This window comes from Legionella clemsonensis, assembly GCF_002240035.1.
GTDB lineage: Bacteria > Pseudomonadota > Gammaproteobacteria > Legionellales > Legionellaceae > Tatlockia > Tatlockia clemsonensis.
The window spans coordinates 2,605,928-2,663,598 of sequence record NZ_CP016397.1; the positions used below are offsets into that span (position 1 = coordinate 2,605,928).

Consider the following 57,671-nt stretch of genomic DNA (forward strand, 5'->3'; position numbering starts at 1 on the left):
AAAATTTACAGGATCCCCTATCGCCAGCGCGAAAATTATATAAAGGAGCTTAAACCGCAATACCTGGCCTTTATTTGGAAGCAAACACTGCGAGCAGAAAAAAGGGCTAAGGGTAAGCCAGTGAAGCAAATTCTATTAATTCATGCAAATATTCTTAACAGCTATTTGTTGGGCGATATTTTGCAAATGTATAAAGATCATGGCTATAAATTTATAAGCTTAGCAGAGGCTCTTGAAAATCCTGCCCCTGCCATTGCGTTTCCTGGTGCAACCCAGAAAGAACAACAAACAGAGGAAGATGCTTTTTCAACATGGGAAGATGATAACTGGTCTACCTAATGCAGATCAGTGTTGTTTACCCGAAGATAGGAATGAATTTAAGTCATTGTAAGGGTAGTTTCATCTTTTAACACTGAAGCCAAGTCCCTTGTTATCTGATTATTTTTATCAAGCCAACCCAGTTGCTTCATGACAAATTGACTGCGTTTACCAGAACCTTCTTTTGATAAACCTTGAGCATGCTTAAACAACTCATGCAAACTGGCTTCAGGTTTAACATAACTTTTGGCAAAAACAGAATACAAACCACACCAGGCCCTTTTATCAGCGGACAGTTGCTTGTTGTATTGTGAAAAAAAAGTATGTTTTATTTGAGAAACCTTCTCTTGTACTTCAATCTTTCGTCGATCTTCGACAAAAACGGCCTTTTCCGGCCCTAACTTATTATGCAGGAACTGAATTATATCCGAATTTCGGCCTTGGTTAGAGGCATGAAGAATAGTATCAATCAATCTCTCCGTTAATTGTTCCCTTGGGCGCGACTCATAATATCGTTGTACCAACTCTAGATTATTGGTTGAAATTGCGCCAACCAGCAGTTTAGTAAAATTTTCATTGTTAACATTAGCAAGGTTTATTTTATTCAAGAGTTGAGGCAAATAATTCGCTGCTTGTTCTCTTGCATGCTCTAATGCCTCATTTAACAAGACTTGATCATCAATGGCGTTTAAAATATCTTTTTCCAATTCTTTTACGAAAGCAAAAGAATCGGAAGGCTTCTCACCCGGTGAACTATAAATAATTTCTAGAATTGAACACGCTACTGTATTGGCCAAACAATGTAAAGAATAGTTCTCTCTATTACTGTAAGAGCGAGGAGGGCCTTTTCTTAACTCGTCTAGACTTGGAACTAACGGAATGAAAGGGAATGTCTTGGTGTCTGCAACTACATCCCAGAACATGTATCGGACAACAGGTACAGTGGATGATAATTCAAAACAAATATGTTCGCTATCATCGGTACTTTGTAGGGCAGTAATAGGTAAGGAGAAAGTATAGGCTATGGCATATTCTTTAATGATTTTTTTAAACATCTCTTGCACATAGTCTTTTTCTTTAAATTTTGCTCTTATTGCCATAAAATCAGGAGCTTCCCCACAGATTCGCTTATCCCCTTTATGGTTATAAATTACCAACGCTTCATTCTGGCAAAGAGTGTGAAAATCCTTGGTTAAAAGCGCCTTTATCGTATAAGAAGAAGGCGCATTAGGTGAGTTAATTTTCAAATCAACCAATTCAAATTGCTGCGTTTTCAAGCCCAATGCGGTCATTTCATCGAGAATATCTTTTTCCAGTTTAATTCTATAATTCCAATCTTCTTCACTGGAATATTTATGAGGGATAAAAAAACAAAAATCTTTGCCTTTAACTTTATAGACATGTTTTTCAGAGCCACCACCAATGCGCTGCCAATCTGAAAATTGATAAGTCTTACCTTTAATTACTAAAGTAGAGTCTCTATCGTAAAAAAAATGTCTCAACCATTCTCGCATGATAAAATTTTTGTTTTAGGTGAAAAGCAACAATATTATCACATAATACACGATTTGATCAATTAATTTACACTAATAAAAAGGGAAATCTGTCTCCATTAAACTTATTTCCCTTTTAAGAACAACATTGCTTAAATTAAAAAAAGCAGCCAATACCATCAAAACCAATGATCTCACACTGTTTAAATGATGAATGATTCAATTGATAGGTAGCTGCTCCATAGTTAACCCTGATTGCTCCTGATTTAGTCTGATTTATTACAGGCTGTGAATAAGTGGTTTTAAGCGAACACTTCGCGTTAATTCGATGCCATTCTACTTTGCCTATTTTTAAAATCGCTTCTTTAGGTTGGTAAGTATTTTTACTACAGGCAGTTAATTTAAGTTCTTTTATTTTTGGCGTTGACAGAATGACATCATAATTAGCCAATGCGGCCTTAATTGCATTGTCTGCATCCAAAATTCCATGCCCGCACGGTTTTCTTCCTTTGCAAGAGTTATTTTCATCATTGCTTTGGCCAAAATCGTGTGTAGTAGCATAAAGAATTTGCTCGACTTTTTCAGGTTGGATAGCTCCATCACTTATGGCAAAAATAAGTCCTGCGACACCCGCCACATGGGGAGAAGCCATGCTAGTACCCTGATAAAAATCAAAACCTGAATGTTGATAACCTCCACCTGGATTAACGGTTGATAAGATACCTCCCTTTCTACCATAGCGTAAATCACCGCCAGGAGCAGCAAGTGTAACGCTGGGTCCATAATTGGAATAATAAGATCGAATTCCTGCAGGACCTGTCGCTGCAACTTTAATGGTACTGTTGCACACTGCAGGAGCATTATAATGTTCCCACTGATTATCATTGCCTGCAGCGACCACTATGACGGCCCCTTTTTGGCGTGCATAAAAAATTGCTTCCTGCAAAGCTTCATCGCAATGATCAATTTCTTTACCTGGGTGTGCATCTACACCAAAACTCATGTTGAGTACTTTTGCGGGATACACATTCTTTGGTACACCAGGTACTTCACCACCAACAGCCCAATAAATGGCATTAATCACCTGACTTTCATAAAACATCCCAGAAGCATCAGGAATTTTTAGAGGTAATATTTTTAAATCTTCTCCCATACCAATCATGATGTCGCCATACCCCGCAATGGTGCCAGCGACATGAGTACCATGGTAAGATTTTGTTTCATCGCTTAAGTTTCGATTATTCCCTGCAAAGTTCCAACCCCACACCTTCCCATCTTGCTCTTTGACGAGATTATTTGCCAGACTTGAATTGATAGCTATCCCTGTATCAAGTACCGCAACCACCATTGGCTTTGAAGCGCGTCCTGTAGTATAGGCCCAAGCTCCATCACGACGCCCCGATGCAGATTCTAACATTACACCGGCAGGCGGAGAAAACTCATCCCACTGAGAATCATGAGACAACAAATTGTTAGCCAAAGAGGAAGGGGAAGTTTGATGCTTTAAAACGGGTAAAGGTTTAAAGTGCCCCACCCTATCTTCTACCGCATAAGCAATTTTTGGATTTTGCCTTAACTTGCCCAGAATTTTTTTTAGCAAATTATTCTTTTCGTTATTTAAACGCTTGGTGTCATACACGAGAGAATAAGCTTCTCCCGCCATTGGCGTTAAAGCGCGAACAGGGAGATGAACCGTATTAGCCAGCTCTGTTTTTAAGGCAGTCAATGCCGGGGGTTCTTCTTTATATTTGATAATAAGGTGTATATTGTCACTGGCTATTGCTGTGGCTACACACATAAGCAGTGTGAGGCCTGCACATCCTTGTTGATAAACCATGCATCTCTCCTTGGCAATGAATTTCAAGAATAGTATGCAGAAGAAAATGATCGACGAAAAGTAAAATGTTTCAATGGAATTAAATGGATAGATGAAGTGATAGTTCTGAAAAAAATTATCGTACCTTGAGTGCTCTAGCGCATGAGGGGCAAACATTAGTATCAAACAATAGGTTGGATCGTTTCGACCCAACGCAACCAAGCATAGACTTCAGGTTGGGTCAAAATGACCCAACCTACTTTTTAGTAACGATAATGATCTGATTTATAAGGACCATCAATAGAAACGCCAAGATACGCTGCTTGCTCCTGAGTAAGCTTAGTAAGTTTGGCTCCTATCCTTGCTAAATGCAATCTGGCAACTTTTTCATCCAGGTGTTTGGGTAGAACATAGACTTGATTATCATAGTTCTGACTGTGCTGAAACAGTTCAATTTGCGCCAATACCTGGTTAGTAAACGAGGTTGACATTACGAAACTCGGATGTCCGGTTGCACAACCCAAGTTGACAAGGCGTCCTTCTGCAAGAACAATTAAACGCTTACCATTGGGAAATATAACGTGATCCACTTGAGGTTTAATATTTTCCCAAGTGTATTGTCGCAAACTTTGAATATCGATTTCAGAATCGAAATGGCCAATATTACATAAAATGGCTTGATGCTTCATGCGCAACATATGATCATGCGTAACCACATGATAATTTCCAGTCGCAGTAACAACAATATCCACCTGCTCAGCCACGTCATCAAGAGTAACAACTCGGTAGCCTTCCATAGCGGCTTGCAAGGCACAAATAGGATCTATTTCACTAATCCATACGGTTGCCCCCTGCCCTCGCAATGCCTGGGCACAGCCCTTACCCACATCACCATAACCTAAAATTAATGCAATCTTACCCGCTATCATTACATCAGTAGCACGTTTCAATCCATCCAACAACGATTCACGACAACCATAGAGGTTATCAAACTTAGATTTGGTTACCGAATCATTAACATTAATAGCTGGTATCTTTAATTGACCTTTCTTAGCCATCTCATAAAGTCTAGCAACACCTGTGGTTGTTTCTTCTGAAACTCCTTTAATGTCGGCAAACATTTCAGGATATTTTTGATGGATGAGTAAGGTTAAATCGCCGCCATCATCCAGAAGCAAATTGGGAGTCCAGCCATTAGGGCCATGCAAAGTTTGTTCTACACACCACCAGTACTCTTCTTCGGTTTCTCCCTTCCAGGCAAACACCGGCACTGAGGCGGCAGCCATTGCAGCTGCTGCATGATCTTGCGTTGAGAAAATATTACAGGAGGACCATCTCACCTCAGCTCCCAGGGCCTGCAGGGTTTCTATTAATACCGCAGTCTGGATAGTCATGTGTAAACATCCGGCAATGCGCGCTCCTTTCAACGGTTTTTGCTGAGCAAACTCTTCGCGAAGAGCCATTAATCCAGGCATTTCAGTCTCAGCAATCGCAATTTCCTTGCGACCCCAGGCAGCCAACGATAAATCAGCAACTTTATAGTCGTTTGTTTCGGTTGTGTGCTTAATCGCCATATTCGCATGTTCCATAATTTATTCCTTCAAACGCCAAGTTAGAGGGCTTTACTCAAAACAGCGACCTTGTCTAAACGCTCCCAGGGAAACTCTTCCCGGCCATAATGACCATAGCTGGCTGTTTGACGGTAAATAGGACGCAAAAGATCATGATGATCAATAATCCCTTGTGGTGTTAAATCAAAATGAGTATTAATTAAATCAATAATTTCTGCATCAGAGAGACGAGCAGTGTTATAGGTATTGATACTGATCGATGTAGGTTCAGCCACACCGATCGCATAGGAAACCTGCACTTCACACCGATCAGCTATGCCTGCAGCGACAATATTTTTGGCCACATGGCGAGCAGCATAGGCTGCTGAACGATCCACTTTAGAAGGATCCTTACCGGAAAAGCATCCTCCACCATGACGTGCCATACCACCATAGGTATCTACAATAATTTTTCTACCCGTTAAACCACAATCTCCAAGAGGCCCTCCAATGACAAAACGACCTGTGGGATTAATGAAGTAACGCGTATGCGGGAAAAGCCATTCAGCCGGTAAAACCGGTTTAATAATTTCTTCACGCACTGCTTCAACCAGATCTTTGTGACTAATTTCGGGAGAGTGTTGTGTTGAGAAAACTATCGTATCAATACCCACTGGTTTACCTTCTTCATACTTTAAGGTCAACTGACATTTGGCATCAGGACGAAGCCAGGGGAGCTTGTTTTCTTTTCTTAAAAAAGCCTGTTTTGCCATAAGCCGGTGTGAATAGGCAATGGGAGCTGGCATATAAACATCTGTTTCCTTGCTGGCATAGCCAAACATTAAGCCTTGATCACCTGCTCCAAGAATTTTGGTGTCGCTATTATCAACACCACGGGCAATATCAGGGGATTGTTTACCAATTGCACTTAGAACAGCGCAAGATGCCCAATCAAATCCCATTTCTGAACTGTTGTAGCCAATATCTTTAATGACTTGCCGGACAATGTCTTCAACGTCCACCCATGCGCTGGTGGTAATTTCGCCACCGACTAGAACCATACCAGTCTTTACAAAAGCTTCACAAGCAACACGCGCTCTTCTATCCTTGGTTAAGATGGCATCTAAAATGGCATCAGAAATCTGATCCGCAATTTTATCAGGATGTCCCTCTGAAACAGATTCGGAGGTAAAAACATGAAAATCACTCACTCTGTGTCCTCTTTAATTGGTTTGACTTCATCATTGAAATAAATTGATCAAAAATGCCCAGTATGTCATGAGGACCTGGGCTTGCTTCCGGATGCCCCTGGAAACCTAAAGCAGGTCTCTCTTTATGCTGAATTCCTTGCAAGCTCTGATCAAATAACGAACGATGCGTCACCTGCAAACAATCCGGTAATGACGATTCATCAATAGTAAATCCATGGTTTTGACTGGTAATAAAAACGCGATGGGGTTCATGTGTTTCGATGACCGGATGATTCGCTCCATGATGTCCAAACTTCATTTTAACTGATTTGGCACCACAAGCCAGTGCTAAAATTTGAAATCCAAGACAAATCCCTAAAATGGGAAATCTTTCGTGCAGAAATTCACGAGTTGCGGCAATCGCATAATCACAAGCTAAAGGATCTCCTGGGCCATTTGATAAAAAAATACCATCAGGATTCAATGTCATTGCTTCTGATACTGTTGTTTTAGCAGGCACGATGGTTATATGACAACCCTTTTCATGCAATATCCGAAGAATATTGTGCTTTACACCAAAATCGTAAGCAACAACATGAAATTGATTAGGTTTGGACTCATCACCCCAGCTTCCTCGCCCTTCATGCCAGCGCTCAATCGTTTGTCTTGATACTTCACAGGCTAAATCCATTCCTTCCAGACCAGAAAATGATTTCGCCTTTTGAATGGCTAATTCAGGTTGATGAACATTAGTGCTAATGCAAGCAGCAATCGCTCCATGCTCACGTAGTCGGAGTGTTAATTGACGCGTATCTATACCAGCAATTGCCACTACCCCCTGTTTCTTTAGCCACTCAGGTAAGGAATACTCTGAGCGATAGTTACTTGAATAAAATGAGCATTCACGGACAACCAAACCTGCGGCCCATACCCGAGAAGATTCCATATCCTGAGAGTTACAGCCGGTATTGCCCACGTGAGCTGTGGTCAAAGTAATGATTTGTCTGGTATAGGAAGGATCCGTAAGCATCTCCTGATAACCAGTCATTGCTGTGTTAAAAACTAGTTCACCTACGCAATCACCACTAGCGCCGATGGAAAAGCCTTCAAAGACAGTGCCGTCAGAGAGAGCTAAAATTGCTGATTTATTGAACATAAAGAACTCTTTAGTAGCACGACCCTACAGACATTGCATGGCGTACTAAAAACCGCACAAAATACTAAATTGTACAGCAGGTTTATTAAAATTTCATGTCTTCAAAAAATTTTTTTACACCGTCAAACCAGGAACTTGAGCGTGGTGAATGTGTTTTTTTGCTGCTATCCAAAGAATCCTGCAGTTTTAAAAGCAATTCTTTCTGTTCTTTCGATAAGTTAACAGGCGTCTCTACAACCACTCTACACAGCAAATCACCCGTCGCATGACCACGTACTGATTTCATTCCTTTGCCGCGCAAACGAAAGGTTTTACCCGTTTGCGTTTCACCCGGTATTTTTAAGGTGACTCGTCCCTCCAGAGTGGGAACTTCAATAGCTCCCCCCAAAGCTGCAGTAATAAAACTAATAGGAACTTCACAATAAAGATCACTGTCATGGCGCTCAAAAATAGCATGGGCTTTGATGTTAACCTGAACATATAAATCACCAGCTGGACCACCATTCATACCAGCTTCACCTTCTCCACTAAGACGGACACGATCCCCATTATCCACACCGGCAGGAATTTTGACGGTTAATTTTTTGCTTTCTCTTACTCGTCCTTGCCCATGACAACTGCTACAGGGATCAGTAATTACCTTGCCTTCACCATGACAGCTTGGACAGGTTTGTTGAATCGAAAAAAAGCCTTGCTGAATTCGAACCTGACCTACCCCATTGCAGGTTTCACAATTTTTAGGGGTAGAGCCTTTTTTTGCTCCGGAGCCATTACAGCTCTGACAAGTAACATGTCTGGGGACTGTAATTTCAACTTGTTTGCCGAGTGCTGCCTCTTCCAGGGTCATCTGCACGTTGACCTGTAAGTCCGCACCTCGTTGCGCCCTGGATTGACCACGTGCACGACCTCCAGAGAAAATGTTTTCAAATATATCTTCAAAAACATCACCGAAACCACCAAAGCCCCCGCCAAAACCACCCTGTCCTCCCATAGAAGGATCAATCCCAGCATGACCAAAACGATCATAAGCGGCGCGTTTTTGCGGGTCAGAGAGTACGGCATAAGCACTTTGAATGTCTTTAAATTTCTCTTCTGCTTCCTTGTCATTAGAGTTACGATCGGGATGGTACTTCATTGCCAGCTTACGATAAGCTTTTTTTATCTCGGCCTCACTTGCACTGCGGCTCACACCGAGAAGTTCATATAAATCCTGCTTTTCCATAACTCTAACACCAAATTAAAGATTAAACGTATTCTACCATTATAGAAGCACAAAAAAGAAACAGAGCGTAACCCACTCGCATTTCTCCTTATAAACGCATCTGGACAGGATTAAAGCTGTATCGAGCTTGCGATCCAGCTTTAATTGCCTTAACGTCGTCTTTTACTTCTTATCGTCTTGAACTTCCTCAAACTCAGCATCAACCACTCCTTCATCAGCTTGTTTAGCCTCTTCAGAAGGTTTCGCTTCATCAGACGGTTGCTGGGATTGAGTTTCAGCAGTTTTCTTAGCATAAACTCGCTCTGCCATTTTACCAGAAACGTTGGTCAGAACTTTTAATTTCTCTTCAATTTGAACCTTGTCATTTCCTTTTATTGCTTCTTTTAATTCAGCAATGGCAGATTCTATACTGGTTTTTTCATCAGCGGATAATTCTCCTTCCAAATCCTTCATGGATTTTTCACTACTGTGAATAAGCGCATCGGCCTGATTGCGAATCTCTGCCATTTCTTTGAATTTCTTGTCTTCATCTGCATGGGACTTGGCATCTTTAATCATTGCCTCAACTTCTTCCTCACTTAATCCACTGGAAGCTTTAATAACAATGGATTGTGCCTTTCCAGTCGCTTTGTCTTTTGCAGAAACATTTAATATCCCATTGGCATCAATATCAAAAATAACCTCGATTTGTGGAACACCACGAGGTGCAGGTGGAATATCAGTCAAATCAAAGCGGCCCAAGGATTTATTCGCAGAAGCCTGCTCACGCTCACCTTGCAGTACGTGCACTGTAACCGCTGTTTGATTATCATCTGCCGTAGAAAAGACCTGATTTGCTTTTGTTGGAATGGTAGTATTTTTTTCAATGAGTTTAGTCATTACACCACCCAACGTTTCAATACCTAAAGATAATGGTGTTACATCAAGCAACAAAATATCTTTTACATCACCCGATAAAACAGCTGCCTGAATAGCCGCACCAACTGCAACCGCTTCATCAGGGTTTACATCCTTACGGGGTTCTTTGCCAAAGAATTCTTGTACTTTCTTTTGCACCATAGGCATACGAGTTTGACCACCCACAAGGATAACTTCATTAATCTGAGAAACCTTCAAGCCTGCATCTTTTAATGCAATCTTGCAAGGCTCAATGGAGCGTTCAACCAAATGCTCTACCAGTGACTCTAATTTGGCACGGGTTAACTTGATATTTAAGTGTTTGGGCCCTGAAGCATCTGCAGTAATATAAGGCAAATTTACATCCGTTTGCTGTGCAGAAGACAATTCTATTTTTGCCTTTTCAGCAGCATCTTTCAGACGTTGTAAAGCCAGGGGATCTGAATGTAAATCAATGCCAGAATCTTTTTTGAATTCGGCAGCCAGATATTCAATTAATGCCAGATCAAAGTCCTCACCACCTAAGAAAGTATCCCCATTGGTAGCAAGTACTTCGAATTGATGTTCACCATCAACTTCGGCAATTTCAATAATTGAAATATCAAAGGTACCACCGCCTAAGTCATAGACCGCGATAACAGAATCACCGCGTTTTTTGTCCATACCATACGCAAGTGCTGCAGCCGTTGGTTCATTAATGATACGTTTGACTTCAAGACCTGCAATGCGACCAGCATCTTTAGTAGCTTGACGTTGTGAATCATTGAAATAAGCAGGAACAGTAATTACCGCTTCTTTCACTTCCTCACCGAGATAGTCCTCAGCCGTTTTCTTCATCTTGCGTAATACTTCGGCTGAAATTTGAGGTGGTGCTTTATCCTGACCTTTAACCTGTACCCACGCATCCCCATTGTCTGCTTTAATAATTTTGTAGGGGACCATTTTTATATCTTTTTGTACGATAGGATCATCAAACCGACGCCCAATTAAGCGTTTTACTGCAAAAACAGTATTATCAGGATTAGTCACTGCCTGACGCTTGGCAGCTGCACCTACCAAAATTTCATTGTCGTCAGTATACGCTACGATTGAAGGGGTAGTGCGGTGCCCCTCACTATTTTCAATAACGCGCGGTTGATTGCCTTCCATTATCGCTACGCAGGAGTTTGTAGTACCTAAGTCGATTCCGATAATCTTTGCCATTTATTCGTGCTCCGATAAGTTTTATAGTTGCAATGCTTTTCAATATGGGGTGAAATTTATAAATTTCAAGCCATCTTTTTCTCTTAAGAAAACTAAGCTTTTTCATCCACGGGTTTTGCTTTAGTAACAACAACTCTGGCAGGACGAATGACCCTGTCGTGAAGTTTGTAGCCTTTTTGGAAGACTGCCAAAACCGTATTAGGTGCAGCATCTTTAGCTTCTTGCATTGACATAGCTTCATGTTCTTGGGGATTAAAAGGTTCACCTAAAGGGTCTAGCTGCTTAACACCATTTTTTTCCAAAATATCGAGAAAAAGCTTCATGGTTAATTCCAAACCTTCATGCATGCTACTGTTTTGCTCTTTTTCAGAAAGTTGTAACGCTTGTTCAATACTGTCTGCAACCGGTAAAAAGGACGTTAACAGTTTTTCTACGCCATAACGGTGGGCATTATTAATATCGCGCTCTGCGCGGCGGCGCACATTTTCTAGCTCAGCCATAGCTCGAGCCGCTTTTTCCCAGTTTTCATGCGCTTTTTGTTCCGCAGCAGTCAATTGCTCCTCAAGCGCGTCATAACTTGGGTGTTCAAGTGCAGGCTCTTCAAGCCTTTCCTCCTCATCCTCCGAAAACGCTTCCTCTTCTGATGAATGCTCTTCCTCTAAGTCATGTTCTTCTTTTATTTTATGCCAATTTTTTTTATTTTCTTTGCTCATAAGACACTCCCACATAAATTGATGGCAATAACTGGGGGCTTTTAGCAAAAATTCAAGTGCGAAGCACAGTCCCTTGCCCGAAATTAATGATATCGCTACCAAACCATAGCCTATTTGCGTATTAACTGCAGTCTTATAAGTCTAGCCTATCTAGGTTAATTCTATTTTCTCCACTTTATACGAGAACAGGATTAAGTATGACTTGCTTGAACTGTTCATTGATCGCATACTCGGTATTATTGATAATCAAGAGGTTCGTTTTATGCGTCAGTGGTCGCCAGTATCTTGGCAAAATTATTCTTATGAGCAAGCAGCCAATTATCCAGACAAGAATCAATTAACTAAAGTAGTTGAGCAATTAAGTCAACTTCCTCCCTTAGTCACCAGCGGGGAAATAAAACATTTAAAGCAAGCTATTGCTAAAGCAGGGAGAGGAGAGGCTTTTATTCTACAAGGAGGGGATTGTGCGGAGTCATTTAATGACTGCCGCTCGGATGTTATTACCAATAAACTGAAAATTCTGCTCCAAATGAGTTTGATTTTACTCCATGGAATGCGAAAGCCTATTATCAGAATTGGACGTATAGCTGGTCAATATGCCAAACCTCGCTCCTCTGATTATGAAACAATTAATGGTGTTACTTTACCTAGCTATCGTGGGGATTTGGTGAATTCCCAGCAATTTGACGCTGATTCGCGCACTCCTAATCCAAAATTAATGCTGCAGGGCTATAGCTGTGCTGCAATGACCCTTAATTTCATTCGAGCACTACTGGATGGCGGTTTTGCTGATTTAAATCATCCTCAGCGCTGGGACTTACGTTTCGTAGAACATTCACCGCAAGCGGATGAGTACCATGCGATTGTACATTCACTTTCTGACGCTTTGGCGTTTATTGAGGCCATTGACGGATTACGTGATAGTACCTTAAATAAGGTGGATTTTTACACCTCACATGAAGCGCTGCATCTTCATTACGAGCAAGCTTTAACAAGACAATTGCACGATGGTTTGTGGTATAACTTGTCCACTCATTTACCTTGGATAGGTATGCGTACCGCCAAGATTGAAAGTGCTCATCTGGAATTCATGCGCGGCATTCAAAACCCGATAGGTATCAAAATAGGTCCCAGTGCCACCAAAGAATGGTTAGTTGAGGTCATAAAACTTCTTAACCCGCAACACGAAGAAGGACGATTGCTTCTTATAACTCGTTTGGGCACCAAGGACATTAAGAAGCTGCTACCACCGCTCATTGAAGCAGTAAAAGCAACCAACTGCCCTGTCACCTGGTCTTGTGATCCCATGCATGGTAATACAGAAACCACACCAGATGGCATTAAAACAAGACATTTTGACAATATTCTCTCTGAGCTGCAGCAAGCCGTTACTATCCATCGTGAAATGGGGGGCTATCTAGGCGGCGTTCATTTTGAGTTAACGGGAGATAATGTCACTGAGTGTATCGGCGGAGCACGCGGTTTAAATGAAGAAGACCTTAAAAGAGCTTATCGCAGCCTGGTAGATCCTCGTTTAAATTATGAACAATCGTTGGAGATGGCTATTCAATTGAGTAGACAGTTTAAGAGGTGTAGGAATGGCCTGTCTGAATGAAGATAATTTTTAATTATCTTCTTTTCTGTTTTTATTCAACCATAGCAATTAGTTGCTGCAATAGGTCCGACCCTATGGATTTATCATACTTAAGCGCCCTGAATTTGTAAAATTCATAATTTTGGTTTAAGAATTTAATTATATAATAAACATACACCAACCTTCGAGAAAGCGGCTATGGCCTATATTTTACCCAGTCAGCAAATCCAGTTTCATTTTGAAGACATGCAAAGGATAAAAGCGGCTTCTCCTTTGAACCTTAAAGTCCAAAAGTCAAGATTGGATTTCATTTTATATTGTGTAAATAACAATCAAACGCTTACGGGCCCCAATGTAGCCTTCATAAATTATCTTGGAGAAAAAAAGAGTGGGGCTCTTTCCAGAAAAGAATCAAAAATTGAGTTTAATCCAGCTGAAATGAATCGTAAAAAGCTAGCAGTTCTCTTTGCTCATTTATCTGCCTTTTCTTATGACTTGAATAGTCTAACCATAGAACCGGTTCCTGTGGGTGATCTGATAGACAAAATAATAAACATTAACAAATTGAGCGATAGTGATGTAGCCACCTATATAGAAAAACTTCTGAGTGAAAAAATCCCCGATTATAACAAGCTTTCACTCGATGATTTTCTCCGTAAAATTCATGAAAATTATGAGAAAAATGGGGTAAATTTTCATTGTTATTTACGGGAGAATTTTTTTAATGATCTTAAAAATAAACTTGGGGTTATCCATGTAAGAGATGCCGATGCAGCTCTCAGCTATTTTATGCCTTCAGTTTTTTGTCAGCAACATATTAACAGTTGTGAAATTACCACTCGAATCACTATCTTAAAGAAGACAGTAAGTAATTTCAAAAAAATACAGGAGATAGCCCTTGCAGAATCTTCACCATCGGTTATTGAAGCACAAAAAAGAATTGAACAACTCGAAAAAGAGTTTCAGGAAGCATTGGATGATCCCTCAGTTGATGCAATACGTTTTAAAAATTTATCAAAGAACTATCTCAAGCAAATCGAAGTAATCCAGGTTGCGATGGAAAATGGACTTAAACGATTTTGTTCCTCTGAAGATCCAGAGGGTACTCCCCAATTATTCCTTAAAAAATATTTAAATCATACTGTAGCCACAGTTTATCATTTACTTAAATCCACTATCATACCTAAAGGGTTAAGCTTTAAGTTAGATAAAATTAAAAATTATTTACAAGAAAAACTCTCTGAATTCCAAAATAGAATTATTCATAAAAATTTAAGGCGAGAATTTCATGAAGAAGAAGTTATGAAAAATTTGCATAAATCACATCTAGAAGAGGACGATAAGGAAAAAAGGACGGAGTATATTAAACATCTTTTTTTGAATGGTAAATCATTGCTCGCTTCAGAAAATGTGATTTGTGGGCATAGCCTTCTCATAGACATTGATGAAAATGGTAACTTAAAGAAAATTGAACATAAAAACGGCGAACCTCAAGAAACATTGCTATCTCCCAATGCCCTGGCAATCATTGGAATCGAAAGCTCTGACTTAAATAAAGGCTCGGATTTAAAATCAACATTAGTGAGTATAGAGGCTACTCTAAGAAGGTTGCATGAGGAACGCTATAATATTGTAAAAATCAAAAGAGCAATTTCCGTTGATTCCGATGAGTCCATTGATTCCAATGATCCCGAAATTTTTAAAGAAATAAGCAGCATGTTAGAAAAAAAAGACAGTGAAATTGAACAATTATTAACAATTGAGCGAAATCTGAAAACGAGGTATGGCTTAATAGATGCCTTAGACAATCAAACAATGAAATTTAGACGCAGTATGCAGGAGAAGAAAGATAGGGATGAGCCTGATTTAGGTAGTGCGATAAAGGTAAAATAATGGATTCTTATCTAAGAAAACTCTGATTTTAAAAAAGCCGGAATGCGCTGCTCCAGCCAATAAACAGGTACACCGGGTATGTTACCCGTGATAAAGCCTACATGCCCTCCCGTATCACTCAGCTCAAGGATAATATGTTGGGATAATTCATTTTCTGAAGGTATTACTTCCGGCGTCATAAAAGGATCATCCAGGGCATGGATAATCAATGTTGGCGTGGCAATACCCTGCAAATAATTTCGGGAACTGGCTTCGCGATAGTAGGTATGGACATTAGGAAAACCATGTAAGGGGGCGGTTACGTATTCATCAAACGTCCAAAAACACTGCCATCGCTCAATATTCTTTAATGGCTCAGGTAAATTATTTTCCAGGCTCGTTATTTTCTGGGTAAAAACAGCTTTTAATCGACGTAACAAATAACTTTGATATATACGAGAAAATCCTTGACAGATTTTATTTGCCACAAGACGTAACTGGAAAGGAACTGAAACGGCTACTGCCACTTCAAGTATTTTTTGCGGGCCGTTTTCACCTAACCATTTCAGCAAAACATTGCCTCCCAACGACACTCCCACCGCTGCCTTTTTAGTATGTGGCTCACGCTTTGCCAGTAATTGCAGGAAAAAATTCAAATCGCCGGTATCACCAGAGTGATAGGCTCGCGGTAGACGGTTAGGCTCTTTACTCGCCCCTCTAAAATGCATCAATACTGCACGCCAGCCTCCACGATTAAGGGCGTACATTAAACCTGCAACATAGGCAGACTCGATACTCCCTCCCAGACCATGCAATAACACCACCACGGGTGCATCCGCCGGTAATCCATTGACCGCCCAAGCTAAATCAATAAAATCCCCGTCTGGCAGTTCAATACGTTCATTCCTGTCAACAGGTGCCTGAATTCGACGGGTTAAGGTGGGAAACAGTGTTTGAGCATGAGGATTTGCCAGCCACCATGCTGGTTTAAAGTTACTGTCAATAATCATCTCATCCTCCATGATAAGCAGGACTAAATTCATGTACTGCTTCAAGCATAGCAGAAACATGCTCAGGTGGCACATCAGGAGTAATGCCATGGCCCAAATTAAAAACATGCCCCTCTCCGGAACCATAGGATTCCAGGACTTGCTTCACCTGGGTGCGTATGCATTGAGGGTTGGAAAGCAACACGGAAGGATCCAGATTTCCTTGCAAGGCAACTTGATGTCCTACTTGTGCACGCGCTAAACCAAGATCAGTTGTCCAATCCAGGCCAAGCGCATCACAACCACTTTCAGTCATTTGCTTTAACCATTGGCCACCCCCTTTCGTAAAAAGAATAATGGGAATCTGAGGATGCTTTTGTTTTAAAGCCTTAACAATCCTCTGCATGTAATTCAGGGAAAATTCTTCATAATTACGTGGCGTTAAAATACCACCCCAGGTATCAAATAACATCAGCGCATTTACGCCTGAATGCACTTGCTCTTCAAGATAGATTGTGACAGCCTGTGTTAATTTAGCTAATAACAAATGTAAAGTCGCAGGCTCTGTATAGAGTAAACGTAAGATTTGTTTAAAATCACGACTACTTCCTCCTTCGACCATATAACAGGCTAAAGTCCAGGGACTACCCGCGAAACCAATTAAAGGTAGATGTTGAGGCATTTCCTGACGGATTAAACGAACTGCTTGAAATACGTAATCCAACTCCTCCAAAAGATTGGAACCATTCAGCGTATTAATTGCTGCAAAACTGCGTACCGGTTTATGAAATGCTGGCCCTTCACCTTCAGTAAAATACAACTCTAGTCCCATTGCATCTGGAATAGTTAAAATATCAGAAAATAAAATGGCAGCATCCAGAGGAAAACGTGCCAAGGGTTGTAGCGTCACTTCGCACGCCAAATCAGGATTTTTACATAAACTTAAAAAATCGCCAGCTTGCTCTCTAACACGACGATACTCTGGTAAATAACGTCCTGCCTGGCGCATTATCCAGACGGGGGTGCGAGATACAGGTTTACGCTGCAGTGCGCGGATAAATAATGATTCCTGAATGTTGGTAGGCATAAATAAATTTTCAATAGTGAGCGTATCTTAAATTTTAACATCCTCGCCCATAAAAGACAGGGCCATTAGCTGTTTACTCTAGGTCCATCTAAGACAAGACTAAGGCAGAATCAACAGGGAGCCTTTTTGCCTTTAACGCCAGCTTATGCTCAATAAACTCCAATCGATTCACTAATGATCCTTCAGGATTATAGTGTGGATGATGCTGAATCTGTTCTTTAAGTTTTGCCAGCACCACGGGAACTTCTTCGCCTTTTTTCAGAGAGTGTATTGCTTCGTTAACTGGCCCATAATGGTGGCGTCGCCAATGCCCTGTAATAAACAAACCAAAGGAAGGAGACTGCCAGTCTTGTTTATTATAATCAATCAACAAAGATAAAGCATTTTCTTGTAATTTGTTCTCCTCAGACCACAAATGCCGATAGTGCAACTGTTGAGCTACGGCTCGTGCACCAGCTTCTGCCAGAAAGCACTGTTGCCGTGGAGAAAAATTAAACCAAATAGGCAAACGCAGATATTGCAACAATTTTTTATTAGCTTGTTCTAAATAATTAGAAGGTTGCATGGTCAAGAAATTCTGTATCTCGAGATCTTTTAATCCGGCGAATTGGCTTAATGCAATAAAAATAGCCAAAAAATTGCTTGCTTGATTGCCAGTTCTCAGAGATTCTGCAACTCGTATTCTTTCCTTTGAATAAGGGCAAAAGATTTGATTTTTTGTTAATGGCAGGCCATCACTTGTCAGTTGCTTATGTATCATTGCACTAATCTCAGTTTGCTGCATAAACATGACGTTAAAAAACCTCCATAACCTCACAATGGTTTGTTCGGCATCTCCTTCTTCTGCAGTAAGCACCTCAAATTCTTGAAAATAAGCCGCTATATTTTTATATAAAAATTGAGAAAGCTTTAGCAAATTGCGAACGTAAGCCAGCGGGCTATTTATAAATAAAGCCATCTGGTAAAGTTCCTTCAGAACGACCATAATTCTTTGGCTGGTTAAATCTTTCATTTTTAGAAAGAAAGCTTTATAACGTTGCTCTGAGACAGACAAATTTTCAGCATGTTTGAGGGCCACATAAATACCAGTGCGATCTTCTTTTAGCTCGTCCAGAATACGGCGATACTCCTCATTCTGCTGCTGCAGAAGTTGCATCTGGGTTTTGGAAAATAAACGTACGCCACACTTCTCAGGATGAAAATAATTAACAAACACCGGATCTTGAGGGATCTCATGTAAGACTGGATCAATAAGTAAAGAAATTTTTTCCGCAATTACAGTTTGATAGTCAGAAATATCGATATCGGAGAGTAAAGGCATAGTCTTATCCTTGTTGCTTAGCCCTTGCAGCAGATTATGAGGAGATCTTTATTTCCATCAATAGCATTAATCAACCTCAATCCATTAGAGGATAACTTTCGCTGAGAAATGATTCAAGCAACCCGGTAAAAAATTACCAGACTTCCTCAGGGTGACGTCTTGTTGTTTAGTCATTTAAAATATGATTGTGCCCTGACTTCCTATAAAGAAAGATTGCCCTAATTAAAGAATATTGTTACGCTGCTGCGATTTATTAATGTAAGCGAAGTACTCCAGGATGCTTGAAAGTATGAGGAGGAGATAATCATGGATCTTCTTCAGATAAAAGGTTTGTGCGTGTTAACTCGTATTGGGGTTCACGCTTGGGAACAACAAATATTACAACGTTTATATATAGATATCTCCATACCAGGCAACTTCACTGCCTGCAATGATGATATTACCAACACGATTGATTACGACAAACTTTGTCAAACTGTTACCGCTTATATTGAATCGCACTCTTTCTGTCTTATAGAAACGGTTGCAGACAAGGTTGCGAATTTAATTAAACAGGAATTTGCTATCCCGCAATTAACTGTTAGTGTAAGTAAACCTCATGCCATCAAGAATGCCAGCGACATTCGAGTTACTGTAACCCGCTAATTGTAAAGCGCTGTGATAATTTAACTTCATCATCTTCAATAGTTTTGGAGAGGACTTTAGAAAAGGGAAGCCTGTTATTTTGTTCTGTTTGCAGGGTGTAAGCCGATTGCACTTCCGGCTTTCTGCCGAAAAGCCTATTAAAGCATCCATACGATTCGGAGCATTCCACATTATTCATCACCACTTTTTCCTGCGTTGATTGTTCCAGACTTTGAATTTTAAAACGGTAAGCATTCATTAAAATAAGGCTGGTTTGTAAAATCATTAAGACTACACCGACTGCAGGATTTATCGTAAAACCCAATGCCACCAACAAGCCACCTGTTAATAGCATGGAGGCCATGTTATATACCAGACTAAACCCAAGATTTTGGCGAATATTGGCAACAGTCTGTCTTGCAACAGTAAAAACATTGACAATCGGTTTTAAAGAATTCCCATGTATAACTGCGCTTGCTTGTTGTTGGGTAATTTCATCTGCTACTTGAGATTTGATAGCAATGCCAAAACTACGAGCCACAGCCGCTGAATCATTGGCAGCATCGCCAACCATGGCTACATGGTAACCTTCTGCCTCAAGTTTCTTGATAAAGGCAATTTTAGAATTATCCTGAGAATTCTCGGAAATTCCCACACATCCATAAGCGACATTTTCAAAAGGAATGTTAAGTAAAGCTGTGATGCGCCTAGCTGTGTTTTTATCTGCACCCGTACAAATAAATATTTTCTTACCCATTTGGGTGAGTGCAGCAATAGTTTCTTTGGCGTGTTCGCGTAGAGGATCAGACAGCAGCATGCAACCTAATATTTGTTTATTACGTGCAAGATAAATCACTGATTGACCACCATTACCAGGTAAATACTCTTGCTGTGTGGAGACATCAATCCCATTTTCTTCCATTATGGTCTGATTACCAATAATTACTTCTTCCATGGCGTCTTCAGTATTAACCTGGCGAATAATTTTTGCTTTGATACCAGAATGATTTGAGTTATCCAGCTCATTCGCGGTATATTGTTCAATTTCCTCATTATTCACATAGCTCACTATCGCTTTGGCGATGGGATGTCGAGAGTTTTTCTCCAGCGCGGCAAAATAACTAAACACTTCTTTTTTACTGCTTAAACGGGGATCATAGCGATAGTCAGTGACCTCAGGTATGCCTTTAGTGAGGGTGCCATGAATATCAAAAACTATGGCATTAACACTATCTGCGGCCTCAAGTTCTCTTGCACTCTTGAATTGTACACCATGTTCTGCAGCCTTATTAATACCAATTTTTACTGCAAGGGGAGTAATCAAGCCCAGAGTACAAGGACAAGCAGAAACCAGAACAGAAATAGCACTTTGCAACGCCGATGTGAGGGGGAAAAAGAAACTGATGATTACTCCGCAGAACATCGCCAGGAAAATAACAGCAGGCACAAAGTATTGCAGTACGCGCGCCGTTGTTTCTTGAATAGGTGCTTTTTCAAATTGTGCCCGTTCGTTATTCCTATCCAACCGGTGCAAATAAGTATAAGTGGCCACTGCCGTTACTTTTAATTTTGCTGCCGAGTTTAAACGTGTGCCTGCAAATAGTGGTTCACCCTCACACACTTTTCTGGCATTCTTCGTCTCTTCATCCTCAATAAAACAATCGTTCTCACAAAATCCATCAACTGGAACCGTTTCACCTTCTTCCAAATCGATAATTATGGGAGTTGCTTTAATTTTCATGGGAGAGGCATTCTCTGCCAAACGCATGCCGGCCAATACTTTTTCTCCAGCCTTAACCACTCGTGGCAGAGGTGCCCCGGTAATGATCGTGTCGTAAACAAAACCCGAAGTTAGACACTCACCATCAACAGGAATAATATCTCCTGCCGCCAGTTCTAATTCTTCTCCTGCGCGGATAGCAATTAATTCACTCGCATTTTCTTCGGCAACCAGTTTTACTTTATCAGGCAGCCTGTCTGTAAAATTTTTTTCCGCACCAATGGATTGGGTAATGGTTTCTTCGATAGCCAAACCCAAATAACGAAAGCCAAATATAAGCAAACCTGCCTCAAACATCATCGGGAGCCAGGGTAGCGCAAAGGAAAGAAGAGAAACCGTAACCACCGTTAAAGTACTTACCGTGAACAGAGTGTCCATGGTTAAATTTTTCGCCCTGAACAAATTGTTTGCGGCTTGATAATAAAAAGGAGCTCCCAGAGTAAGTGTTAAGGCTGTACTGAAGGTCCCAATACCAATCATTGCAATTAGAGGCAGACCACCTGTAAAAACGGTTGAGAGAATTAACAGGATTATTCCGCTGCCAGTTCCAAGTCCGCCTAAAAACCAATTTGAAGTGAGCAACTGCTTATACCAGGACATTTTAGGTAAAGCCTGAGGTAAAGCGGTTTTAGAGGGTATTGGAATACAGGGAAAGCCTGCTTCCGTTATCTCTTTTTTTAGAAGATCGGTTATTTCTTCCCTTTTTTTATTACTGCGTTTTATTTGTAGTTTGAGTGTTCTTTTTAATCGATTGAACTGATGTGCTTCAACAATTATTCCTGAGTTACGCTTAAATTCTTCCTGCTGCAACGGATGTAAAATAGAAGCTATGCAACTTTCACAGGTGGCCGAAGGCACATCAAATTCATAAATATCAAACATAGTAATACTCTTCAATCAAAGCTCTTGTCATTACCAGGGCTGCTGCAGCTACCCTCACGTCACATTTGAAAATGACAATAAAAGATTAGAGGCTATTGACAAATTCCTATTAAAAATCCGGCACGTCGGCGTCATAGCCAAGTCCACAAATCCTGGAAACACTAAAGCACAGTAGGCGGCAATTAAGCATCCAACTTGCGCACAATCCCCTTAATATGTTCACTATGAGCAACAGCAAGCTGAATTTTTTCAGCTTCCATTTTGGACTTATAAGGACCAAGAATTACTCTAAACCAACCGCCTTGCTGTGGTGAAGCCGCAACAATGTGAACATCAAATCCCCTTAAAGTCAGGGAAGCCTTTAAACGTTCGGCCTCCTGCTTATTCTTAAAGGAAGCCATCTGCACCAAATATGATTCTTTTAACTTGTTCGTTATAGTTGTAGCGGTCAAAGGCTTTGCTTCCGTTACTGGCGCCTTCACCTGCGAAGTCATAGCAGGAGCTTTTGCCACCGTTACCGGAGCAGCTATCTGTGAAGATTGTGGTGGCATTGCAGGCTTGGCTGGTGTTGCCAATGCAGGTCGTGGCAAGACAGTTGGTGGACTATGATCCTTCGCTAATAAAGTATAAAACTCAAATTTTGGCTTTGGCAGCGTTTCTTGTTTGGCAACAGCTTTTGGTTGCGGTTCTGGCTCATCTTGTGCCAAAACATTTTTATGCACCCAATTATTCAGACTGCTAAAATCAAATATATTCGCTGTCAGATAACCGCATAGAAAAGAAGCCACAATCCATAAAAATTGTTTAGGAGCACTACTTTTCTGCCTACCTTGTCTTCGTTTGCCGTAGTCCTTTGCCATCACATGCTCTCGGGAGTTGATACACCAAGTAAACCTAAACCATTGCGCAAGACCTGCTGCACTGCTGCCAGTAAGCACAGACGAGCACTTCTTAATGTATCTTGTTCACATAATAATTGTATTGCGTTGTAGTAACTATGTAATCCATTCGCCAGTTCACGTAAATAGTAAGCCAACTGATGCGGTTCGCAAGCCTTGGCAGAAGCTTCGATCACTTCAGGATAGCGACTAATTAATGTCATAAGCACTGTTTCTTGTGGCTCAATTAATAACTCAATATGATTAAGTCCAACCATTGTATCCCAACTTAGACCACGCTCTTTTAATTGTCTTAAAACAGAACTTATTCGAGCATGAGCATATTGAATATAATAAACTGGATTATCACTGGATTCTGATTTGGCCAAGTCCAAATCAAAGTCCATATGCTGTTCTGGCTTTCGCGTTACATAAAAGAAACGAGCTGCATCGTTACCTACTTCTTCTCGTAATTCACGCAAAGTGACAAAAGAACCGCTACGAGTTGACATTTGTACCCGTTCGCCACCACGATAAAGAATAGCAAATTGCACCAATAATACATCGACGGCATTCTCATCGTGACCTAAGGCTTTAACAGCTGCCTTTACTCGAGTTACATAACCGTGATGATCAGCACCAAAAATATCTATAACCCGTGCAAATCCTCGATCGTATTTATTCCAATGATAGGCAACATCCGAAGCAAAATAGGTGGTATGGCCATTTGCACGCACGAGGACTCTGTCTTTCTCATCCCCAAAATCAGTTGCACGAAACCATAAAGCGCCTTCTTTTTCATAAGTATGTCCGCCTGCTTTCAAGGCTTGAATACCTTTTTCAATATCCCCTCTATCCAGCAAGGACTGCTCGGAGAACCAACAATCAAATTCAACACCAAATTCAGCCAAATCTTCCTTAATATCTGTCAGTACTGAATCAAGAGCATGCTGGTGAAATAATTTAAAATCCTGCTCCCCAAGGAGTGCTTTTGCTCGAGAAATTATAGCGTCAATATAAATTTCTTTGTCACCACCCTGTGGTTCATCCGGTGGCAAACCTTCAATGACAGTTTCCCAGGTATATACAAAATCATGCCCATGCTCATCCAGTAATGCCTGAGCAATATCCATTACGTAATCACCTCGATAACCGTTGGCTGGAAAAACAATGTCTTGTCCTGCCAAAATCAGATAACGCAACCATACGCTGACAGCGAGAATATTCATTTGTCTGCCGGCATCATTGACATAGTATTCACGACTGACATCAAAGCCGGCAGCAGCAAGCAGATTAGCCAGTGTGGCACCAAAAGCTGCACCACGTCCATGACCTACATGCAAAGGACCAGTAGGATTTGCGGAAACAAATTCCACAATTACTTTTTGCCCTTGCCCTAAATTACTGCAACCAAACTGATCGCCTTGTTTCAATACTTCAGCGACTACTTGCGAAAGGGCTTCACTATGCATAAAGAAATTAATAAATCCGGGGCCTGCAATTTCAATTTTTTCGACAGCGGAATGAGCAGGTATCGCATCGACAATTAATTCAGCCAATTTTCGTGGGGCTTGGCGACAGGGTTTTGCTAATGCCATCGCCAGATTACTTGCAAAATCACCATGAGTGCTATCTTTGGCTCGCTCAACCTTTAACTCGACCTCCAAATCTTGTGGAATTACAGCAGATTGTTTTAAAGTATTCAGTGCTTGTGCGAGTAAATGTTCAACTGTTTGTTTCATAATGCCTGAAGGTCAATCGTCAAAAAACAGCTATTATGCGCTTTTTCACATCAGATGCAAAGTATAGCAGGGAAACATCTCTAATAGCACCAATTACCCCTCTAAATTTGGCGCACCCCAGTTAGAGCTATATTCCACGGCTCATGCGCAGAATCCAAACATAGATCCTGATAGTAAGAGCCTATGGATGTTCTGCAAGTAGGCAAAAGAGGAAATCTTTTATGTTCAAAATATTGACAAAGAGGCGGGTACCAGCACCCTTTGATTTTACGCGAAAAGACAAAGCAGATAACTGGCTACAGAGACGCAGGGAGTGCTTTTTGTCATTCAGAAAATTTTTTTATTCGATAGGACTTTTTTTAAATGTTCTGACAACTTCTTCCGTTATATTATCAAAAATCTCTCCATGAGTCCCACAACCTTTTCCATTCACATAAGTCAGCATCCATAGATAAAGTTCTTCAACATCATCGCCTGATTTACGCTCTATTTCCGCATCCTTTGAATAAATTTTAGCTGTATAATGGTGGTTCATGGCTTATCCAAAAATCTAATTGGACTCACAGTAAAGATAGTATTTAATAAACGCTGTAGCAAATTAGAATTCGCTTTTTTATTCAAAAAAAAAAGTATTTTTTAAGCGCCATCCTCTTTATAAAAAATAACAATTATAAATAATGAATCAATTGATGCACCCAATAAATTTATGCCTCTAAAATTTAATTTTCTTCAGGGTAAATGAGTGAGTTTTTATGCTCACTATCCTATATTGCTTCGCTTAATTTAAATGAAAATGCGCTAAAGCAACATAATTGGCAGGGCCTTTGCCGAGTTTACTTTCCAATAAATCGACTCGAGTCACTTTAATTTCAGGAACAGGAGGTAATTCAAGCTTTTTAAGCCACTCCCTATCCCCATGAATGTTTTGCAAACGCCCCAGCGTTAAATGACCACGAAATGCTCGCTCCTCTACAGGATAATGCGTGGCCAAAATAGCCCGGCGTAAACTGTTAACCACGTCTTGCAATATTTTTTCAGATATGACGGCCAAAGAAATCACGTGTGGCTTTGCAGCACTGGGGAATAATTCCAATTTTCCAAACCGCAGAGAAAAGGCTGGCGTATTACTTAGAGCCTGATTTGCCTGCTCTATCAGCTCCGGTATATGTTTAACACGAATGCTTCCCAAAAAACCTAAGGTAATATGAAGGTTATGGATTGGAGTCCACCGTACTGCTTTTTCAGGAATAGCAGATCGCAGCACGGTTAAAATGTCGTTAAACATCTGCTGAAGCTCTTCTGAAAAACTAATTGCAAAAAATACACGTGCATTCATACTTACGATCGGATAAAGGATTAGGTTGCACAGAAGATTGAATTCGGCAGATATTACTGCATGTGCCCCCTCCCCTGTAAATTCCAATTCAAATTGTCAATTACAACTTATGCTTTTCAAGAACTTCTTGCCAGGCTTGCTCCTCACTTTCATTTTTAAAGATATCTTTGCTGGACTCTTTTTTGGTTTTATTTTTTACTCGATGTTTTGAGCCAGCCAGATTACTCGGTTTCTTTTTGGGTTTATTCGCCTCTTCTACAGCATAGGGCTGTGGATTTTGATAAGTTTTCATACATAAATCCATTTTAATGAGCTTATAGTTAAGTATAGATGCTCACTTATACTGTTTCATAAGCTTTTTTGATGTAGCCATCTTGCGACAGCATAATAGCTATCGGGCGTGTTGCATCAAAATGAGCAAAAATAATCATCATCATTACTGTAATAGGAACCGATAAAAACATCCCTAAAATCCCCCATATAGCCCCCCATAATGCCAGCGCAATTAAAATAACCAGGGGACTTAAATTTAATGATTTTCCTAAAAAGCGGGGCTCTACTAAATTACCGATAATAAATTGAATGGCCACAATTCCTGAAGTGATAATAATAAAAGGCACCCAAGTCTGAAACTGTATTAAAGCCAATAGCATTGGAAAGGCCGTTGCAATAATAGCGCCTATATTAGGTATAAAGTTGAGGAAGAATATCAATAAGGCCCAAAACTCTGCGAAATCCAATCCCACTGATTTCATGATGATCCAACTTGTCATTGCAGTAATGAGGCTGAGCAGCGTTTTTAATCCCATGTAAGTTTGGGTATCTTTAACAATATGCGTAATGATATTATTTACTAATTGGCGATGACCATCACGAGAAATAAGCGCATTAAGCTTTTGTCGAAAGAAATGCTGCTCCACAAATAAAAAAATGACATACAATGCAATAAGAACAGCAGAACCCGTAATTACTGTAAAGACACCATAAATATTGACTAAAAGACGCTGTACACTCAAACCTTGAATAAAATTGTCTACATTCGCCAATGTTCTAATATGAAAACGCTGATCCATATTATTAACAATGCTGGTTAAGTTTTCCTGGTATCGCGATGAGGCAGCAATAACATCATTCACATTATTGGTAATGATATCAATTAAAATTTTTACCAATAATGCAACCACCAATAAAGCCAGAATCATACTCAGCCAATTAGGCAAATGTCCCCCTATGAATGGGGTCCGCTGAACAGCATTATTAATAGTATTGAGCAAATGCCAGATAAAAATAGCAATAACCAGAGGAATTAATAAACTACGCCCAGCAATAAGCAGATAGCCTATGAGGGAAACAAGAATCAGGCCTGCTGTAAATGCGATGATGGGATGTCCTTTTTTATCCTCAACGTTTTTTACCATAATAAAGTCACAGGAAGCTATTTTCTGTTATTATCAATTTTTTTTAAAATAAATCCTACTGTGTTACAGCAATCTTGTGAAATTTTAGCTGGGGTTGGCCCCGCGCTGGCTAATAAACTGGTCAAGTGCGGCATTTATACTATTGCTGATTTGCTATTCCATTTGCCCTACCGCTACCAGGATAGAACCCGAATTACCGCTATCTGCGATTTACGTCCTAATGACTGGTGTGTCATTGCGGGTAGAGTCTGTAAAACCGAAATAAAATACGGTAAACGCATGATGCTTAACTGTTATGTTGAAGATAAAACAGGGATTTTAAAGCTGCGTTTTTTTCATTTTAACAAGCAGCAAGTTAAAGCACTTAATGAGTCTTATTTAATTCGAGCCTTTGGTGAGGTACGTGAATTCGCCAATGTACTTGAAATGATTCATCCTGAATATCAACTATTAGCAAATGACAAAGAATGCATCGTTGATGAAACGCTCACACCAATTTACCCTGCTACACAAGGACTTAGTCAAAGCCGTTTACGGCAGTTGGTTAAAGTTGCCTTGCATGACTATCATGATCAATTGGCCGCCCTTGAATGGATGAAGCCAGAAGAAATAAATGACAATCACTTCTACTCAATAGCAGAAGCCATTGCATTACTGCATAACCCACCTCCTGATACTTCACTGGCAGCACTTGAAGAAGGTGAGCACCCTGCCTTAAAACGTCTTGCTTTTGATGAGTTATTAGCACAACGTTTAAGTTTGCAGTTTGCAAAACAACATCGGAAAACACTTATCGCCCCTGTTTTCCCGCATGAGCACCCATTACGCCAGGAATTTCTTACACAGTTGCCTTTTACTTTAACTGCTGCACAACAACGTGTTAGTGAAGAAATAGCCCAAGATCTAGCTCAAGTCCAACCTATGCTTCGTCTCGTACAAGGTGATGTAGGATCAGGAAAAACAGTGGTAGCAGCATTAGCCGCTCTACAAGCAATAGCCAGCGGCTATCAAGTGGCTTTTATGGCACCAACTGAGTTACTGAGCGAGCAGCACGCAACCAATCTTCAATCCTGGCTTTCCCGTCTTGGACTAATCTGCTGTCGTCTCAATGGAAAAATGAAAGTTTCTGAGCGTCGAGACACATTAACAAAACTCTTAAGTGGTGAATGTCAATTACTCATTGGTACCCATGCTTTATTCCAAGAGGAAGTACAATTTGCCAAACTTGGCCTGGTCATTATTGATGAACAACATCGCTTTGGAGTTGAACAGCGCCTGTTGTTACAACAAAAAGGCCAGAGGGCTGCAATTATTCCTCATCAATTATTAATGACAGCGACTCCAATTCCAAGAACCTTGGCGATGACCCAATTCGCCCACCTTGATTTATCGATTATAGATGAACTGCCTCCCGGGCGCACACCAGTAGCTACCGCCGTATTGAGTCAGGAAAAAAGGGAACCTGTCATTGAACGTCTAAAAGCGGCTATTACCAGCGGACGTCAGGCTTACTGGGTTTGTACCTTGATTGAAGAGTCAGAGAAACTGCAATGCATGGCAGCTACAGCAACGGCACAAACTCTTCAGCAGCAGTTACCTGAGGCTAAAATTGGCTTGGTACATGGGCGGATGAAAGCTATCGAAAAAGAAGCGACGATGATTGCTTTTAAAGAGGGTGAAATTGATCTTTTGGTGGCAACTACAGTGATCGAAGTGGGAGTTGATGTCCCCAATGCCAGCCTAATGATTATTGAGAATGCTGAACGACTAGGTTTGTCACAATTACATCAATTGCGTGGCCGAGTGGGTAGAGGTAGCGCACAATCACATTGTTTACTCCTGTATCAAGCGCCGCTGTCCCAGCTTGGTGCTGAACGTTTACGCGTGATGCGTTCGACAACAGATGGTTTTGTTATTGCCGAAAAAGATCTCCAATTACGTGGCGCAGGCGAAGTATTAGGAACACGTCAAACTGGCTATCACCAATTTAAAATAGCAGACTTACAACGCGATCAGGCTCTTTTACCCCTGGTAGCAAAAACTGCGAAACAATTAGTTGAAGAACAACCGCAATTGGCCCGACGGATTGCCAAGCGTTGGTTAGGGGATTTTGAGCAATTTTTGCAAGGATAATAATAAATGGGTTTAATCCTCACTTTTATCTGAGAATTTTATCTCTGTACATGACAGATTTTGTCATGTACAAAGGAATTTTATAAGTCAAGGCTGTTTTTTCTTTTTTTCTTTGCTAAGATAGCTAGGCCATTCTTATATTCACTTGCATACCCTACCTGTGGATAACTTCCCATCCCTTAATTTCTTATTTCGTTATTATTTGCTCACTTAATTATTAGAAGCCTTTTATTATATAGATTCTTCTGAATTTTCTCTAATCACAACCGACTTTGAATTATCCACAAAATCTGTGGATAATTCTGTGCACAGAACAAAAAAATCCTTGAAAAATAAGCGCAAGGTTACAATGCGTAGATTTTGTCATTTGTGTCATTATCAAACAACAATTAACCCACCGCGTTGCTATACGAAACCCTTAATATGAAAGAATATTTGACAAAAAGATCATGTTTTTTTAATATTGGCCAATTACTGTAACAGTAATGCGACCTGTCTTCTTCACCAGGATAATTGAAGAACTGGTTTTCTCACCAAGTTTTAATTAATAAACGGGTTGGTCGCTGAGGTAAAGAACGAGTAAATTGTATCTTTAGTTCAGCGAACAATGACGCCTCTTTTTTACCTCAAAACCAAATTTAGATAAACACCAAGCTCTTCGTTTCTGTTTTCAACGCTATGCCATCAAATCCTAGGGTACTTGCTATGAACGTTAAAGGAATCTTTTGGGCTTTATCGATTGCTTGAGGAAATTTACTATGTCAAAAAAAGAATTAATAAACAAAATACACGCTCTGGCTGAAGCCGGTGAAACAAGTTTCAGTTTGAGTGAACTTCATCAATTTAAATCATTCCCTGATAAACTTGCGTCACTGTCAGCAAAGGATGTTATAGCAATTCTTAGCGAATTGAAGAACAAAGGGATAAAGCATCTAAAACTGAGTTACATGCTTGCTGACTACTCTGACGATGAGCAAGCTGAAATTATTAGCGCCCTAAAAGATACAGAGATCACCCATCTTGACCTGTCACTCACTTCGCTTTGTTTAAAATCAAGTGCTTCGTTGATAAGACTCTTCTCTGCCCTACAAGGCTCGCAAGTTACTCACCTAAATTTAAGACAAAATGGTTTTGGGGAAAAAATGGAGCAACTGGCAAAATGGAGAATTCATCAAGGTTCTGAGTTTTTTGGAGAAGAAAATCCTGCACAAAAGCTGGCCAAGGCCTTGCCTGCCTTGAGGAATACGGAGGTTACACATCTTGATTTAGGGAACAATGATTTAAAATTAGTAATTCAATTGGAAGGTGTTTTTACGGGAATAAGAGACACGAAGATAACCCACCTTGATTTATCAAGTAACAAGCTTTGGTATAAACCAGATTCAAACCTGGCATCAGCTTTTGCAGTTTCAAAAAACTCATCTCTACAAAGTCTTGTGTTGAGCAAGAATTTTATCGACACAGCCTTCGAGGAGAATCTTGAAAATGATTTTGCTGCAATCCCGGAAAATATTATATCAATTGAACTATATCATTATGAATTAATAAATATGACTTTTGATCAACGCAGAGCCATCCAAAAGCGTTTTCCAGATCTTGATAATCTCATTATTCGTGATTTTCAGGGAGAAGACTTAGATGCCATCAAACAGCAAAAAAACACGCAAAAGAATGCCCGTTTAATGGCACAAGCACAAAGAACTGCTGAGCAGGATGAAGTTGGGAATACTTGTCCATTAGGAAACCTCCCCTTTGAAATCATGGAACATATCAACAACTATGCGATTGGAGGCTCTTACCCAGATATATTTTTTAAAAATTTTGCCAGCCCTACGAAGGCCGATGCTGTAAATAAATTTTTACATCATGTTGTCCGCGGCGAACATGAGGTTGTTTGTGAGATGCTAAAACAAGACATTAGTATACTCGTTAAAAAAGGATCGGTGATAGATTGCTCTGGTCGCTCCTTTGAGCATATCAGTGGTTTTGAATACGCACTTTGGGCACTGGACAAACATATGTGGAGAACAATGCTTGAATGTTTACCCCAAAACGAAAAGAGAAAAGAGGCATTAACAAAATTACGCTCGCAATATCATCAAATAGATACAGAGGGTATTAGCTACTGGCTTCATGGCAAAAAATTCACAGAGAAACATTTTAATTTTGAAACCACCATCATTAAAGCGTTGCAAGCTCGAGTGAATTTAAATGCACCCGAAACAAAAGATTGGGATGCGATTGATAAGCAATGGGAGAAAGATGTGGGTGGCGCACAACAACTTCTCCCTATGCATGTTGTTTATGAATACTGCTCACCTGTGCCTTTTTATCCTATCCCTAAGTTTACCACCCGACCACACTCATTAAATAAATATTACAACTGTAAAACCAGAAAGTATGAAAATTGGTTTAGTGCAAACTCTAAATTGGGAATTGATTTTGCAGTATTTAAAGGCTATATCGGTCAGTCGAACGGGATGCCGAACCTTTTGCGAGGATGGGCTTACGAGATCGCAGGCTATGATTTAGCCGCCATGAAGGAGTTATGTAAAAGAAGAACAATGGACTTTATCTTTCTCGAGTTACAACTTGAAAAACAGATAATTAAGGAACAAAGACTTGAAGAACTGAGACTTGAAGAACAAGAGTTTGAAGAACAAATAATGATTGGTAATCTGTTCTGAGTTATCACATTGCATTGCTTCCGGTAGCCTATTCGATGCCGCAACTTGACCCACAGCCAGGAACGGTTAAAATATTGGTCATTTTATTATCAGGCTTTCTCATGTCATCAAAGCGTAAAGCAGTAGCGTTGATTTCGGGCGGACTGGATTCCATGCTGGCGGTTAAAGTAGTCCAGGAGCAAGGCATTCATGTTGAAGGAATAAATTTTTATACCGGTTTTTGCCATTCAGGCCATACTTCGGCTATCCGTAATCGTAAAACGGAAAAGCCGTTGCGTAATGATGCGCTTTGGGTGGCCGAACAATTAGGCATCCAACTTCATATTATTGATATCGTTGAACCGTATAAAGAAATTTTACTTAATCCTAAACATGGCTATGGCAAAAATATAAATCCTTGTTTGGATTGTAAAATTTTTATGGTGCAGGAAGCTTACAAGTGGATGTTGGAAAATAACTTTGACTTCATCATCACCGGCGAGGTAGTCGGACAACGTCCAAAATCGCAACGTAGTGCAACCATGCCCTTGATTGCGGAAAAATCAGGGGCAGAAGATCGCCTTCTACGACCACTGTGTGCAAAGTTGCTTCCTGCCACTTTGCCAGAACGTGAAGGATGGGTTAATCGAGAAGCCTTATATGATTTTAAGGGGCGCAATCGCAAACCGCAATTAGGGCTTGCTGCGTCGATGGCAATTGAGGAGTTTGCCCAGCCAGCAGGTGGATGCTGCGTGCTAACGGATGAGAATTATACTCGTCGTCTGCGAGACATGTGGGAACATCGAGCAACACGTGATTATGATCTTGAAGATATTATTTTACTAAAAGCAGGTAGACATATCCGCCCTTTGCCACATTATAAGCTGATTATTGCTCGTGATGAGGCTGAAAGTAATTTTCTAACTGGCTACCGTAAGCAATTTCTACATATGCAGATTCGTAATCACCGCGGCCCAATGATTCTTATCGAAGGAGACCCCCAACCTGATGATTTGATTACCTGTGCGCGAATTGCAGGACGTTTTTGTTCAGGACGTGAAGAAAGCTCTGTAGAAGTTGCGCTAACTCATTTGGATGGACAACAACAAATTTTAACCGTACAACCGATGCGTGCTGAGGAAATTCCTCAGACCTGGTATTTATGAGGGATGGTTATGGCTCATTACGATTTAGATGCTCGTCGATTGTTATGCCCCATGCCAGTCATTAAAACGCAAAACATGGCAAAAAAACTTGCGCATGGCGATACATTAACTATCATTGCTACTGATCCTGGTTCTCAGCATGATCTGCCTTGTTGGTGCCGAATCAATGGCCATAAGCTTATTGAATGCAAAGAAGTCAATGGTGAAATACAGATTACGCTCGAATTAATCAAGGACAAGGAATGACTCAACAAGATCGCTACCTGCAGGCTAAAAAAGTTACACTCATTGGTGCTGTAGTGAATGCGATTTTGGGATTAATTAAACTTGTTGGCGGATCCTTTTTTCACTCGCATGCACTCGTTGCTGACGGCATTCATTCCTTTTCCGATCTTTTTACTGATTTGATGGTGGTGTTTGCTTCAAAATATGGCAGTCAGGATGCTGATGCTTCACACCCTTATGGACATCAACGTATAGAAACTGCCGCTACCATGCTTCTTGCTTTACTACTTATTCTTGCTGGTATTGGTATTGCCTGGGACTCAATCAATGAAATTATCAGTGGTTCGCATGATTATCCCGATTGGATTGCTCTCCCTATTGCCTTGCTCTCTGTGCTTGCCAACGAAATGTTATTTCATTGGACTCATCATGTAGGAAAACGCATTCAATCATCACTGGTGATTGCCAATGCCTGGCATCATCGTTCAGATGCGGCCTCTTCTATCGTCGTTTCTCTTGGCCTTATTGGAACGATGCTGGGGTTTCTCTATTTTGATGCAGTAGCGGCCGTCATCGTTGCTTTTATGATTATCAGGATGGGAATGAGTTACGGCTGGGGCAGTGTTAAGGAGTTAATTGATACTGCCGTAGATCCTGAGATCTTAAAAAAAATAGAATCCATTATTCAGGCCGTACATGGTGTTGAGCGAATTCACCAGTTGCGCAGCCGCTTAATGGGGGGCGATGTGTTAATTGATGTCCACATTCTTGTCTCACCCTATATCTCTGTCTCGGAAGGACACTTTATAGCACAACATGTTCATCAGGCGCTGGTGAATCAAATGAAGCGCGTCAAAGATGTTACTGTTCATGTTGATCCGGAGGACGATGAAATTTCCTGTCCTTCACTTCATTTACCAAGCCGCGAAGACTTACAGCAACAATTCATTATTCATTGGCAAAAAGATTACCCAGAGCTGTTAAACTGGACGATCCATTATCTGGATGGCGCACTGACAATTGACCTCATTTTCTCTCAAGAGTATGCCGATTGGAGCGCCCTTAACGATCGTATTTTCAACGATCTAAATTCCGAGACATATCCGATACAGGTACGCTTTTTTTTGGCAGCAGGGACATTGCATAATGAAAAAAATTAAAATTGCAGTTCTAGATTCCAAACCGTTAATTAATGATGGTTTATCTCTGGAAGTACTAAATGAGCTCGGCGAGGTAAGTTTTTATGATAACACACCTGCTGAACTTGTGATTGAGCGTGCTCTTGATGCGGAAATCTTAATCACTAATAAAGTGAAATTAACTGCAGAGCATTTTGCTCAACTTCCGAAACTGCGCTATATCGGAGAAACGGCAACAGGTGTCGACAATATCGATGTCAAAGCAGCAGCCCAGCATAATATTGTGGTTAGCAATGTTCCTGATTACAGCACGGATAGTGTAGCCCAACATGTGTTCGCTTTATTGCTTACTCATACAAATCATGTAGAAGCCCATAATCACTCCATCCAACGCGGAGACTGGCAGAGTCAACCTTATTTTGCTTATTGGTTGAATCCGGTGACGGAATTGGCAGGTATGACGCTGGGGTTAATGGGTTATGGTAGAGTTGCACAGAAAGTGGCCCTGATAGCTAATGCCCTGGGAATGCGTGTTATTGCCCATAAGCCCTCTATTTTTACTGGTAATCTGGCTACCTGGGTGACCCTGACCGATCTATTCACGCAAAGTGATGTGCTAAGCTTGCACTGTCCTTTAACCGACTCAACCCACCATGTTATTAATCAAGAGACGCTTCACTTGATGAAACCAACAGCTATTCTGATTAATACTAGCCGAGGTGGTTTAGTGAATGAACTGGATTTGGCCCAGGCCTTGAAAAACAAACAGCTCAGCGCCGCCTATGTTGATGTTCTAAGTCAGGAACCTCCTGCTGCCAGTCATCCTTTAATCGGTTTACCCAATTGTATTATTACACCTCATATTGCCTGGGCTTCCGTTGCTGCACGAAAACGCTTGCTAAATGTAGTTTGTGAAAATATTATTCACTTTCTTAATGGACAACCCATTAATGTAGTACGTGCTTCATAAGGGGATGCGTGTATGGCGACGGCCACTTTAAAACTAATTTTTGCTTTGGTACTTTTTGTCGTCATCCTTTTGGCGGGCTGGTATCCATTTAAAAAGCGGATCCAGGGAGAAGGACATATCGATTTTCCTATTGGTGAAACATTGGCAACCGGAGTTTTTCTAGGAGCGGCTTTGTTACACATGCTGCCAGAGTCCAGTTCGCTTTTTCAAGAACTGGGTTATCATTACCCCTTTGCCTTTATTATTACTGGCGCGGTGTTTTTAATCTTTTTATGGTTTGAGCATTTAGGGAAGGAATTGTACCATCATCATGACGCCTCCCATCCTGCTTTTGCCATTCTAGCCTGGTCCATGCTTTCAGTTCATTCAATTATGCTGGGAACAGCTCTGGGTTTTAACCATAGCAACTCAATGGTTATCATGCTCTTTCTTGCCATCATTACTCATAAGTGGGCAGAAAGTTTTGCGATAGCCGTGCAACTTAACAAGAGTTCTTTAACGCGCAGGCAGAGTCTGGCATTCTTCTTAAGCTTTTGTTTAATGACGCCTTTGGGAATTTTTATTGGCTGGTATTTTGGCCATGGTGTTGAAACAGATTCTTTATTTGATCCTATTTTGATTTCCGCATCGGCAGGCACTTTTCTTTATTTAGGGACACTTCATGGTCTTGAACGCTGTGTAATGGTTGAGCGTTGCTGTAACTTGCGTGATTTCAGTTTTGTTATCATTGGTTTTCTTCTTATGGCCTCGGTAGCAGCCTATGTCTAAATTTTTAACGCAAAACCCTATTATTTTGGCTTCGGCGTCTAAAATTCGCATACAACTTTTAACCTCGCTGGGAATTAATTTTGATGTCGTGCCCGCAGTCTGCGATGAAGAAGTTATAAAGAAAGCGTTAAAAACCGCATCGATGCTCGAATTAGCAAGTACTCTCGCACAATACAAAGCCCTTGAAGTCAGTAGTCGCTATCCTAATCATTTTATCATTGCAGCCGATCAACTTTGCATCATTGGTGATAAATACCTCGATAAACCGCTCAGCCACGCAGTAGCAGTTACCCATCTTCGTCTGTTACGTGGTAAAACACATCAGCAATTGTCGGCTTATTGTATTGCCAAAGCCGGGGATCTGCTTTGGCAAGATCACGACATTGCAACCCTTACCATGCGCGAGCTGAATGATAACACCATTGATGCTTATTTAAAGCAAGAACAACCCTACCACAGTTGCGGTGCTTATCATTTCGAAGGCTTGGCTAAATGGCTATTTACTGACATACAAGGAAACGAAAGCACGATCCTTGGTCTACCACTGATGCCTTTGGCCCAGGCATTAATTAAGCTTAAAGCGGTAGACCTTACTTAAAATAGCTTTTATAGTTCATCAATAAAAATTATCCATCCCTGTGTAGGAAAACTCAGTGAATAGAATTAACCTCGTAATATGGTAGGCTACAATACGTACTCATTTTTTGATTCTCTCAGACGCCCAATATAAAGCATGGATTGAGGGAGGCATTTTAGAGGATAAACGATGTTGAATTCTATTACGTCCAATGATAAGCAGGCTGCTTTTTTTGCTGATCAAATTGATGTTTTTAAAAGCGCACTCTCTGAATTTGACAACCAGGTGGTTGACAAGTTGTGGCGAGATAATAATCTACAGCAGTTGCTGTGCGATGGTAGTGTTACACTCGAGGATAGGCAGTACTCTCTTTCGTTAGACACTGTGGTTGACGTTTTTCTCATTGCCTTAAAAAGCCCCTTTCACTATATCTCCAATTCCATGTGGCGCAGGAATTTTTTACAAAATGCCCTTTTACTGGATTTTAAAACAGCAAAAAATTTTCTACCAATGATCCTGGCCTCCCTAATCCATACAGAAAATACAGGGTTTGCAACGCAATACATCAACCTTATTTCTGATACAGCGCTCATAGAAGAAGCTCAGATGATACTAATACATAAGATCTATTTTTCCCAACCCTCTAAAAATAGACTCAAGCAAGAGATTTTTTTTAGCTTGGAAAAACGATTAAATAAATTACACGCAGAGAAGCAAACAATCACTTATCCATCCGAACGACAGGAGAGCAGCATCAGCGTAATGACGCCTGCTCACGTAGTAGACTTTGTTAGCCCTCAACCAGAAGCAACTTCTCAGCAGCATGAAGAAGAATTATTTCTAACGCCTGAGTTTTCTGTTGCCTTAGATTTTAACTATTATCGAGCGTTGTCTAATCAGAGCTTTGATGAATTTTTTCAGGATACCCCGTCAATCACTAACACGTTCACTTGCTTATCTGAACTGGAGCAAAAACTAATTCTAAGAGAATTAATCCAATTTAGTAGTAACCAATCTCTCTATCAATATATTTATTGCTTAGATAACATTATTCCTTTAATTGAAGCAAGAAATCATTTCAAACAGGACGATCAATATCATCAACAAGTCGAGATACTTCGGCAACGAATTGATTTTTTAATGAATAAAACGCTTCACTCAGATGATCTAATTTTTTTAATTCAGGTGAAGGATATCCTCGATGAAGAAGATATTGCATTAAAAGACGCCCTCCACAAACGAATATCTCAACTGATAGAAGAGGGTTTTTTGCAAGCTGATGCAGATCTGCAAGAAAACTTCTTTCAAGCAGAGGCAAAGATGACCGCTCCAGTAGAAATCGAGAAAGCGCTTAACTCTCTCAAAGAGGAAAAAACGTTGGCTTCCTTTAAACACTATTGCCAAACAAATAGAGATTTTATTAGCACCTCTATTAGAGGAGAAATTTATTTGGGTGACGAGCAAGCAGATGAGAATTTCTTCGAAAATTTTAATTATTCACCTTAATTATCCTTTAAGCTGAGCGATTTACCTATAAACAACTGATCTTAATGAGATAGTGTAATAAGTCTATCCAGATGATTGGAGAAATTTTGAATTTCCTTAGAACTTAATGCCTCTAATCCCCCTCTTATAAGCCCACATTCTCGCAGAGATTCATTTAAATGACGCATCGTTAAAGTCTGCTTGATATTATTTGGCGAAAAAAGAATACCTCGTGGACTAAGGGCGCGACCTGCTTTTGTAATGACTTCATCGGCCAAAATAATATCGGCAGTAATCACTAAATCCAGAGCTTCTATGTGCGTAACAATATATTTATCCGCCTTGTCAAACCCGGATTCTACTTGCACTCGCTTAATAAGAGGGGAAGGAGGAATCGTCACCAGACGATTTGCCACCATGATAACCATCACTTCACGCTTTACCGCTGCACGGAATACAATCTGTTTAATTGCCTTAGGGCAGGCATCACCATCAATCCAAATCTTCATTCAACTATATTTTATTCATGCTCTTTTAGACGCTTGTTAAAAAATAATTTGCCTTATCACCAGAATATCAATAGCCGATGGCGCTGTAGGCCACCCTCCGGGCTAATAAGTACATGTTTAGCATATTTGCCTAAAGCTTGCTACTGTAACAGTCGATTTGTTATATACTCTTCTTTATACAAGGAATTTGGGAGCTGATGGAATGGTAAAACGTGCCTTGGGAAAAGACAATAAACCTGTTCATAAAAATGCACTGGGTTTACTTAATAAACCTGAAAAAACAAAAAATGCCAAACAAACTTATGATCGAATTGCTTGTGTCTTTCAGGGTGGCGGCGCACTGGGTGCTTATCAAGTAGGCGCTTTCCGTGCCATTCATGAGCAAGGTTATCATCCCAATTTTATCGCAGGTGTATCTATTGGAGCCATTAACAGTGCTATCATCGCAGGTAATCCCCGTGACAAGCAGGTGAGTAGGTTATTTGAATTTTGGGATACCATTGCCCCCAGATTATGGCTTGACTTCCAAACCCATTATGATGCTTTTGACTGGACTCATCATCTCCATAATCGCTTGGGTGCTTTATATTCTGTCTTTTTTGGCTTAGATGGTTTTTTTAAACCCCGATTAATTCCACCGTCACCCCTTACTCAAGAGACCCCTGACAAGTTAAGCTACTATGATACCTCTGAGTTACGTGATACTTTAGAGCGATTAATTGATTTTGATCGAATTAACGATAAAAAAATTACCCTTTGCCTGGGCGCTGTCAATGTTACCACTGGCGAAATGGAGTTTTTCAACAACCAGGCCATAACCATTACTCCAGACCATGTTATGGCAAGTGGCGCGTTGCCGCCAGGTTTCCCTGCCATTAAAATTGGAGAAGATTATTTTTGGGATGGTGGTATTTATGCCAACACACCTTTAGTGACCGTACTCGATGCGCTTCCAGAACTTGATACCCTCTGTTTTGTAGTAGACTGTTTCAGCTTGAAAGGGCCTTTACCAAAAACCATGGATCAACTCGAAGAGCGTCAAAAAGATATCCGTTATGCCAGTCACTCACGACGTTTAACCAATGTGTATACTAGCCGACAAAATTTACAGGCAGCAATTAATTATTTAGGGAACAAATTACCCTCCGACGTTAAAGAAGACCCTGAAGTAAAAAAGATTCTGGAGTTAGGTCATGAGAAACGATTCAGTGTGGTGCATATAATTTATAATGGCACACCTTATTCGCATTCGTTTAAAGATTATAACTTTATTCGTTCTGCAATTAATGTTCGTTTAAATACGGGTTATCAAAATGCTATTGAAGTTTTAAGTAATCCGGAATGGGAAAAGAAATCAGATAAAAAATTGGCCTGTTCTATTTATGGCGTGACTTCTGAGTATTTTGATCAACACTAGCGCGCGCCCCAAATTTTAAATGACATCGCAAGTGCTGATTAGTTTTTACCTAAAGTTAATCTGCATGCTGCGGACAAGCCGCAGTACGCAGGGGCGAAGGGTTTTATTTGATATACAATGCTCAGCAACAAACTCAATTGACTAACCCAATACCATTCTTTAATTTATCGTAGCCCTTTTTGAGGCTTCAGCAGCTGGATTGAATGAAACATGGCCAAAATCTTTTTGCAATTCTTTTATAAACTTTTGGGTGCTTGTATCAGTCTCTCGAAATTCTGAGCGAAAAATATTTCGGTGTTGAGAAAGTACCTGCGCTACTGATACGGTTTTATTTTGATAGGTATCTTTAAATCTCAAAGAATCTTGCCAATTTTTAAGAGCATTAGCAACGCTTACCTCTTCTCCAGAATCCAAGGCGTTTTGCAGATCAGTTTTTAATATTTCCAATGCTTTTATTTTTGCTTCAGGACTGCTTAAGAAAATATTGTATTTTGAGTTAGTTAACAGTTTAATATGATTATCAATTCTATTGACTATTAAATTCAAGGCGACTGGAGAAGCAGCATGTTCTAACTGTTTCTTAATTTCTCTCTCACGGGGATTTGCATCATTACCAAAGTCTCTTTTGAAGTTTTCAACGGAATCAATGTAGAACTGAGAAACTAACATACAATTTGGCTTTATAGAATACTCTTCCTTCTTTGCCAATACCTCCTCAAGGTTGTCAAGGCTATCGTCAAAATAGTCCACTTCAATTTCTTCCAAGGTATTGAACAACTCAGGTAGGTGGGCAGACAGTTCTTGATACTGCTCCACTTTTCCTTGAGGATAAAATTTTGCTGCTTCTACTCGCTCATCTTCAATATTACATGCTCTTCTTACTGCATTAGTTTCTTCATTACATTCATCGATAAAGGTTTTAGCATCGTAGGCATCACCCTTTGCTCTAATTTCATTCTTTAATCGTGTTTCATAGCTTGCCAGCACCCTTTCATAATACTCAGTAGGCATACCAAAAAAACTGTCTACTGAAGTGGAAACTTTTACAGGCTTTCTTAATTTTGTCGATAATGCATGCACAACGTCACAAGTATTTATGATTGCGTCATCTGCAAGAGGTTCATCCGATAAGAAATAGGCGCGAGTTATTTGCGATCTTTGCAGAAATTTACTCCGTTGAGTAAACAATATTACTTCATCATAGCTCTTTAATCTCTCAACTAAAGCTAAATTAAGTTTTCCCCCGGTAATCAGACATCCATCAATATCAACAAAAGCAACTTTCATGATCTTCTCAATTTCTGTTTCAGATAACCCCAGTTTATCTTCTTAAAATTAAGAAAACATTAAAACCGCATCAATATGGAAAAATTTTATACGAATAACGTCTATGACTAATAATCACTCAGCGCAATGTCCAAACTTTGGATAAGAAACGGAGAGCCATGCGCAGGATGAGCCGTAACAACAAGGACATTAAAATCTATCCTGTTTCGTAATTCAGGAATAAGGAACGCTTGATGAACACGCCAACAGCTAGTCCCCTCACAATTTTGAACCGTCACTACTGAAGGAACAACAGGTTGTGGGTGAAGAACAATATGCTGCTCATTAATATAATGGACTTTATCACGAAAAAAAGCCTCCATAGGTCTCCAGGCCGTTGGTAGATAATGGCGGCGGACATTGGCCGCTTCTGAAGCATCATCATGAAAACCGGCAGTAAGCGTTATCATTAAGGTTTGTTCTGTCCACTCGCTGATTTCACTGATTGGATAACTAGGATGAACGACATAGGTTACTGTTAATCCTTTAAGAGGAAATAAGGAAAACGCACATAGGAATAAGAGATGATAATAATGAAATCTTTTCATAATAGCTCCTTCCTGATTTCCCTATTGTCTAAAATTGCTAATAAAAACGTGAAGGCATTATCAGTATAGCAGACAGACCCTGGATATTCCTGAAAAAGACGATTACGTGAACGTGGCGAATACTATTAGAACTCGTGTCTTAAATACTCTAGAACCATTTGAACTGTAACCAAGCAATCCAGTTCGATTATAGCATTCACATTCATACTGGATTGCTTTAGATAATGGAGGTAGACGTCATTTCCCAATGATGACTTCCTATGCCGGCACTCTATTTTTTAGGCTCGGGCATTTTTTCATTATGCCTAAACATTGTTGCTGGATTCGGATTGTTTGACATCATCGGTTTGCTACTACCTGTCATTACCGGTTTGCTCTGAGGCGGCATGGTTATTTTGTTAGCCGGTGTTGACATTCTTGCTGCTGGTGCAGCTACATTACTGTGCGGGGTTATTCTATTCGCTGCAGAACCCTGTGTTGATGAACTACTCATTTTATTAGCTGCACTAGCCATTGGTGGATTATTTGCTCTGGTAACAGCTTTGGTGACTTTACTGGTACTAGAAGCAGGTTTTTTAGCAATTTTGGCTTTGGTTGCACTGCTAGCACTCTTTTTAGGTGCTGTTCTCCCTTTTTCAGTAGAGGATTTAGCTGATTTAGGCGCCGCCTTTTTAGGAGAAGCAGTTGCTTTTTTTGCAGTCGTCGTTCTCTTGGCAGAAGTCATTTTATGGGACGATGCTGATGCCTTTTTAGATTTTGATGATTTTTTGGCAGTTGAAGTCTCAAATTCTATCGGAATAGTTTTAGCGGATTTAGCGCTTTCAACTGCAAGCTCAGCATTTCTTCGCATTTCTTTTGACACCATAGCAAATGCATTGTCAAAAATTTGAAAAGATTGTCGCATGTACTCAAGCATTTGATGGCTATTTTCCATCGCAAGTTTCATATGACGATCAATAAGCCTGTGAGGTTGTTGCCAAACGGAAGCATCTTCTGGTTTGATGTAATTTAAATTCTTAAGCGTTTTAAGATTTAGCTCCATCATCGCTTGAAATGGTTTATGCATTTCAGTCACTAAGGCAGCCCAACTTTTAAAATAGTCCTGATTCATTATTATCTCCATTTATGTTGCGTTGCACTATGTCAGCCTAGCTGATAAATTTAAATTTTGCGAATTAAAATTTAAATTTTTTCTAACTTTTTTAAATGAGCAGTATTTTTTGCGCAAAATTAAATCAAATTGACGCTACCAGCGAGTTTGTTGTTTCGCTAGGAGGTGGCTCAGGAATTGGAGAGTTTAATGACAAAGGGGCGGGTAGCTTTTCTTGCTGAAAGGTAAGGTCAGAAGTTAGCGGAGTTGTTTCAAGTTGTTCCAACATTCGCTTATAAGAGTGTTCGACCGCTTTAATCGTGTGAACTGGATGCGCAAAAATAACACTCTTTGTTGCTCTGGCTGGATACATCCATTCGCCAAGATTGTTAAAAAAAGAATGGATGCGAGCAAAGTATTGATGTATAGAGTGGGCAGGCAACCAATCTGCCAAAGCAGCAATTCGACTAATTAGCATGTTTGTAGTAAATGCTAATGCTTTAATTGGACTTGCCAACACTTTAAAGCACCCATACATTAACTGACTGCCAGCAATAAGAAGACGATTTAAATCTTTGCTTATTTTTGCATATAAATCGCTTGAGGCTCTTTTAATAGGTTGTGCCGGTTCTGGATTACCCATGTACCATGCCAATGGACTCAATATAAAAGCAAAGCAAAAACGACAAATTGCGGGAATATAAGTCAATGGGATAGAAAATAATTGAAATGCAATGGTCGGTTCTTTTTCAGGATATAAAATTTTCTTAAGTGAGGCTGCGTCCTCTGCGGAGAAGAGCCTATCCAGATGTCTTTCTATCTCAAATAAAATAGTTGATTCTAATTTAGGCAGCGTTTCTGCATGTATTGCTAACCAGCGTGCAAAAAGAAATCGAGTAATAACCTGTTCGTTGCTTTTGATAAGATATTTCGGATAATCCTTATGTTCAGTCCCATTAAATTTAATGTGGACAGGATGCAGCTCTTCTTTGGAATCCCGATGAAACAATTCATAACCTGCGAGTGCAAATTTTCCGCCGATAAAAGGATAACTTGCTTCAGGCGTAGAACCTAAATCTTCGTGTAAGATATCACTTAAAACAGGGATTTTATGTCCATTGATACCATTTACTAACACATAACCTAAACCATAAGCCAGCGCGAAATAGGAACCATAAGTTAACGGGTCTTCAGCAATTTGCATTGCTACCGTGACTCCTGCGCCATTAGGTCCATGAATTGCCGTATCCCACCCGGTAGCAAATACTTGAGCCTGAGTGGATCCACCTGCTAAAGCAGCAGCTAATTTGCCTGAGCCCATACTGTAGGAAAAATTGGTTAACCAATTAACATAACCCGTACCAAAAACCACAGAACTTAAAGCAGGATAAAAAATTACTGCCGCGCCAGCAGCATAAGCTGTAGTAAATATAAGACCGGCTACAGGATCTTTGGCATAAATGTTATGAGTAAAAACGGAGACAAATCCATCGAAGCCACGAACCATAGCAGTTAAAATATCGTTTTGCTCGCCGGCTGTAAGAGGATAGTCTGTTTTGGCAAGCAAACTGACGGGTTTAGCATCATTTTTAAGCGAAGAAAAAGAGCCTAAAATATACTGCAATCGTTCGGCTTCTTTTTCATTAATCCAAGCGAGGCTTTTCTCTGCGTCTTTAATTACAGTATCAAAATCTTTTAGAGGTTTGCTTGCCTTCCAATCATCGAAAATCAATTCAGGAATATGAAAGAGATCGGTCCCTAAATTGCGAATTCCTCTGAAGCAATCCTTTAACGCATACATGAGGGCTTTAATAAATTTTATGGGCTTTAGCAATAAGGGTTCATTAAGACTTGCTTTTTCTCGTAAAATTTTAGCAATGAGATGAAATTGTTGGTTTTCCCAAGCCTCTTCTTCCCAGGGATGAGTATAGGTCAACATGCCTTTAAAAATGTTAACAACAAAAAAAGCAGCACTTTTAATAGCACTCCCAAAATTACGATGGAGTTGCCAATTGGTAGCAGCAATCACACTTAAAGGCTCGCTCCCAAATTGATTTTTAACGATTGGTTTCTCGGACTCATCATCCACAGTATCCCAACCCTCGATAAAACTTATCCCCAACAATACTTGTCGCTGGCGCGCAGGAGTTAAATTGTCTCGACCAAAATCATAAGTAACACTACCATTTTCACTGGTATACAATCCATGATGCTCAGCTGTAATGGCATTTCTTGGATCGGCTTTATGCTCCTCAATTTCCCTTCGAGCATCCTCAATACAATCATTTAAACTACCACGTGTCAGTGCAAAATGTCTTTTTTTGCTGTAGCTGATGTCTTGATTAATTCCTTGCATTTGATACAGGTTATCGGACATCTGTTGTTTAATAAAATGTAAAATTGAATTTTCACCTCGTGCCCGATTATAGTCCCGTAAGGCTTGTGGATTATTTAAAACCTTTTCCGTCATCGCCCTTAAATAGCACTCTGCCTTGGCAATATCTTCAGCAATATCCTGATGTAACTGCCTGATTGCCTCAGGAGTAAGGGCTAATAATTGCGTGTCAGAAAACTCCCCTTCAAGCTTACTACGGATTGTCACTAACTGTTGTATATATCCTTCAATTGCTGCGCTATAAGTTGCCAATGAATTCTCTTTATTCACTAAAGATTCTAATTCCTGCAAGGCTTCAAAACGCTGTTGATAGTGATCTAGAAGCTGAAGTTTTAATCGTTGCGTGTTACTTATCATTCCTTTGGCAACACGTTCGTGCGCAGTAATACGATAATTGCCAAGAGCAGCAATAACTTTACCTGTTATCGATTCAGTGCGCACAATTCCCCAACGCACAGCCTGTTTTAATCGTTGGGCATTTGTTTGCCATTGAAATGAATAAGGCTCGCCATTTTTGCTTATAAAATTAACTTGATGCTCACCAAATTTATAAGGTGCTTTCTCATATACATCAACCCTATCCCTGTCTGCAGCCCCTATCCAAGGCACAGCAGAAACTGCGGGTAAATATAGTACTGTCGCCTCATCAGTTAAAAACTCTTGATATTGTCTCTGGTTATACTTAACTAACAGTTTTTTAGCGCTTTCTGCTGGCATAGAAGATGATTAAAAGCTATATTTGCGCAATATTTTATCAGAATTTACTTAATAAAGTCTTAATAGAAGCTGTTAATAATCATTGCAACTTTGTAAATATTTTCACCATAAGAAAGTATCCATGCCTTTGGCCTAACTTTTCTTAAAGTTTTGCCAAGACCTCCTGTAAATGCTTTACCGGCTGAATTTCCATCACCCTATTTTGTTTGGGGGCATTGGCAAAAGGAACAATAGCCCGTTTGAAGCCATGCTTTGCTGCTTCACGTAGTCGCTCCTGCCCACTTTGCACCGGTCTAATCTCACCAGCCAAACCGACCTCGCCAAAAATAATAGTTTCACGATCAAATACGTGATTACGCAGGCTGGAGATAACCGCGGCTAATAAAGCTAAATCACTGCCTGTTTCAGTCACTTTAACGCCTCCAACCACATTAATAAAAACGTCTTGATCAAAAGTGGCAATACCGCCATGTCGATGTAACACGGCTAGCAGGATAGTTAGACGGTTATGTTCAAGCCCTGCAGTAATGCGTTTGGCTTGCTGACCATGTGCTTCATCTACCAAGGCTTGTACTTCAACAAGCATTGGTCTTGAACCTTCCCAAGTTACCATGACTGCACTCCCAGGAGTGGGTTCTGGTTGACGCGATAAAAAAATAGCAGACGGGTTAGCGACTTCCTTTAGACCTCGATCAGTCATGGCAAAGACACCCAATTCATTCACAGCACCAAACCGATTTTTAATGGCACGAATAACGCGAAAGCGACTGTCACTTTGACCTTCAAAATATAACACACTATCCACCATATGCTCTAAAACACGGGGACCTGCCAATGCACCTTCTTTAGTCACATGACCCACAATAAAAACCGCTGTTTGTGTTGTCTTGGCAAATCGGACCAATTGAGCTGCCGATTCTCGCACCTGCCCTACTCCGCCTGGCGCAGCGCTTAATGTTTCTGTAAAGATAGTTTGTACTGAATCGATAACCATGACTCGCGGCTTTTCTTTTTGAGCATGTGCCACAATACTTTCTACCTGTGTTTCAGCGAGTAAGCGTAAGCCAGTCATAGGCAGCTGTAAGCGCTTGGCACGCATGGCAACTTGCTGGAGAGATTCTTCACCCGTTACATAAAGCACCTTCTGATTCTGGGAAAGATTAGCCAAGGTTTGTAACAATAAAGTGGATTTTCCAATGCCGGGATCGCCTCCAATCAAAACAACAGAACCATCGACCAACCCTCCTCCCAAAACACGATTTAACTCTGATAAACCGCAATCCATCCGCACTTCTTTATCGAGAACAACATCCTCCACCGAGGTAATAGTAGAACGTTGATTCGCATAGTGTCCTAAACGGGCACTACGGCCGCTAGAAAGAGGCATCCCTTCCTCACTTACTGAATTCCATGCACCGCATTGGGTACACTGCCCTGCCCATTGTGAGAATAGGGCCGCACATTGATTACAAATAAATTGCGTTTTTGTTTTCATCTTCATTGCTACTCAAATAAATTCCAAGGATTCTGCCTGAATTCAGAAACTATGCAACTATAAATCATTGGCGGGGAAGCTATGAAGGCAATTCCTTAACCTCAGGCAATAATAGTTTAAAAGGTGAGCTTGAAGCAGTATAATAGAGTGATTTGTTATTCAGGCAATGATTCCATGAGCAAACCTATTCATTTTGAAAAATCCATGGCTGAACTTGAAGAAATTGTAATGCAGCTTGAAAAGGGGGAGTTGTCCCTGGAGGATTCACTGAAGCAATTTGAAAAAGGCATTACTCTAGCGCGTAAATGCCAGGAAGTTTTAAATCAGGCAGAACAAAAAATTGAATTGCTTGCCCTATCCGATGCAAAAGTCAGTGATGTAGCTAATGATTAACCAAGCAATTGATAAGTATTTAACACATTATGAAATCATTTTTAATCAGATAGTTTCGCAAGCAGATATCCCCGCACCACGACTTAAAGAAGCCACTCTTTATAGCCTTTTCTCCGGAGGAAAACGCTTAAGACCACTGTTAGTTTACTTATGTGGAGAAGTAACAGACGTTCAACAAGCGACGCTTGATATCATAGCAACGGCGATTGAACTGATCCACTGTTACTCATTAATACATGATGATTTACCCGCCATGGATAATGACGATTTCAGACGGGGTAAACCCAGTTGCCATAGAGCATTTGATGAAGCAACTGCTATTTTGGTTGGCGATGGACTACAAGCCCTGGCAGTGGATATTTTACTCACGCATTTGCCACAATATTTAACCCCATTACAAGTTAAGAATATTACCCATGAATTGGTGAAAGCCAGCGGTTTTTCTGGTATGGTCAGCGGTCAATCCCTTGATCTGTCTGAATTATCTAGCAGGACAATCGCCGAATCAAGATTATGTTTTATTCATTCACTTAAAACAGGAAAATTAATTTCTGCCTGTTTTAATATGGTACTGGCTGCCAGTCAAGCCTCTATAACCACGACTGATGCCTTACGTGATTTTGCAACACAGTTGGGTCTCGTATTTCAAATGCAGGATGATTACCTCGATCATTACACTGAAACTAATCAATTAGGCAAAGGACGAGCTTCAGATGCTGCCAATAACAAAATAACTTTTGCCACACTTTATGATAAAACGGCATTATTGGCACTCATTCATAATTATTTTCAACAAGCCAGAGAGGCACTTGCTCCTTTGGGCGACAAAGCCAATAATTTAATTGCTTTAACAGAATATATACAGCAGCGTAGCCATCAGTAGTTAACTGATATCAAAATAACGTAAATAATCACGTTGGATTACCTGGCTTACGTCCTATTTTACTGGAGTTTTTTCTCTGCGAATCAGGATGAGCTTGATTTTGTCCCATCTTTTGCTGCTCATTGCGCCCCAGTGTCTGACCAGATTTTTGTGGATTATAACTCTGCTCTTTTTTATTCATTTGGCACCTCCTTATTTTTTAATTATAGCTTTATCGGCTATGTTATCTCTGAGCAATCGTTTCTATTTGCTCAAGCTCAAAAGCTTCCAGCTTAAGTTGAGCACTCTCTAAATCCTCTCGCATATGTTGCTGATTGGTAGTGCCTGTTAATGGCAATATCTTTTTTTGCAAAGCAAAGCGAAAAATAATTTGCGGAATTGTTTTACGGTATTTTTTTGCCAAAGACTGCATAAAAGGAGTCAGTAGATATTGAGAGTTTGCTGTTAATAAAGAGAATCCTTGATAAATAATCCCCTGCTTTGTACAAAATTCTCTTATTGCTTTGTCCCACTGTCGACTGGCAAAACAACGATTTTGTACGAATCTGGGTTTAACCATTGCTTTTTGACAGAGCAATTGCAATTGAGACAAACTCACATTTGAAATGCCTAAAAAATTAATTTTTCCCGCCTGCCTTAAATCTTCCATCGCAGTCCAGGCTTCCCAGTCTGCTGAGCAGAGTCCTGAAGTAAAATAAGGGCCATGGAGAATGTAAGAATCAATATAATCAGTTTGTAAATGCTCCAATGAGCTGGCGAAAGACTGTAGCACTTGTTTTTCAATGGGATCATTTTCATGAAAGGGTTTTCGCTCATCCTGAGCTGGTGCAAAAGTAAATTTCGTTTGCAAAAACAAATCATCCCTGGTTTTATCTGTAGTTTTTAAAAATGCCTGGATGCCTTGCCCTACTCCTTCCTCAAAATAATGTTTGCGTTGATTTGCTGTATCAATTCCCTCAAAGCCAGCCTCAAGTGCTTGACAGGTGAGTCTGGCAGTAGTCTGCTCTTTCCATGCTGTTCCATAAAGCATGAGAGGAATATTCTGTGACTTTTTGCTTTTTCTCAAATCATCGAGTGCCATTATGTCCTCCCTGACAAATTTGCAATTGCCATTAGCCTATATAAGCAGGATTATCCGTACGCAGGAAAATTTGTGTGAAATAAATTTTTCCCCGACTGTCACGGGCAAGTCCAATCCCAGTTAAATTATAATTGCCTAAGATATTGCGCCGATGACCAGGACTGGTTACCCAGTTTTTGACCACATCTTGTGCGTCTTTATAATTGTAAGCCACATTTTCAGCACCGCTTCGACAATATTGAATTTCTGTAAATAATCGCTTGATACGCTTATTAAAATCCTTATGACCAAAGCCAATTTTGTGCATAGCCATTTCACGACTGTGGATCTCCGCCTCTTTAGACATTAAAGGATTCATTTTAAGGGCCTTTAATCCTTTTTTTGCACGATATTCATTGACATAAAATAAAATTTGTTTTTGCATAGGAGAGCCAATAGTAACATCTTGGTGTTTTACACTGCTCGCACTTGCCAGCCCAATTAATGTAAATAGCGAGACAATAGTCGCAGTCAAAAACACAGTTGATTTTTTCATTTTTATTACCTTTTTAAAGATTATTACAAAATTTTTTACCTATATTGTTATAAAATTTTTCATTTGTCCATTACTTATTTTTCACAAAATTAATAGCTTATTTTTAAATTAAATTTATCTAAATTAATTTAATAATATAAAAAAAATGCAAGATAAATATCATTTTGAATGAAGAATAAGAGAAGAAATAAAATATAAAAACTCAAATATTTTTTATTAAAATGGAATTATTCTCTACTAAAATTTCCTGCAAACTCACTCATACCTACAACATGATATTCCATCGCCTTGACTACTTCTTCTTTGGTTGCTGAACTGGTTAAAGGCAGCATAATGTCCAAAGCATAAAGTTTAAAAAGATAGCGATGGCTGGTTCCTGAGGGTGGGCAAGGTCCTTTATAGCCAACCAGTCCCCAACTGTTTTTACCGTTGACAGCCCCATGAGGAATTTCACCCTCGGTAAGATTTCTTATATTCGCCGGGATATTAAATAAAACCCAGTGCACCCAAGGATCATTTCCCGTTTCAAGATCATCTATGATTATTACGAAAGATTTTGTATTAGCAGGCGGATTTCCCCAATAGAATGCCGGAGATAGATTGGCTCCTTCACAGGTATACTTTTCGGGAATGAAAGAATCTGCGTCAAAGACAGGACTACCAAAATCAAAATTTTTAGTATTAGCAAAGGTTAAAAAAGGAAAAAGTAGACAAAGCAGTATAACAACAGCATTCTTCATCCATGCACCTCCAAAATACAAGACATTTCTTCCTATATTTTAGTTTAGTCTCTAATGGTAACTTTGAGTATTTTTAGGGTTTTGGTTCTGTCTTTGCAAAATATTCGTCAAAGCGAGAAAACATCTTTTCAGTAGCCGTTTGGCGTGTGCAATATCGATCAAAAAAATAAGTTTTTCTCAGTGTTTTTAATTCTTGGCGATACCTGTTTCTCCACTCACCCACACTCGCTATAAAATCACTCAATGACTCCTCATTCAGTCCCATTTTTTCATTGTAAAGATTTTTTAACAGAGAAAATTTATAGGCTGTTTCTTGTGACTCAGGCGCGATATGTAGCATCTTTTCTAATTGCTGATATAGCTCTGTCATTACCTTTAACTTTAAAGGAGCCAAATTTTTAAATGAGGAGGGTGGGGCTGGTAGAATATAAAAAGGTATCTCGGGAGTAGGGCGTACAAACTGATGCACCACTTTTTTTTCTCTGATAACTTTTTCAAACTCATCCCCATCATCAGCGACTAAAGTCGTCTGGTACGGTAAATCATTAAAAAATTGTTTGGAAACATTTTGCGTTGCCTGTTTGTCATCAAGCACATAATTGACTAACGAGAGTGCTGAATGTCGACAAGTATTCGTACAATGTAGAGTCTCCATCTGTTCTATTATTTCATCAGCAGCAGGCTTGGGAACAATTGGACGGGTCAATACTGTAGTCTCATCAGTATACGTTAAGGTCACTTGCGTGCCATTTTCTTCTACAGGCTTAAAACATTCATAGGATTTTTGAATTTTCTTTCCTTGAATTTGCTGGAGTAAACTAATGAAATCCAAATATTGTTGATAGTTTATGGTGTAGGCCACATAATTTATTGCATGACGTCTGCCCTTTCTTCTGGAAATTCCTTCATCAAATAGCTCCCCCTTAAGGGAGGAAAAAGCAAACTTAAAAATAAATTGACAAACCCTATCATGGTTAGCTCTTCCTTTCCCTACACGAGCTAATAAATGATTCTTACCATTACTTTGTACACCAGCAAAGAGAAAACTATGGCCTTCTACATCTTTGGCAATGGCCAAGTAAAATTCATCTGACTTATCAACAGTCATATTAAACATACCACTCCACCTGTTATGAAGAAGGCAAAAGCAAATCATCTAAGAACATAAAGCACCCAACTATCTGCTCCAAGCATAACGAAAATATATTTTTTCGACACATTGTACAATATTCGCAACTAAAAAATAAGTATCCTCTATATTTCAGATTTTGTTGCGTCTAATACATTCAGATAGAACTTGATAAAATGTTGCTTTATTAATCACTACAGGTTAACAATAGTCCCATGGAAAACAGCCTTCAGGACTTCCATGTTAATTTATAACGATAAAGAGCTGATTAAATTTAAAGAAAAGACGGGAGGGAAAAATAAAGACGAGATAGATGGTTTTTATAGTGATTCAGAAGGAAATGAATTCTTTGTCAAAAAACCTGCCAATATTAATGAACTTTTTGCGGAGTTATTTGCAGGTCTTTTAATTGAGGAATTTAAACGACGCGGCCTTATCACAAAGCACTATCATGCTTCTTTTATTTGTGCAAATTATATTCGTCTTGAGGATGGCACCTATGCTTTAATACAGCCGAGAGTATCCTTTAAAGAACTCTATAAAATCATTGGCACTGGCAATAAAGAAGGCTCCGATCGTCACGCATTAATGGAAATCTTCTTTGGTCCTGATTACTATGTATTCCTAACAGAAATAGAAAATTATGTTGGTCTTTCCCTAATCCTTATGATTTCCCTTCTCATAGGTGATTACAGCGTTCATAGTGGCAATGTAGTGTGTCTGGATTCTGATGAAAAAGTGACTCAATTTGCCCGCATTGATTTAGGTGCAGCTTTTCGTAATTTTGGTTGCAAAGAAAACAATACTAATATTTTACATCCTGTAGAATACCAGGGATGGTTTAATCTTACTGCTTTAACCAAAGGTTATTTCTTAAACTACAAAAAAATTGTGGGTCTTTTTCCAGCAATTGCTGAAAATGCAAAAGAATTTCAGCGGAAACTGGAGAATGACTTAATGGAAGATATTATTGCAACCGTATTAGCAAAAATTCCCGCAGATCTTATTGGCGATAATGCCAGGGAAAAACTGGCAAAGTATTTAGGGATAGCTTCTTTTAACCAAGCCACTCTAGGTTCTCATCAAGTTGGGCAACAGTTTTGCCAGGATCTTGTTGAAATTTTCAATTTACGCTTAAAAAAAATTAGCGCACTTCATGATCTTGTCCCTGCAAATGAAGGTAAACGCTATCGCTCATTAAGCTTTGATAAATTAACCTTACGCATCAATGATGATTTTTCTTTTACCGAGCAGATGGAAGTTTGGTTGGAAGCATTAACAAAAAGTGAAGCCACTATTCTTGCCGCTGATACGATAGATTTAGCGAAAATAAGTCTGAAATTTAATGATTTTCTCGCTAAACTTCTTCAACAAGTTGAACTCACTTATACAAAAAACCCTAAAAAAAAGTTACCTTACCAGATATATCCACTGCGTTTACCCCGCTGTCCAGAAGCCATTTATTTGCACCATTTATTTATGTTAAATACCAACGGTACCCCAGTGTTTAATGAGAAGGAGTTGGAAAAATTAAATCTACCTTTGGATTCTTTATGGCAAGAGGTTAAAAATGTTTTAACCTCTTGCTTTCATGTGGTTATTACTATCCGTATAGCTCAAGAAATTAATTTTTCTGACAATGGCGAAACTATAAATAATTATGCGCTAAGTAATTTGTTCTTTAATCTAAAGGAACATTTGACCCTGTTTGTAACTATTCATCACTCCTTCATGGAGAATTTTATTTTTCCATATTGTTCACTAAAAAAACCACCTCAGAACTTAGATATTTCCCCATCAGGGTTCTTGAGCACAAATTATTTTTTAAATACTCTATTTAGAAAAGAGCCTCCCTTAACGCCAGTAAAAACCACCCATACCTTTTCTGGCGACGCTTCCCCAGACAATACTCATTAATCAGGCAATCCCACCTATTTCCATAGATAGCGGTAGCACTGAATTTTAAGGCGGGAATCATTGCTAATTAATAAGAAGAATTATTCGCAAAATGATTGGTTAGCGGTATACTGCTTCATAAAAATACCGGAAGATAAATGATGCATTTATTTGATCCTGATAAATTATTAAACATTATTTACGCACTCAGTATATTCTTCATAGGCTATTTAGTAGCAAAGCGAATCGCTGTTGTTACCGAGCGAGCTATGAGCAAACGCTTTACTCGGCACCATACGCTATTGGCAAGACGCTTCATTTTTTATTTGATATTTACTCTATTTTTTGTCGCGAGCTTACAGCATCTTGGATTTCAATTAAGCGTCTTATTAGGGGCTGCCGGTATATTTACGGTTGCTATCAGTTTCGCTTCACAAACAGCCATTTCCAATTTGGTGAGTGGAGTTTTTCTACTTTTTGAACACCCTTTCAAGGTAGGGGATACTGTTGAAGTAAAAGGAATAACTGGAGTTGTTGATTCCATTGACTTATTATCAACCAAATTAAAAACACCTGACAACAAGTTGGTGCGGATTCCTAATGAAGCGCTGATTAAATCAGAGATTACTAATTTGAGTTATTTTTTAACTCGCCGCATTGATTTAATTATTGCTGTGGCTTATGACTGTGACATAACACAAGTAAAATCAATGTTATTAACTATTGCCGACCATTGTGATAAGGTCCTAAGAGATCCGGCTCCTAATGTAACCATCGATAATTTTGCCAACTCAGCTGTAGAGCTTAAATTTATGGTTTGGGTAAATACTGCTGATTTAGCGCAAACAAGAAACTTGCTGCAGGAAATTATTAAACAGCAATTTGATCGTGAAGGTATAGAGGCTCCGCCGCCACAGGTCACTGTTCATCGGGTATAATGTGGATCCCATTACCCAAGGTGCTTTGGGAGCAGTTTGTGCTCAGGCAGTTTTATTTAAAAAAGACAAGCATGCCTGGATTGTCGGCGGCTTGGCTGGCATGGCAGCTGATCTTGACATAGTCATCCACTCTTCCAGCGACCCTCTCTTATTTTTTATTTATCACCGGCAATTCACCCATTCTTTATTATTTATTCCTTTAGGAGCACTCTTTGTTTCTCTAGTTCTGATGCTTTTTAAACGGTTTCGGAAGCACTTTTTACTCACTTTCCTAGCTGCTTTTATTGGCTATGGTACTCATGGTCTACTTGATGCGTTTACCAACTATGGAACCGTACTTTATTGGCCTTTTTCCAATACCCGTGTGAGCTGGGATTTAATTTCCATTATTGATCCATGGTTTACTTTTCCCTTAATTCTTGGACTTGTTTGGACAATAGTGAATGCGAATGTTAAAGGCGTTCTTTATGGTTTAATCTTTGCTATTTTGGTATTGTTGTTTAATGCATACCAACATCACCGTGGTTTGCAGCTCATGCAAACCTTCGTGAAGTCTAATCATTTATCTTTACAAAGGCTGCGTCTATTTCCCAAGATGATGAGTTCTACACATTGGCGAGGTATAGGACTTTCTAGGGATCGATTTTTTGCCTTCGACCTTGCTCTTCCAGTATTAGGAAAGAGTAATATGGCTATCGTTGCTAACTATCCTCTGGCTCGTGCAGAAGATATTCCTGAGTATATAAGAACCTCTCCTTCGTTATTAAGAGATTGGATGGTTTTTAATTGGTTTTGCGATGGCTATGTTATTCGCGCTAATCCTTTGCCATTACTCATTGCAGATGGTCGTTTTTTATTAGATGATGATCCGGCTGTAAGTTTATGGGGGATACAATTTTATCCCAATCAACTCCACGTGAAACGCCTTAATTTTATAGAATTGGAACACCAAAATGACGATAGCCATACTCGCTACTGGCGATGAAATTATCCACGGGGACATTTTAAATACGAATAGTCATTACTTCGCCCATGCGCTGAGTTCAGAGGGTTTATCCTTAGGTTTGCAGATTGCTTGCAGCGACAAAGAGTTTGAGATTCACGATTCTATAGCCTTTTTAGCAAAAACTCACGATGTCATTATTATTACTGGTGGCCTTGGTCCTACTTCAGATGATCGCACACGCTTTGCTCTACAACGTTTTCTTAAGAAAAACCTTATTGAATTTCCCGAGGCGATTACCCATATAGAAAACCGCTTGTGTCTTTACAGCAGGCGATTAAATGCAGGTAATCGGCAACAGGCTCTTTTTCCGCCCGGTGCCAATTTACTTCCTAATGATCACGGCACAGCATTAGGATGCACCTATCAAGCTCAGCAAAAACTCTTTATTCTTTTGCCGGGTCCTCCTCGGGAATGCTTACCAATGTTTGATAACTATGTTTTTCCGCTTCTACAAAAAAGGGAGCACAGTAATAAATGTCTTCTTAAATGGCGTCTTTTTGGTGTTGCGGAAGGTCTGATTGCTGAAAAGCTTGATAACGCCTTAGCCGAATTTGATTGCCAAACGGGCTATCGTCTTGAAACGCCTTATGTGGAGTTTAAAGTACGCTGTAAAGAAGCCATTGCTGGACAAATTAAAGAACGTATCAATTCTCTTGTAGCACCCTATCTCATTGCAACCACTGATAAAAAGGCATCTGAACGATTCATAGAGCAAATACTGCAATTAAACACGCCAGTTTCAATTATTGATGAAGTCACTGGCGGATTTTTACAAACGCTTGTTCAGCGACCAGAAAATTATAATTTATTACAGTTTAATAACTGTAATGCAGATATTTCTATACGCTTCCATTTACGGGGGTTGGAGGAATATTGGCATCAAAAACCGTTGACTGGAAAAACAGCAATATACATCGACTATAGTAATGGTACACAACATGGTACTGAGGTGCATGAATTACCACACCGCAGTCCATTGGTTGTGCACCTTGCTGCAGAATGGTTATGCTTCCGCCTCTCTCATCTCATCGATCAATTGCATTAAAGCATGCGCTAATTGTTGAGTGCCTTCACCACGGATAGCAGAAATACAAAATACTTTATCCTTCCACTGCAATCCCTCGACAATAGTTTGTACGGTTTTTTTGCGCTCGACCTCATCAGGAATTAAATCAATTTTATTAAGGACTAACCACCGAGGCTTATTTAGAAGCTCAGAATCATATTCAGCAAGTTCTTTAATAATTGCCTTCGCCGAATCCACCGGATTGCTTTCATCAAGAGGGGCAATATCAATAACATGCAGCAACACGCATGTGCGAGACAAATGTTTTAAGAAACGATGACCCAGACCAGCTCCCTC

50 protein-coding genes (2 of these 50 running past the window's edge) are annotated in these 57,671 nt (G+C 39.9%); 20 read left to right on the plus strand and 30 right to left on the minus strand.

Annotation, left to right across the window (positions count from 1 at the left end; all coding sequences use genetic code 11):
- On the plus strand, positions 1–339 hold the 3' end of the coding sequence (locus tag clem_RS11450; RefSeq protein ID WP_094091681.1) for a polysaccharide deacetylase family protein. Its footprint begins 516 nt before the window's first position; only the last 339 of its 855 coding nucleotides appear in the window; its start codon lies beyond the left edge, outside the window; its stop codon occupies positions 337–339.
- A gap of 38 nt (positions 340–377) precedes the next feature.
- Here clem_RS11450 and clem_RS11455 read toward each other — a convergent pair whose 3' ends face one another.
- The 8 genes from clem_RS11455 to grpE form a co-directional block, all read right to left on the minus strand.
- Positions 378–1,832: a hypothetical protein gene (locus clem_RS11455; RefSeq protein ID WP_094091682.1), complete on the minus strand. Its 1,455-nt coding sequence runs from the start codon at positions 1,830–1,832 to the stop codon at positions 378–380.
- A gap of 136 nt (positions 1,833–1,968) precedes the next feature.
- A complete protein-coding gene (locus clem_RS11460) occupies positions 1,969–3,648 on the minus strand; it encodes a S8 family peptidase (protein WP_094091683.1) in 1,680 nt (559 codons plus the stop codon).
- Positions 3,649–3,890: 242 nt separating this feature from the next.
- Positions 3,891–5,201, minus strand: a complete 1,311-nt coding sequence (gene ahcY, locus clem_RS11465; RefSeq protein WP_408606896.1) for an adenosylhomocysteinase — start codon at positions 5,199–5,201, stop codon at positions 3,891–3,893.
- A gap of 38 nt (positions 5,202–5,239) precedes the next feature.
- A complete protein-coding gene (metK, locus tag clem_RS11470; protein ID WP_094091685.1) occupies positions 5,240–6,388 on the minus strand; it encodes a methionine adenosyltransferase in 1,149 nt (382 codons plus the stop codon).
- Positions 6,381–7,523, minus strand: a complete 1,143-nt coding sequence (gene carA / locus clem_RS11475; RefSeq protein ID WP_094091686.1) for a glutamine-hydrolyzing carbamoyl-phosphate synthase small subunit — start codon at positions 7,521–7,523, stop codon at positions 6,381–6,383. Before carA ends, metK begins: the two co-directional genes overlap by 8 nt.
- A gap of 85 nt (positions 7,524–7,608) precedes the next feature.
- The gene (gene dnaJ, locus clem_RS11480) at positions 7,609–8,745 is read right to left on the minus strand and encodes a molecular chaperone DnaJ (RefSeq protein ID WP_094091687.1); all 1,137 of its coding nucleotides are present in this window, start codon (positions 8,743–8,745) and stop codon (positions 7,609–7,611) included.
- A 162-nt stretch (positions 8,746–8,907) separates the two neighbouring features.
- Complete coding sequence (dnaK, locus tag clem_RS11485; RefSeq protein ID WP_094091688.1) at positions 8,908–10,845, minus strand: molecular chaperone DnaK; 1,938 nt, start codon at positions 10,843–10,845, stop codon at positions 8,908–8,910.
- A gap of 92 nt (positions 10,846–10,937) precedes the next feature.
- Positions 10,938–11,558, minus strand: coding sequence for a nucleotide exchange factor GrpE (gene grpE, locus clem_RS11490; RefSeq protein ID WP_094091689.1), 621 nt, complete (start codon positions 11,556–11,558; stop codon positions 10,938–10,940).
- Positions 11,559–11,820: 262 nt separating this feature from the next.
- Between grpE and clem_RS11495 the strand changes: the two genes are divergently transcribed.
- Both clem_RS11495 and clem_RS11500 read left to right on the plus strand, forming a co-directional pair.
- The gene (locus tag clem_RS11495; RefSeq protein ID WP_094092343.1) at positions 11,821–13,173 is read left to right on the plus strand and encodes a 3-deoxy-7-phosphoheptulonate synthase class II; all 1,353 of its coding nucleotides are present in this window, start codon (positions 11,821–11,823) and stop codon (positions 13,171–13,173) included.
- A gap of 177 nt (positions 13,174–13,350) precedes the next feature.
- Complete coding sequence (locus clem_RS11500; protein WP_094091690.1) at positions 13,351–15,045, plus strand: hypothetical protein; 1,695 nt, start codon at positions 13,351–13,353, stop codon at positions 15,043–15,045.
- 11 nt (positions 15,046–15,056) lie between these two features.
- On the opposite strand, the gene clem_RS11505 is transcribed toward clem_RS11500, so the two are convergent.
- The 3 genes from clem_RS11505 to clem_RS11515 form a co-directional block, all read right to left on the minus strand.
- Positions 15,057–16,034, minus strand: a complete 978-nt coding sequence (locus tag clem_RS11505; protein ID WP_094091691.1) for a hydrolase — start codon at positions 16,032–16,034, stop codon at positions 15,057–15,059.
- 1 nt (position 16,035) lies between these two features.
- On the minus strand, positions 16,036–17,100 hold the full coding sequence (gene hemE / locus clem_RS11510) for a uroporphyrinogen decarboxylase (RefSeq protein WP_094091692.1): 1,065 nt from the start codon (positions 17,098–17,100) through the stop codon (positions 16,036–16,038).
- 88 nt (positions 17,101–17,188) lie between these two features.
- On the minus strand, positions 17,189–18,421 hold the full coding sequence (locus clem_RS11515) for a DUF5617 domain-containing protein (RefSeq protein ID WP_094091693.1): 1,233 nt from the start codon (positions 18,419–18,421) through the stop codon (positions 17,189–17,191).
- Positions 18,422–18,727: 306 nt separating this feature from the next.
- Between clem_RS11515 and folB the strand changes: the two genes are divergently transcribed.
- Positions 18,728–19,066, plus strand: coding sequence for a dihydroneopterin aldolase (gene folB / locus clem_RS11520; RefSeq protein ID WP_094091694.1), 339 nt, complete (start codon positions 18,728–18,730; stop codon positions 19,064–19,066).
- Here folB and clem_RS11525 read toward each other — a convergent pair.
- The 7 genes from clem_RS11525 to clem_RS11555 form a co-directional block, all read right to left on the minus strand.
- Positions 19,050–21,707, minus strand: a complete 2,658-nt coding sequence (locus clem_RS11525; protein WP_094091695.1) for a heavy metal translocating P-type ATPase — start codon at positions 21,705–21,707, stop codon at positions 19,050–19,052. The two genes, folB and clem_RS11525, sit on opposite strands and share 17 nt — an antisense overlap.
- Positions 21,708–21,889: 182 nt before the next feature.
- A complete protein-coding gene (locus tag clem_RS11530) occupies positions 21,890–22,567 on the minus strand; it encodes an SPOR domain-containing protein (RefSeq protein ID WP_094091696.1) in 678 nt (225 codons plus the stop codon).
- Positions 22,567–24,327, minus strand: a complete 1,761-nt coding sequence (gene argS / locus clem_RS11535; protein ID WP_094091697.1) for an arginine--tRNA ligase — start codon at positions 24,325–24,327, stop codon at positions 22,567–22,569. Before argS ends, clem_RS11530 begins: the two co-directional genes overlap by 1 nt.
- Before the next feature lie 340 nt (positions 24,328–24,667).
- A complete protein-coding gene (locus clem_RS11540; protein ID WP_094091698.1) occupies positions 24,668–24,862 on the minus strand; it encodes a hypothetical protein in 195 nt (64 codons plus the stop codon).
- A gap of 243 nt (positions 24,863–25,105) precedes the next feature.
- Positions 25,106–25,663, minus strand: a complete 558-nt coding sequence (gene thpR / locus clem_RS11545) for an RNA 2',3'-cyclic phosphodiesterase (RefSeq protein ID WP_094091699.1) — start codon at positions 25,661–25,663, stop codon at positions 25,106–25,108.
- A gap of 100 nt (positions 25,664–25,763) precedes the next feature.
- Positions 25,764–25,955 (minus strand): hypothetical protein, encoded by a 192-nt coding sequence (locus clem_RS11550; RefSeq protein ID WP_094091700.1) that lies wholly within the window; start codon positions 25,953–25,955, stop codon positions 25,764–25,766.
- Positions 25,956–26,001: 46 nt separating this feature from the next.
- On the minus strand, positions 26,002–27,081 hold the full coding sequence (locus clem_RS11555) for an AI-2E family transporter (RefSeq protein WP_094091701.1): 1,080 nt from the start codon (positions 27,079–27,081) through the stop codon (positions 26,002–26,004).
- Positions 27,082–27,141: 60 nt separating this feature from the next.
- Here clem_RS11555 and recG point away from each other — a divergent pair, with 60 nt between their 5' ends.
- The 9 genes from recG to clem_RS11600 all read left to right on the plus strand — a co-directional run bounded on the left by recG (position 27,142) and on the right by clem_RS11600 (position 38,231).
- On the plus strand, positions 27,142–29,214 hold the full coding sequence (gene recG, locus clem_RS11560) for an ATP-dependent DNA helicase RecG (protein ID WP_094091702.1): 2,073 nt from the start codon (positions 27,142–27,144) through the stop codon (positions 29,212–29,214).
- Between the two features lie 1,142 nt (positions 29,215–30,356).
- Complete coding sequence (locus tag clem_RS11565) at positions 30,357–31,901, plus strand: leucine-rich repeat domain-containing protein (RefSeq protein ID WP_157698239.1); 1,545 nt, start codon at positions 30,357–30,359, stop codon at positions 31,899–31,901.
- 101 nt (positions 31,902–32,002) lie between these two features.
- Positions 32,003–33,046, plus strand: a complete 1,044-nt coding sequence (locus clem_RS11570) for a tRNA (5-methylaminomethyl-2-thiouridylate)-methyltransferase (RefSeq protein ID WP_094092344.1) — start codon at positions 32,003–32,005, stop codon at positions 33,044–33,046.
- A 9-nt stretch (positions 33,047–33,055) separates the two neighbouring features.
- Complete coding sequence (locus clem_RS11575; protein WP_094091704.1) at positions 33,056–33,292, plus strand: sulfurtransferase TusA family protein; 237 nt, start codon at positions 33,056–33,058, stop codon at positions 33,290–33,292.
- Positions 33,289–34,431, plus strand: a complete 1,143-nt coding sequence (locus tag clem_RS11580) for a cation diffusion facilitator family transporter (RefSeq protein WP_094091705.1) — start codon at positions 33,289–33,291, stop codon at positions 34,429–34,431. Before clem_RS11575 ends, clem_RS11580 begins: the two co-directional genes overlap by 4 nt.
- Positions 34,418–35,380 carry a D-2-hydroxyacid dehydrogenase gene (locus tag clem_RS11585; protein WP_094091706.1) on the plus strand — a complete coding sequence of 321 codons (963 nt, stop codon included), beginning with the start codon at positions 34,418–34,420 and terminating at the stop codon, positions 35,378–35,380. Before clem_RS11580 ends, clem_RS11585 begins: the two co-directional genes overlap by 14 nt.
- A 12-nt stretch (positions 35,381–35,392) precedes the next feature.
- The gene (locus clem_RS11590) at positions 35,393–36,148 is read left to right on the plus strand and encodes a ZIP family metal transporter (RefSeq protein WP_094091707.1); all 756 of its coding nucleotides are present in this window, start codon (positions 35,393–35,395) and stop codon (positions 36,146–36,148) included.
- Positions 36,141–36,746: a Maf family protein gene (locus clem_RS11595; protein ID WP_094091708.1), complete on the plus strand. Its 606-nt coding sequence runs from the start codon at positions 36,141–36,143 to the stop codon at positions 36,744–36,746. The genes clem_RS11590 and clem_RS11595 overlap by 8 nt, the downstream gene beginning before the upstream one ends.
- A 168-nt stretch (positions 36,747–36,914) precedes the next feature.
- Positions 36,915–38,231 (plus strand): hypothetical protein, encoded by a 1,317-nt coding sequence (locus clem_RS11600; protein ID WP_094091709.1) that lies wholly within the window; start codon positions 36,915–36,917, stop codon positions 38,229–38,231.
- A gap of 41 nt (positions 38,232–38,272) precedes the next feature.
- On the opposite strand, the gene clem_RS11605 is transcribed toward clem_RS11600, so the two are convergent.
- On the minus strand, positions 38,273–38,719 hold the full coding sequence (locus clem_RS11605) for a YaiI/YqxD family protein (RefSeq protein ID WP_094091710.1): 447 nt from the start codon (positions 38,717–38,719) through the stop codon (positions 38,273–38,275).
- Positions 38,720–38,921: 202 nt separating this feature from the next.
- Here clem_RS11605 and clem_RS11610 point away from each other — a divergent pair, with 202 nt between their 5' ends.
- Positions 38,922–40,136, plus strand: coding sequence for a DUF3734 domain-containing protein (locus clem_RS11610; protein WP_094091711.1), 1,215 nt, complete (start codon positions 38,922–38,924; stop codon positions 40,134–40,136).
- Between the two features lie 159 nt (positions 40,137–40,295).
- On the opposite strand, the gene clem_RS11615 is transcribed toward clem_RS11610, so the two are convergent.
- The 5 genes from clem_RS11615 to radA all read right to left on the minus strand — a co-directional run bounded on the left by clem_RS11615 (position 40,296) and on the right by radA (position 47,707).
- On the minus strand, positions 40,296–41,423 hold the full coding sequence (locus clem_RS11615; protein WP_094091712.1) for a hypothetical protein: 1,128 nt from the start codon (positions 41,421–41,423) through the stop codon (positions 40,296–40,298).
- Positions 41,424–41,530: 107 nt separating this feature from the next.
- Positions 41,531–42,010 (minus strand): hypothetical protein, encoded by a 480-nt coding sequence (locus tag clem_RS11620; RefSeq protein WP_094091713.1) that lies wholly within the window; start codon positions 42,008–42,010, stop codon positions 41,531–41,533.
- Positions 42,011–42,281: 271 nt separating this feature from the next.
- On the minus strand, positions 42,282–43,121 hold the full coding sequence (locus clem_RS11625; RefSeq protein ID WP_094091714.1) for a hypothetical protein: 840 nt from the start codon (positions 43,119–43,121) through the stop codon (positions 42,282–42,284).
- A 124-nt stretch (positions 43,122–43,245) separates the two neighbouring features.
- Positions 43,246–46,212, minus strand: coding sequence for a hypothetical protein (locus clem_RS11630; RefSeq protein WP_094091715.1), 2,967 nt, complete (start codon positions 46,210–46,212; stop codon positions 43,246–43,248).
- A gap of 142 nt (positions 46,213–46,354) precedes the next feature.
- A complete protein-coding gene (gene radA / locus clem_RS11635; protein WP_094091716.1) occupies positions 46,355–47,707 on the minus strand; it encodes a DNA repair protein RadA in 1,353 nt (450 codons plus the stop codon).
- A gap of 174 nt (positions 47,708–47,881) precedes the next feature.
- On the opposite strand from radA, the gene clem_RS11640 reads away from it, so the two are divergent.
- Together clem_RS11640 and clem_RS11645 are read left to right on the plus strand one after the other, a co-directional pair.
- Positions 47,882–48,100, plus strand: a complete 219-nt coding sequence (locus clem_RS11640; protein ID WP_094092345.1) for an exodeoxyribonuclease VII small subunit — start codon at positions 47,882–47,884, stop codon at positions 48,098–48,100.
- Entirely contained in the window at positions 48,093–48,983 is an 891-nt protein-coding gene (locus tag clem_RS11645; RefSeq protein ID WP_094091717.1) for a polyprenyl synthetase family protein, read from the plus strand. The genes clem_RS11640 and clem_RS11645 overlap by 8 nt, the downstream gene beginning before the upstream one ends.
- Before the next feature lie 28 nt (positions 48,984–49,011).
- Here clem_RS11645 and clem_RS14885 read toward each other — a convergent pair whose 3' ends face one another.
- From clem_RS14885 to clem_RS11665, 5 genes are all read right to left on the minus strand, one after another.
- Positions 49,012–49,164 carry a hypothetical protein gene (locus tag clem_RS14885; RefSeq protein ID WP_157698240.1) on the minus strand — a complete coding sequence of 51 codons (153 nt, stop codon included), beginning with the start codon at positions 49,162–49,164 and terminating at the stop codon, positions 49,012–49,014.
- Positions 49,165–49,206: 42 nt separating this feature from the next.
- A complete protein-coding gene (locus tag clem_RS11650; RefSeq protein ID WP_094091718.1) occupies positions 49,207–50,064 on the minus strand; it encodes an aldo/keto reductase family protein in 858 nt (285 codons plus the stop codon).
- Between the two features lie 31 nt (positions 50,065–50,095).
- Positions 50,096–50,599 (minus strand): CAP domain-containing protein, encoded by a 504-nt coding sequence (locus tag clem_RS11655; protein WP_232505465.1) that lies wholly within the window; start codon positions 50,597–50,599, stop codon positions 50,096–50,098.
- Between the two features lie 227 nt (positions 50,600–50,826).
- A complete protein-coding gene (locus tag clem_RS11660) occupies positions 50,827–51,339 on the minus strand; it encodes a YbhB/YbcL family Raf kinase inhibitor-like protein (protein ID WP_094091719.1) in 513 nt (170 codons plus the stop codon).
- Positions 51,340–51,412: 73 nt separating this feature from the next.
- Positions 51,413–52,456 carry a hypothetical protein gene (locus clem_RS11665; protein WP_094091720.1) on the minus strand — a complete coding sequence of 348 codons (1,044 nt, stop codon included), beginning with the start codon at positions 52,454–52,456 and terminating at the stop codon, positions 51,413–51,415.
- Between the two features lie 252 nt (positions 52,457–52,708).
- On the opposite strand from clem_RS11665, the gene clem_RS11670 reads away from it, so the two are divergent.
- From clem_RS11670 to clem_RS11685, 4 genes are all read left to right on the plus strand, one after another.
- Positions 52,709–54,385 (plus strand): hypothetical protein, encoded by a 1,677-nt coding sequence (locus clem_RS11670; RefSeq protein ID WP_094091721.1) that lies wholly within the window; start codon positions 52,709–52,711, stop codon positions 54,383–54,385.
- 137 nt (positions 54,386–54,522) lie between these two features.
- The gene (locus clem_RS11675) at positions 54,523–55,302 is read left to right on the plus strand and encodes a mechanosensitive ion channel family protein (protein WP_094091722.1); all 780 of its coding nucleotides are present in this window, start codon (positions 54,523–54,525) and stop codon (positions 55,300–55,302) included.
- A gap of 1 nt (position 55,303) precedes the next feature.
- On the plus strand, positions 55,304–56,287 hold the full coding sequence (locus clem_RS11680) for a metal-dependent hydrolase (protein ID WP_094091723.1): 984 nt from the start codon (positions 55,304–55,306) through the stop codon (positions 56,285–56,287).
- Positions 56,256–57,353 carry a competence/damage-inducible protein A gene (locus clem_RS11685; RefSeq protein ID WP_094091724.1) on the plus strand — a complete coding sequence of 366 codons (1,098 nt, stop codon included), beginning with the start codon at positions 56,256–56,258 and terminating at the stop codon, positions 57,351–57,353. Before clem_RS11680 ends, clem_RS11685 begins: the two co-directional genes overlap by 32 nt.
- Here clem_RS11685 and cgtA read toward each other — a convergent pair.
- Positions 57,312–57,671: the final stretch of an Obg family GTPase CgtA gene (gene cgtA, locus clem_RS11690; RefSeq protein WP_094091725.1), read on the minus strand. The gene runs 666 nt beyond the window's last position; the window shows 360 of its 1,026 coding nt (coding positions 667–1,026); its start codon lies beyond the right edge, outside the window; it ends in the stop codon at positions 57,312–57,314. The genes clem_RS11685 and cgtA overlap by 42 nt on opposite strands.

Coding starts and splice junctions, on each gene's coding strand:
- clem_RS11460 (WP_094091683.1), bottom strand. CDS start 3,648: ATGGTTTATCAACAAGGATGTGCAGGCCTCACACTGCTTATGTGTGTA.
- clem_RS11595 (WP_094091708.1), top strand. CDS start 36,141: ATGTCTAAATTTTTAACGCAAAACCCTATTATTTTGGCTTCGGCGTCT.
- dnaK (WP_094091688.1), bottom strand. CDS start 10,845: ATGGCAAAGATTATCGGAATCGACTTAGGTACTACAAACTCCTGCGTA.
- clem_RS11570 (WP_094092344.1), top strand. CDS start 32,003: ATGTCATCAAAGCGTAAAGCAGTAGCGTTGATTTCGGGCGGACTGGAT.
- clem_RS14885 (WP_157698240.1), bottom strand. CDS start 49,164: ATGAATAAAAAAGAGCAGAGTTATAATCCACAAAAATCTGGTCAGACA.
- clem_RS11685 (WP_094091724.1), top strand. CDS start 56,256: ATGACGATAGCCATACTCGCTACTGGCGATGAAATTATCCACGGGGAC.
- clem_RS11620 (WP_094091713.1), bottom strand. CDS start 42,010: ATGAAAAGATTTCATTATTATCATCTCTTATTCCTATGTGCGTTTTCC.
- ahcY (WP_408606896.1), bottom strand. CDS start 5,201: ATGGCGATTAAGCACACAACCGAAACAAACGACTATAAAGTTGCTGAT.
- clem_RS11615 (WP_094091712.1), bottom strand. CDS start 41,423: ATGAAAGTTGCTTTTGTTGATATTGATGGATGTCTGATTACCGGGGGA.
- clem_RS11650 (WP_094091718.1), bottom strand. CDS start 50,064: ATGGCACTCGATGATTTGAGAAAAAGCAAAAAGTCACAGAATATTCCT.
- clem_RS11665 (WP_094091720.1), bottom strand. CDS start 52,456: ATGTTTAATATGACTGTTGATAAGTCAGATGAATTTTACTTGGCCATT.
- clem_RS11625 (WP_094091714.1), bottom strand. CDS start 43,121: ATGAATCAGGACTATTTTAAAAGTTGGGCTGCCTTAGTGACTGAAATG.
- clem_RS11505 (WP_094091691.1), bottom strand. CDS start 16,034: ATGATTATTGACAGTAACTTTAAACCAGCATGGTGGCTGGCAAATCCT.
- clem_RS11610 (WP_094091711.1), top strand. CDS start 38,922: ATGGTAAAACGTGCCTTGGGAAAAGACAATAAACCTGTTCATAAAAAT.
- clem_RS11675 (WP_094091722.1), top strand. CDS start 54,523: ATGATGCATTTATTTGATCCTGATAAATTATTAAACATTATTTACGCA.
- thpR (WP_094091699.1), bottom strand. CDS start 25,663: ATGAATGCACGTGTATTTTTTGCAATTAGTTTTTCAGAAGAGCTTCAG.
- clem_RS11575 (WP_094091704.1), top strand. CDS start 33,056: ATGGCTCATTACGATTTAGATGCTCGTCGATTGTTATGCCCCATGCCA.
- clem_RS11655 (WP_232505465.1), bottom strand. CDS start 50,599: ATGAAAAAATCAACTGTGTTTTTGACTGCGACTATTGTCTCGCTATTT.
- clem_RS11640 (WP_094092345.1), top strand. CDS start 47,882: ATGAGCAAACCTATTCATTTTGAAAAATCCATGGCTGAACTTGAAGAA.
- clem_RS11515 (WP_094091693.1), bottom strand. CDS start 18,421: ATGCCTTTACTCTCCGATATCGATATTTCTGACTATCAAACTGTAATT.
- clem_RS11590 (WP_094091707.1), top strand. CDS start 35,393: ATGGCGACGGCCACTTTAAAACTAATTTTTGCTTTGGTACTTTTTGTC.
- clem_RS11540 (WP_094091698.1), bottom strand. CDS start 24,862: ATGAACCACCATTATACAGCTAAAATTTATTCAAAGGATGCGGAAATA.
- clem_RS11455 (WP_094091682.1), bottom strand. CDS start 1,832: ATGCGAGAATGGTTGAGACATTTTTTTTACGATAGAGACTCTACTTTA.
- dnaJ (WP_094091687.1), bottom strand. CDS start 8,745: ATGGAAAAGCAGGATTTATATGAACTTCTCGGTGTGAGCCGCAGTGCA.
- clem_RS11600 (WP_094091709.1), top strand. CDS start 36,915: ATGTTGAATTCTATTACGTCCAATGATAAGCAGGCTGCTTTTTTTGCT.
- clem_RS11500 (WP_094091690.1), top strand. CDS start 13,351: ATGGCCTATATTTTACCCAGTCAGCAAATCCAGTTTCATTTTGAAGAC.
- clem_RS11660 (WP_094091719.1), bottom strand. CDS start 51,339: ATGAAGAATGCTGTTGTTATACTGCTTTGTCTACTTTTTCCTTTTTTA.
- carA (WP_094091686.1), bottom strand. CDS start 7,523: ATGTTCAATAAATCAGCAATTTTAGCTCTCTCTGACGGCACTGTCTTT.
- clem_RS11555 (WP_094091701.1), bottom strand. CDS start 27,081: ATGGTAAAAAACGTTGAGGATAAAAAAGGACATCCCATCATCGCATTT.
- hemE (WP_094091692.1), bottom strand. CDS start 17,100: ATGCCTACCAACATTCAGGAATCATTATTTATCCGCGCACTGCAGCGT.
- clem_RS11585 (WP_094091706.1), top strand. CDS start 34,418: ATGAAAAAAATTAAAATTGCAGTTCTAGATTCCAAACCGTTAATTAAT.
- clem_RS11630 (WP_094091715.1), bottom strand. CDS start 46,212: ATGCCAGCAGAAAGCGCTAAAAAACTGTTAGTTAAGTATAACCAGAGA.
- clem_RS11550 (WP_094091700.1), bottom strand. CDS start 25,955: ATGAAAACTTATCAAAATCCACAGCCCTATGCTGTAGAAGAGGCGAAT.
- clem_RS11580 (WP_094091705.1), top strand. CDS start 33,289: ATGACTCAACAAGATCGCTACCTGCAGGCTAAAAAAGTTACACTCATT.
- argS (WP_094091697.1), bottom strand. CDS start 24,327: ATGAAACAAACAGTTGAACATTTACTCGCACAAGCACTGAATACTTTA.
- clem_RS11670 (WP_094091721.1), top strand. CDS start 52,709: ATGTTAATTTATAACGATAAAGAGCTGATTAAATTTAAAGAAAAGACG.
- folB (WP_094091694.1), top strand. CDS start 18,728: ATGGATCTTCTTCAGATAAAAGGTTTGTGCGTGTTAACTCGTATTGGG.
- clem_RS11565 (WP_157698239.1), top strand. CDS start 30,357: ATGGAGCAACTGGCAAAATGGAGAATTCATCAAGGTTCTGAGTTTTTT.
- clem_RS11495 (WP_094092343.1), top strand. CDS start 11,821: ATGCGTCAGTGGTCGCCAGTATCTTGGCAAAATTATTCTTATGAGCAA.
- clem_RS11605 (WP_094091710.1), bottom strand. CDS start 38,719: ATGAAGATTTGGATTGATGGTGATGCCTGCCCTAAGGCAATTAAACAG.
- clem_RS11645 (WP_094091717.1), top strand. CDS start 48,093: ATGATTAACCAAGCAATTGATAAGTATTTAACACATTATGAAATCATT.
- grpE (WP_094091689.1), bottom strand. CDS start 11,558: ATGAGCAAAGAAAATAAAAAAAATTGGCATAAAATAAAAGAAGAACAT.
- radA (WP_094091716.1), bottom strand. CDS start 47,707: ATGAAAACAAAAACGCAATTTATTTGTAATCAATGTGCGGCCCTATTC.
- clem_RS11525 (WP_094091695.1), bottom strand. CDS start 21,707: ATGTTTGATATTTATGAATTTGATGTGCCTTCGGCCACCTGTGAAAGT.
- clem_RS11530 (WP_094091696.1), bottom strand. CDS start 22,567: ATGGCAAAGGACTACGGCAAACGAAGACAAGGTAGGCAGAAAAGTAGT.